The sequence below is a fragment of the Aquimarina pacifica genome, from assembly GCF_000520955.1.
Classification (GTDB): Bacteria; Bacteroidota; Bacteroidia; order Flavobacteriales; family Flavobacteriaceae; genus Aquimarina; species Aquimarina pacifica.
On the sequence record NZ_JACC01000007.1, the window covers coordinates 115,344 to 173,014 of the forward strand.

35 protein-coding genes and 1 tRNA gene (2 of these 36 cut by a window edge) are annotated in these 57,671 nt (G+C 35.3%); 14 read left to right on the top strand and 22 right to left on the bottom strand.

The annotated features are described in order from the left end of the window. From queG to ruvB, 4 genes are all read right to left on the bottom strand, one after another. On the bottom strand, positions 1–315 hold the 5' portion of the coding sequence (gene queG, locus DZ60_RS0105060; RefSeq protein ID WP_025741006.1) for a tRNA epoxyqueuosine(34) reductase QueG. It extends 612 nt beyond the left edge of the window; only the first 315 of its 927 coding nucleotides appear in the window; it begins with the start codon at positions 313–315; the stop codon falls past the left edge of the window. Positions 316–502: 187 nt separating this feature from the next. Continuing rightward, a complete protein-coding gene (locus tag DZ60_RS24035) occupies positions 503–2,788 on the bottom strand; it encodes a glycoside hydrolase family 9 protein (protein ID WP_025741007.1) in 2,286 nt (761 codons plus the stop codon). Between the two features lie 274 nt (positions 2,789–3,062). Next, positions 3,063–4,385, bottom strand: a complete 1,323-nt coding sequence (locus DZ60_RS0105075) for a cytochrome P450 (RefSeq protein ID WP_025741008.1) — start codon at positions 4,383–4,385, stop codon at positions 3,063–3,065. A gap of 172 nt (positions 4,386–4,557) precedes the next feature. Continuing rightward, positions 4,558–5,583, bottom strand: coding sequence for a Holliday junction branch migration DNA helicase RuvB (gene ruvB, locus DZ60_RS0105080; protein WP_025741009.1), 1,026 nt, complete (start codon positions 5,581–5,583; stop codon positions 4,558–4,560). A 396-nt stretch (positions 5,584–5,979) separates the two neighbouring features. Here ruvB and DZ60_RS0105085 point away from each other — a divergent pair, with 396 nt between their 5' ends. Then, positions 5,980–8,490 carry a T9SS type A sorting domain-containing protein gene (locus DZ60_RS0105085; protein WP_081740399.1) on the top strand — a complete coding sequence of 837 codons (2,511 nt, stop codon included), beginning with the start codon at positions 5,980–5,982 and terminating at the stop codon, positions 8,488–8,490. A gap of 265 nt (positions 8,491–8,755) precedes the next feature. On the opposite strand, the gene DZ60_RS0105090 is transcribed toward DZ60_RS0105085, so the two are convergent. From DZ60_RS0105090 to DZ60_RS0105125, 8 genes are all read right to left on the bottom strand, one after another. Further along, positions 8,756–10,573, bottom strand: coding sequence for a cytochrome c oxidase subunit I (locus DZ60_RS0105090; RefSeq protein WP_025741011.1), 1,818 nt, complete (start codon positions 10,571–10,573; stop codon positions 8,756–8,758). A 46-nt stretch (positions 10,574–10,619) separates the two neighbouring features. Continuing rightward, positions 10,620–11,696, bottom strand: coding sequence for a cytochrome c oxidase subunit II (locus tag DZ60_RS0105095; protein WP_025741012.1), 1,077 nt, complete (start codon positions 11,694–11,696; stop codon positions 10,620–10,622). Positions 11,697–11,727: 31 nt separating this feature from the next. Beyond that, a complete protein-coding gene (locus DZ60_RS0105100; RefSeq protein WP_025741013.1) occupies positions 11,728–13,065 on the bottom strand; it encodes a hypothetical protein in 1,338 nt (445 codons plus the stop codon). A 44-nt stretch (positions 13,066–13,109) separates the two neighbouring features. Then, positions 13,110–13,781: a c-type cytochrome gene (locus DZ60_RS0105105; RefSeq protein ID WP_025741014.1), complete on the bottom strand. Its 672-nt coding sequence runs from the start codon at positions 13,779–13,781 to the stop codon at positions 13,110–13,112. Positions 13,782–13,786: 5 nt separating this feature from the next. Then, entirely contained in the window at positions 13,787–14,326 is a 540-nt protein-coding gene (locus tag DZ60_RS0105110; RefSeq protein ID WP_025741015.1) for a DUF3341 domain-containing protein, read from the bottom strand. 1 nt (position 14,327) lies between these two features. Next, positions 14,328–16,070: an NrfD/PsrC family molybdoenzyme membrane anchor subunit gene (gene nrfD, locus DZ60_RS22530; RefSeq protein WP_025741016.1), complete on the bottom strand. Its 1,743-nt coding sequence runs from the start codon at positions 16,068–16,070 to the stop codon at positions 14,328–14,330. Positions 16,071–16,104: 34 nt separating this feature from the next. Further along, positions 16,105–19,215 carry a TAT-variant-translocated molybdopterin oxidoreductase gene (locus tag DZ60_RS0105120; RefSeq protein ID WP_025741017.1) on the bottom strand — a complete coding sequence of 1,037 codons (3,111 nt, stop codon included), beginning with the start codon at positions 19,213–19,215 and terminating at the stop codon, positions 16,105–16,107. 63 nt (positions 19,216–19,278) lie between these two features. After that, a complete protein-coding gene (locus DZ60_RS0105125) occupies positions 19,279–20,595 on the bottom strand; it encodes a c-type cytochrome (RefSeq protein ID WP_025741018.1) in 1,317 nt (438 codons plus the stop codon). Between the two features lie 224 nt (positions 20,596–20,819). Between DZ60_RS0105125 and DZ60_RS22535 the strand changes: the two genes are divergently transcribed. After that, positions 20,820–21,284: an SPOR domain-containing protein gene (locus tag DZ60_RS22535; RefSeq protein ID WP_025741019.1), complete on the top strand. Its 465-nt coding sequence runs from the start codon at positions 20,820–20,822 to the stop codon at positions 21,282–21,284. A gap of 360 nt (positions 21,285–21,644) precedes the next feature. Here the strand turns inward: DZ60_RS22535 and infB are convergent, their stop codons facing one another. Genes infB through rimP form a run of 3 tightly spaced genes read right to left on the bottom strand, consistent with a single transcriptional unit; the run spans position 21,645 to position 26,278 of the window. Then, entirely contained in the window at positions 21,645–24,485 is a 2,841-nt protein-coding gene (gene infB / locus DZ60_RS0105135; RefSeq protein ID WP_025741020.1) for a translation initiation factor IF-2, read from the bottom strand. A gap of 44 nt (positions 24,486–24,529) precedes the next feature. Next, entirely contained in the window at positions 24,530–25,762 is a 1,233-nt protein-coding gene (nusA, locus tag DZ60_RS0105140; RefSeq protein WP_025741021.1) for a transcription termination factor NusA, read from the bottom strand. A 15-nt stretch (positions 25,763–25,777) separates the two neighbouring features. Beyond that, positions 25,778–26,278 (bottom strand): ribosome assembly cofactor RimP, encoded by a 501-nt coding sequence (gene rimP / locus DZ60_RS0105145; protein WP_241448722.1) that lies wholly within the window; start codon positions 26,276–26,278, stop codon positions 25,778–25,780. 203 nt (positions 26,279–26,481) lie between these two features. Here rimP and DZ60_RS0105150 point away from each other — a divergent pair, with 203 nt between their 5' ends. Both DZ60_RS0105150 and DZ60_RS0105155 read left to right on the top strand, forming a co-directional pair. Beyond that, positions 26,482–27,315, top strand: a complete 834-nt coding sequence (locus tag DZ60_RS0105150) for a universal stress protein (RefSeq protein ID WP_316929843.1) — start codon at positions 26,482–26,484, stop codon at positions 27,313–27,315. Positions 27,316–27,415: 100 nt separating this feature from the next. Continuing rightward, positions 27,416–27,610: a hypothetical protein gene (locus tag DZ60_RS0105155; protein ID WP_025741024.1), complete on the top strand. Its 195-nt coding sequence runs from the start codon at positions 27,416–27,418 to the stop codon at positions 27,608–27,610. Between the two features lie 332 nt (positions 27,611–27,942). On the opposite strand, the gene DZ60_RS0105160 is transcribed toward DZ60_RS0105155, so the two are convergent. Next, positions 27,943–28,015: transfer RNA gene (locus DZ60_RS0105160), tRNA-Gln, on the bottom strand. Between the two features lie 200 nt (positions 28,016–28,215). On the opposite strand from DZ60_RS0105160, the gene DZ60_RS0105165 reads away from it, so the two are divergent. Together DZ60_RS0105165 and DZ60_RS0105170 are read left to right on the top strand one after the other, a co-directional pair. Continuing rightward, positions 28,216–31,515 (top strand): glycosyltransferase family 117 protein, encoded by a 3,300-nt coding sequence (locus DZ60_RS0105165; protein WP_025741025.1) that lies wholly within the window; start codon positions 28,216–28,218, stop codon positions 31,513–31,515. 70 nt (positions 31,516–31,585) lie between these two features. Further along, on the top strand, positions 31,586–32,236 hold the full coding sequence (locus DZ60_RS0105170) for a polysaccharide deacetylase family protein (RefSeq protein ID WP_025741026.1): 651 nt from the start codon (positions 31,586–31,588) through the stop codon (positions 32,234–32,236). On the opposite strand, the gene DZ60_RS0105175 is transcribed toward DZ60_RS0105170, so the two are convergent. Together DZ60_RS0105175 and DZ60_RS0105180 are read right to left on the bottom strand one after the other, a co-directional pair. Beyond that, the gene (locus DZ60_RS0105175) at positions 32,233–32,529 is read right to left on the bottom strand and encodes a thioredoxin family protein (protein ID WP_025741027.1); all 297 of its coding nucleotides are present in this window, start codon (positions 32,527–32,529) and stop codon (positions 32,233–32,235) included. The genes DZ60_RS0105170 and DZ60_RS0105175 overlap by 4 nt on opposite strands. Positions 32,530–32,611: 82 nt before the next feature. Further along, positions 32,612–33,850 (bottom strand): metallophosphoesterase, encoded by a 1,239-nt coding sequence (locus DZ60_RS0105180; RefSeq protein WP_025741028.1) that lies wholly within the window; start codon positions 33,848–33,850, stop codon positions 32,612–32,614. A 438-nt stretch (positions 33,851–34,288) separates the two neighbouring features. Here DZ60_RS0105180 and polA point away from each other — a divergent pair, with 438 nt between their 5' ends. After that, a complete protein-coding gene (gene polA, locus DZ60_RS0105185) occupies positions 34,289–37,126 on the top strand; it encodes a DNA polymerase I (RefSeq protein ID WP_025741029.1) in 2,838 nt (945 codons plus the stop codon). A gap of 714 nt (positions 37,127–37,840) precedes the next feature. Here polA and DZ60_RS0105190 read toward each other — a convergent pair. The 4 genes from DZ60_RS0105190 to DZ60_RS0105205 all read right to left on the bottom strand — a co-directional run bounded on the left by DZ60_RS0105190 (position 37,841) and on the right by DZ60_RS0105205 (position 51,183). After that, positions 37,841–38,395: an REP-associated tyrosine transposase gene (locus DZ60_RS0105190; RefSeq protein ID WP_025741030.1), complete on the bottom strand. Its 555-nt coding sequence runs from the start codon at positions 38,393–38,395 to the stop codon at positions 37,841–37,843. A 1,222-nt stretch (positions 38,396–39,617) separates the two neighbouring features. Continuing rightward, positions 39,618–45,521 (bottom strand): DUF6443 domain-containing protein, encoded by a 5,904-nt coding sequence (locus tag DZ60_RS0105195; protein WP_025741031.1) that lies wholly within the window; start codon positions 45,519–45,521, stop codon positions 39,618–39,620. A gap of 7 nt (positions 45,522–45,528) precedes the next feature. Then, positions 45,529–48,906, bottom strand: a complete 3,378-nt coding sequence (locus DZ60_RS0105200) for a hypothetical protein (RefSeq protein ID WP_152537370.1) — start codon at positions 48,904–48,906, stop codon at positions 45,529–45,531. 1,161 nt (positions 48,907–50,067) lie between these two features. After that, entirely contained in the window at positions 50,068–51,183 is a 1,116-nt protein-coding gene (locus tag DZ60_RS0105205) for a LytTR family transcriptional regulator (protein WP_025741033.1), read from the bottom strand. 880 nt (positions 51,184–52,063) lie between these two features. On the opposite strand from DZ60_RS0105205, the gene DZ60_RS0105210 reads away from it, so the two are divergent. From DZ60_RS0105210 to DZ60_RS0105240, 7 genes are all read left to right on the top strand, one after another. Further along, entirely contained in the window at positions 52,064–52,771 is a 708-nt protein-coding gene (locus DZ60_RS0105210) for a hypothetical protein (RefSeq protein WP_025741034.1), read from the top strand. A 46-nt stretch (positions 52,772–52,817) separates the two neighbouring features. Further along, positions 52,818–53,507 (top strand): hypothetical protein, encoded by a 690-nt coding sequence (locus tag DZ60_RS0105215; protein ID WP_025741035.1) that lies wholly within the window; start codon positions 52,818–52,820, stop codon positions 53,505–53,507. Between the two features lie 70 nt (positions 53,508–53,577). Then, positions 53,578–54,279: a hypothetical protein gene (locus DZ60_RS0105220; protein WP_034228763.1), complete on the top strand. Its 702-nt coding sequence runs from the start codon at positions 53,578–53,580 to the stop codon at positions 54,277–54,279. 194 nt (positions 54,280–54,473) lie between these two features. After that, positions 54,474–55,223, top strand: a complete 750-nt coding sequence (locus DZ60_RS0105225) for a hypothetical protein (protein WP_025741037.1) — start codon at positions 54,474–54,476, stop codon at positions 55,221–55,223. Positions 55,224–55,287: 64 nt separating this feature from the next. Then, on the top strand, positions 55,288–56,001 hold the full coding sequence (locus DZ60_RS0105230) for a collagen-like protein (protein ID WP_025741038.1): 714 nt from the start codon (positions 55,288–55,290) through the stop codon (positions 55,999–56,001). 66 nt (positions 56,002–56,067) lie between these two features. Further along, positions 56,068–56,769: a hypothetical protein gene (locus DZ60_RS25415; protein WP_025741039.1), complete on the top strand. Its 702-nt coding sequence runs from the start codon at positions 56,068–56,070 to the stop codon at positions 56,767–56,769. Between the two features lie 265 nt (positions 56,770–57,034). Further along, a protein-coding gene (locus DZ60_RS0105240; protein WP_025741040.1) for a hypothetical protein crosses the window boundary here: on the top strand, positions 57,035–57,671 show its 5' portion. It continues 77 nt past the right edge of the window; the window shows 637 of its 714 coding nt (coding positions 1–637); its start codon is at positions 57,035–57,037; its stop codon lies off the right edge, out of view.

Genomic DNA, 57,671 nt, shown 5'->3' on the forward strand with positions numbered 1-57,671 from the left:
ATGATGATAATCTTGCCCATAAGCATATTTTGATATCTTTGGTGATTCGGGGTCTTTCTGGGTTTGTTCAGGGAAATAATTTAATAGTAATGATATTACGCTTTTGGAATCATCAACTAATTTAGTAGGGTCAAGTCGTTTGTCAAAATGGTTTTGCATATAAGACATTTGCCCATGCATATTATTATTCAACCATTTTTCTAATCTTGGAGCTTCTTCTTCTAGAAAGCCTGCCTTACTTATACCGCATGACAAAAAACCAAGACGCTTTGCCTCTTCCTTAATATATTGGGTATGCTTCGTTTTTTGATTCAAAAAAAAGTATTTTTCTTGGTATATACATCAAAAATAGCCATTCCTTTTGAGATACTGTTCTATTTATATTATTGATACTACCTCCTACATTTTTCACCATTAAAAAAGTCGACACCTTAAACAGGAATCGACTTTTTAATCACTTTCTAATAATCAACCAAAAAGGTTTTTAGCATATATAATTAAATCATTCTCGAACTAGTACTGATTCTACAGAATTACCATCTTTTTTAATACATTGTAGGATATACACTCCCGATTTTTGACCCTCAAAATTAAGCAACATTTGATCTACATTATTCTCCTGATTAACAACTTCTTTACCAAGAACATCTAAGACGATAATTCTATGAAAATCTTTAAGATTTTGTATCGTAAGGACATCTTTAATTGGATTTGGAAACCAAATAGGTGTTGTATTCTTTGATGAAACTTCAGAAATTACAGATTTACTACTGTTACAATTTGGTTCGATATCTGAATTAGAAAAGTAAATAGTAAACTCTTCATTCATTGATACCAAAGCAAAATTATCTCCATCCATTGTCACATAATAAGAACCATCTAAATCTGTAAAACCAGAATTCATAATTGTTATAGACGGTTCAGTTTCGCTAAAATTATGACTCATTTTAGGAATAAAATCATTCCACCAAGCTGGGACTCCGTTGTTAGTTAACATTGAGAATTGATACAACCCATTGTTTTGTAAATTCCAGTTTACTACAAAATCAATAACATTGCTTAGATCTGGCCCTCCTGTACCTAAAACATAATTTTTGTTATATGATGTATACCCTGTTGAAGGTAAACTAGTACCTAAAGGAGTTCCAAAATCACATGCCCTCTCAGATGAAATTGTAATTGTGCTAGATGTAGATGCATTATTGTTATCGAATGCCTGAACTCTGATTTGATACTCTTTTTTTTCTAAAGGGGTCCATTCTAATGAATAAGGTTCTGAGGTGTCTTCTCCAAACAAAACACCATCGATCCAAAACTTAACACTACTAATATCACCATCACTATCAGCGGCTATAACAGATAAATTTACAGATGTACCTATTGTCACGATATCGCCAGAAGCTAGTTCTGAAAACTCGACAGTTGGAGGAACATTAATTTGCCCTTGAGAAGTATATATTTTACCGGCTAGCCCTAAGATAAGTGAAGAATTAAAATCAATCGAAACCTCACCTTTCTGAAAATCTAGCACATCGTCATAAAACTGATCATTTCGATCGGGCCCACCTACCATTGCACCAACAATACCATTCGTCACTCCAGAAGTAAGATCTGGTTCATTTGCTCTATGATGTGGGTGTTGGGGAGGGTTGTTACCCCAACCTGTTATATAAGAACTACCTCTTGGATTATCTCCTAAAATATAATCGATATCCGAATTTCCTACTTGCACATAATCTGTGTAGTCAAAAAATTTAGCTGCCAAAAACCCCAATCCTGCTTCTGAGGCGACATAGCGTAATGGACCAAATTGAGACAGCCAAGAAATTCCGCCCGGTGTACTATAGTTGTCATTCAAAAACCAATCAAAATTGGCGAGCACTGCATCTTGATACTTATCAATTCCTGTCAGATCATACAATTTTGCAAATGAATATAGATAAGAATTATCCCAAACAGGAGCCCATTCGTATGTATATCCGTTTAAACCAAGCTCTCCTGGTATCTCTAACCAAGCATCAACAGGATCTAAATAGCTTTCGTCCTCTGTGGCAACAGAAAGCCATATTGCTCCCCAAATCAAATCATCATAGTAGGAGAAGCTTCTATAAAGACCATCGCCGTTGCCATTATCACTATACCCAAGGTGATCTTTTCCTAATTCGTAAATTTCGATAGCAGCTTGCAAACATTGTTCTGAATACACTAAATCTATATCCCTGTAATTCAAATACATCAATGCTAATGCCGCCGCAGTTTGGCCGCATACATCTGATGCTGGAGTAGTAGTATCAGCAACAGTTATAGGCCTGGCCCCTATTTGTGTTTCAGGAGATCCCCAAGTACTATGATCTTCTCTGCCATCACCAACATTAAAATAAAAAGTATCGATACTTGTATGTGATCTCAAAAAATAATCTGAAAAATATTTTAGTGTACTAAGTAACTTTGTAGTGGTACCTGATTGATCAAAAGATTCTCTAAATTCATAAAGTGCAAAACCCAAGGTCGCAGCACTCCATGCTTGAGGCAATCCATACTTAACATGACCACCTGCATCGTGAAATCCACCGGTTAAGTCTTGGCCAACCTCACTACCGTCATCTATATGACATGCACCACGCCAAGAGAATACATTATCTTCGGCAACATTAGGACCGCATTTATTAGCATCAAAGAAATAGATACTCTTTTCAAGAGCATCCTCATAGTCAAATTGAGCACTAATCGTATATGTACTCAGGGTCAAAAACAAAAATAGGGTTTGTTTAAAAATAGAATTTTTCATCTGTGTAAATTGGTTAAAGGTTTAAAAGTTTATTATTGATTATGAAAACATTGGCAATTTCTCATTTGATTCATTAGAGTTTAAAAAAGTGCTCCAAACAAGAAAGGAAGTACGTTTTCTAATTACTAAAATTAAGATGTTTTACCAATACAACTCACCCCTGTTTTCAGGGGTATTTACAATATATGGCTTTTTATCATTTTGGACGTAAAATTAATTAAACCTAATATATGTATTGGGATTTTCGTATCTCCCGAAAGAATAAAGGCTTCATCTATCTTCTCACAAATTTTAGAACAGCCTCAACAGGCTGTAATGTAATTAATGGCTTTACTTTAATATCCACCGAAGAGGTAGTTATTCTATAAGAGTTCACCAACTCAGAAATTACCATGATCATCTCATACATAGCAAAATTACTACCAACACACATACGTGGCCCCGCACCAAAAGGAAAATAACAAGTAGTATATTCCTTTTTATGTTCTGGATCAAATCTTGAGGGGTTAAATTTTTCAGGATCTTCCCAAAAATCTTGATGTCGATGTATTTCGAAAAAAGAAATTAAAACTGATTCGCCTTTGGATAATTTTATAGCACCAAACTCATCATTTTCTAAGGCGATGCGGTCAGAGAAATATGCAGGAGGATATAATCGCATGGTTTCTTCAAGACATTGTTTTGTGTATTGGCTTTTTTCAAATTGTTTCATTATAGATACTTCTTCAGATAAAGAATCTAAGGTTTCTGCATACACCTGTTCCTGCACTTCAGGATGTTTCGCCAATAACATCAAAGAAAAAGAAAGTGCATTGGATGTCGTTTCGTGGCCAGCAATAAACAAAATCAAAATTTCATCAATTAATTGATCATTAGTCATGGTACTGCCGTCTTCATACTTTGATGTCAATAGCATATCCAAAAGATCATCATATGCTTCTTGGGATACTCTTCGTTGTTCAATAATCGTATTTAGAATATCCCTAGCCTCATTGGTAAGTAGTAATGTTTTTCTAATTTCTCCGCTTAAATAGAACCACCACAGCTTATAGGGCTGCCTGATTTCCCGAATTAATGCTTTCTGCGCCTCCTCTGTAATGTATTGGAGCCTAGACATTGTATTCCCAGTATCTGTATAACTAAACAATGATTTAGCTACAACCTTAAAAGCTAAATCATTCATTATTGGGTAAACATCTAATGTAGTATCGCTTTCTATCTTAACCAGTTCTTCCCGGATAGTTTCTTTAATAGTTCGTGATAGGATATCTAATTTTTTCTTGTAAAAAGCTGGCTGTATTAATCTTCTTTGCTTCAGCCAATGCTCTCCGTTAGAGGTTAACAGTCCATTCCCAATATATTTTGCTAAATCTTTGGTCTGTAATGGCGATTTCCCATATTTACGATGCTGATCTTGTAGCATATGTTTTGCAAAACCTGCATCTCGAGTGAAAATAACTGATTTTCCAAACCCTAAACTAACCTTAAAGACATCTCCATATTTTTCGAAATTCTTGTGATGAAATGGTAATGGGTTAGCTAAAATTTTCTTTGCATTTTTAAGTACTTCTAAAAATGAAACTTTAGGAATATTCATATAATAACACCTTTTTCATATTTATATTATAACAATTATAAATGAGAATAAGTCAAAAAAACTACATCCGTTTATTTTTATAGATTACTATAATAGCTTTAAAAACAAAACGCGAGAAAAAGGACAGATATAATAGACGAATCTAATCAGGTTATTTTAATACTTTCAGATATTACTCAAACAATCCTCCCTGAATACTTCCTTTTATTCTTCCCAAATGTTTGTAGGCTGCCTCTGTCACTTCTCTACCTCTTGGCGTACGCATAATAAAACCTTGCTGAATCAGAAAAGGTTCATACACCTCCTCTATTGTCTCCGGGCTTTCACTTACAGCGGTTGCTATTGTAGACAATCCAACGGGTCCGCCTTTAAACTTATCAATCATTGTCAATAATATCTTATTATCCATCTCATCTAATCCATGCGCATCAACATTGAGTGCTTTTAAGGCAAACTTAGAAATTTCTATATCAATCTTTCCGTTACCTTTTATTTGAGCAAAATCACGTACTCTTCGTAATAATGCATTTGCTATTCTTGGTGTTCCCCTACTTCTTCCTGCTATTTCTATTGCCGCCTCTAATGAAATAGGAACAGTAAGGATCTCAGCACTTCTTTCTACAATAGTAGCCAGAAGTTCGGTCGTATAATATTGTAGCCTAGATTGAATACCAAAGCGTGCACGCATTGGTGCTGTTAATAATCCAGATCTAGTTGTAGCACCCACTAATGTAAAGGGATTAAGATTAATCTGTACAGTTCTGGCATTGGGTCCGCTCTCGATCATAATATCAATTTTATAATCTTCCATTGCAGAATACAAATATTCTTCGACAATGGGACTTAACCTATGGATTTCATCAATAAACAAAACATCTCTATCATCAAGATTGGTTAATAATCCCGCCAAATCCCCTGGTTTATCCAATACAGGTCCCGAAGTTACTTTAATCCCAACACCGAGTTCATTTGCAAGAATATGTGCCAAAGTAGTTTTACCCAATCCAGGAGGGCCATGAAACAACGTATGATCTAAGGCTTCATCCCTAAGATTTGCAGCTTGTACAAAAATCTTTAAATTTTCTAAAACTTGATCCTGACCCGCAAAATCCCCAAAGGTTAGTGGTCTCAATGCCTTTTCGATATCAAGATCCTCATTAGAAAAATTTTCGCTAGATGGGTTTAGGTTTTCGTTCATAAATTTTGTTCAATAAAGGAATAGAATAAAAAAGTTACTATTTTTTTATATCAATCAACAAAGATAATAGAAAAAGACAATGCCCACTACAGGTAATGTTAGATATCATCAATAATCAGACTCTCCAGAATAAAAAGGAAATTCAAAATATTGGCATTATACTTTGATTATAATATTGAATCTATAAGCAGGATAAAATATTCTCTCTCTACCTCCATTCTATAATAAAAGAAACTTAAAAAAACGAATGTTTAGTCACCCTAAAAAATCAACATAACCCTCTCTATAACAATAAAATACATTAAAATTATTTTCACTATATTACCTAAAACAAAAAAAACTTAATAAACCCAAAATCTAATTTTACTTTTTTATCAACCCCAAATCCTTTTTCTTATGCTAAAAATGAAGACTTTTTTATGCTCTAGTTTCCTATATCTAATTTTAACACTTCTACCCAATATAGCTACCGGACAAGTAGCTCCACAAATAACACAAATCCCAGAACAGTTTATTCCCAGAGATTCTAATTCTCTACTAGTACTCCCAGAACTCAGTAATCAGGCATCGATTACAGAACTTGTTCATTGGACTAAAATATTTGGTCCAGATGATGTTAGTGTTGCCCCTCTCACAGGAGAGGTTCAATGGGAAATCCCATCAAATATGGCTAGCGAAAGTTTTTATGTTGGTCTAAAAGCATCAACTCCATCCGGATACAGTACTAGTAGTTTTATTGTACATGTTGGAAAATCAGATGCTTCAGAAATTACCTATGTAGGTTCTGGCGAAACATATTCTACTATAAAACTCGGGTTGGCTGCAATGTCAGCTGGCGGAACATTGGTTGTTCGCAATGGTTTGTACGCGGGTGTCGACAATTTTATAGGAAAAACACTTCCTGGAGCCTATCAACATCCTCCTAGTGGCTCAGCGGGTGAGCTTACAACTGTGATGGCAGAAACACCTGGTGGTGTAACTCTAACTGATGATGCATATATTAGATTAAATGCTGGTAATGGCGCCTCGGTTGCATACGCCTGCTTTAAAGGATTCGTAGCTATTGATGGTCAGATAGCTGTTTTTAGCCCTTCTAATAATACCCGAAGCCATCATATTAAGTTTACCCATTGTGGTGCTACTGGCTATGACGCTACTGGACAACCTACCAACCCCAATCAACAGGCTGGGCAAATGGCGCCATTTAGGGCTCACTATAGTGATGATATTTTATTTGAAAATTGTTTCGCATATGGAGCAGGCCGATATAAGTTTGCTGCGTATCAATCCAACAATATTGTTTATCGTCGTAATGTAGCACGCCATGACAGAGGGACTCATAATGGTGAGCCCAAAGGCACCTATGCTATATATTCTACATGGCAAGCAAATGTCTCTAATAACATAGATATTGATTCTGACCAACCAGATTTCATTAGTTCTGGATATCCTGCAGGAGCCTATACGACACCAACCACTATTGGTGATTCACGTGCTACTATGGATCGAAATATTCAAATTAACAGTGTCATGGGACTTGGGAGTTGGACAAGAACCAATGGTCTTAGTGATGTGGATGTTAGTGATATTATCTCGTGGGATGTAAGGCCCGCTCCATATTATAGCAATGGCGAATCTGGCGGTTATGTAGTAACTTGGGGCTCGGCTCGTTTCGATCATGCCACCATAGGAAACATAAGACCTGATGCTTTTTGTTCCTTTTTGTTCAACAGTTATCACAATCATGTACGTGGCCTTAGAAATAGTATTGTTCATGATATTACTAATGGCGACCTGTTTTATAATTTCAAAGTAGATCCCGATTATGAAATAGTTTATGTAACTCAAGATGAACCTAACAGACCTGCTCCCAGGTATGGTGTAGATTATGTCAATATTACCGATTATGATGGTGATCTGCAAGCCACTTCTTCTATCACAAGTGATATCGGAACCTTATTCAATGAATCTCCTCTCTATTCTACCGGCAACACAAATGGAGGGTTAAGATATTTAGTGAAAATAGAGCCAGGTTCTTCTCTAGCTGATAAAAGTAGTGATGACAAAAACATGGGAGCAACTGTAATGACATTTAAAGGCAAAAGTGGTACTTTTTATGGTGAAGATGGTTTTGACGAAGAGACAAACGTACCAATGTGGCCATTCCCTATGGAGGATATAATACACGAAAAATTTGCAGAATACAGCTATACCGGACCAACCTATTCTGGAGAAGCATTAAGCCGAGTAACGGGTGCCAATGGAACAATAATTGGCGCAAGAGGTTTTGCAGCATCAAGAGAGAACTTGACGCATTACATCTGGGGCTATTTAGGCTCTTTGGTCCCTCCAATGGAGGTAACTCGATCTACATCTGGAATATTACAATGGAATCAATCAATTGATGATGGGGTGAATAGTTATAAAATTTATGAAACAGATATTACCGGTACAACCTTAACTTTGATAGACGAGGTAGATGCTTCAATTATGAATTATGACTTGTCAGAAATAACTTTTTCTGCCGATTCTTATGTTGTAGTTACGGCTGTCAAAGGTTCTGAAGAAAGTGGTTATTCATATCCTGTCTCTGTTTTAGAAAAGACCAACAACAACAATGAAGAAGAAGAGGAAGAAGAAGAGGAAGAAGAAGCAGAACAAGAGGAAGAGGAAGAGGAAGAAGCATCCGAAACTCTACTTTTAATGATCCCCAACCCTACTTCAGGATTAGTACAAATCACACAAGAAGTAGAAAAAGTAGACATATATGACTGTATCGGAAAAAAAGTTTTAGAAACTTCGAGTAATACCTTTGACACTTCATCTATGGCATCAGGTTTGTATATTGTACAAATTAAAACAGAAAACAAAACTATTATAAAACGCTTAATTAAAAACCGTATTTGATCTAGAAGACATGAAACTGTTTCATTAAGTATGTAACTTAAAACATAGGGGGTTGACTATAAAAAAGTCAACCCCTTTTTCATATCCTTAGCAAAAGTTTTTCTCTTTCTAAGACACTCAAAATCTCTAATTCAATTATCTATTTATGGCTCACTTATGAAGAAAAGTAGTGTACTAACACCATTAATGGAATTAGTATATAAAAAATAAAGCCTTTTCATAAAAATGAAAAGGCTTTATTTTTTTATTAAAACATCTTTATTATCTAGTGATGCATTTCTTCTTCTCCTTCTTGTAGAGGCACTATCTGCGAAACATAATCTTGTCCAGCAATAACATATTCTCCATCTTCATTCGTTTTACTATAATCATATGGCCATCTATGTACACTAGGAATTTCTCCTGGCCAGTTACCATGAATATGCTCTACAGGTGTAGTCCACTCTAATGTATTAGATCTCCAAGGATTTTGTACGGCTTTTTTACCATAAAATATCGAACTAATAAAATTATATAAAAACACCAACTGAGCTGCTGCAGTAATAATTGCAAAAACTGTAATTAAGACATTGGTATCTTGTAAATCATCAAAATATGGGAAATTAGAATTCGTATAATAACGTCTAGGTAATCCTGCCATTCCAATAAAATGCATCGGGAAGAAAACACCATATGCGCCAACAGCAGTTACCCAAAAATGAATATAACCTAAATTCTTATTCATCATTTTACCATACATCTTAGGGAACCAATGATACACTCCTGCAAATAAACCATACAATGCAGAAATACCCATTACCAGATGAAAATGCGCCACTACAAAATAAGTGTCATGAACATTAATATCTAATGTACTATCTCCAAGAATTATACCTGTAAGACCTCCTGTTATAAAGGTTGATACCAAACCTATAGAAAATAACATCGCAGGATTTAACTGTAAGTTTCCTTTCCATAAAGTAGTAATATAATTAAATGCTTTTACCGCAGATGGTATTGCAATTAAAAGTGTTGTAAATGTAAATACAGACCCCAAAAATGGATTCATTCCTGAAATAAACATGTGGTGTCCCCAAACTATCGTAGATAAAAATGCAATTGCAAGTATCGAGGCAACCATTGCTCTGTACCCAAAAATAGGCTTTCTCGAATTGGTAGCTATAATTTCTGAAGTAATTCCTAATGCTGGTAATAATACGATATATACTTCTGGGTGTCCTAGGAACCAAAATAAGTGTTCAAAAAGAACAGGAGACCCCCCTTGATTATGCAATACTTCACCTTGAATGTAAATATCACTAAGGAAAAATGATGTTCCAAAACTTCTATCCATTATCAAAAGTAAAGCGGCCGATAGTAATACAGGAAAAGAAACTACACCAATAATAGCCGTTACAAAAAATGCCCATATAGTAAGAGGCAATCTTGTCATCGACATCCCTTTTGTTCTAAGGTTAATAACTGTTACTACATAGTTCAAAGAACCTAATAACGATGAAGCAATAAAAATAGCCATTGATACAAGCCAAAGGGTCATACCAGTACCAGAACCTCCTATTGCTTGCGGTAACGCACTTAGAGGAGGATAAATAGTCCATCCTGCAGAAGCTGGTCCCGCCTCAGCAAACAATGAAAGCACCATTATTACACTACTTAAAAAGAAAAGCCAATACGAAATCATGTTAAGGAAACCAGATGCCATATCACGTGCCCCAATTTGTAACGGAATAAGTAAATTACTAAAAGTACCACTTAATCCAGCTGTTAATACAAAAAATACCATTATAGTACCATGTATTGTCACTAAAGCAAGATATATGCCTGGATCCATTACTCCATCCACACCAAACTTACCTAATAATACTTCAAAAGCCGTAAACTTATGATCTGGCCATGCCAATTGCATTCTAAACAATATCGACATTGCAATACCAATAATACCCATAATCAAACCAGTAATCAAATACTGCTTAGAGATCATTTTATGATCCTGACTAAAAATATATTTAGTAATAAATGTTTCTTTATGATGTCCGTGATCGTGATCTTCTGAGTGATCATCTACGTGTGCTATTGCTGACATACGGTTATTCTTTTAATAAAGTATATTAATTTTTCTTTTCTATCTCTTAGTTACTTGCCTGTGCAGATAATTGCTCTTTAAAAGTTGGCTGTGTTTTCAACCAAGCGTTGTAATCTTCTTCAGACTCAACAACCATTTTCATTTGCATATTATAATGAGAAGCTCCACAAATTTTATTACATAACAAGTAATATTCAAACTCATATTCTTCTAAAGCTTCATCTCCTGCTGCCACTAACTTTTTACTTTTTTCTTTTCTTATCTTGTTAATTGTGGCTACTTTCTCAATCATAAATTCGCTATTCTTCATCTCTTCAGATGTCATCGTTGGCGTATATGAGAATTCAGTTATCATACCTGGAACAACATTCATTTGAGCTCTAAAAAATGGCATATAAGCAGAATGCAATACATCTTGTGAACGCATTTTGAAAATAACCTTTCTATTCACAGGCAAATGTAATTCATTTGTAATTCTATCATCATTTCCGTAACTATCAGAAGCATCCAATCCTAATGTATTAACCCCTTCAATAAAACGAACATTTGCTTTTCCTAGTTCATTATCCGCACCAGCGTATCTTGCTCTCCAATCAAATTGATATGCATATAATTCAATAATTAAAGGATCCCCCTCTTCTTCATCGATATTCATGATATCTGTCCAAGTAAACAATCCATATATGATCAATCCAGCTAATACTATTACCGGAATAATTGTCCAGATAAATTCTAACTTATCGTTATCTGCAAAAAACAATGCTTTGTTACCTTTCTTACCTCTATACTTATATGCAAAAAAATGTAGTAGTCCTTGTGTCAAAAACTGTACTATAAAGATTAACACCATTGATATAAGCATCAACTTGTCATAATCAACCCCATGCTCTGAAGCAGATTCTGGAAGAAAAAAGGTATGATATTGTACGAAGCAATATATGGTTAATAAATACATAAAGATCACAAATGCAAGCATAAGCTTACCGTGTATATTGTTATCCTTGTCGTTTGCTACTTCAGAATTATCTACACCTTTTAATTGAGACAACCTCAATATTTTTGACATTTGCCACAATGTGATTCCAAAAAGGGCTATAATTACTATGGTTAAGAATACAGTCATTTTAATCTATCTTCTTTTTTACAATTCAAATTTAATAATGAAAGTGTTTACTTTCTTCAATATAAGGGTTTCCTTTAGCCAATAAAGGAGCTTTAGTAAGTGCTCTAAATACTACGAATATGAACAAACCTAAGAATAATAATACTGCGCTTATTTCGCTAATACCTATGAACCAAGATTCTCCAACTGTCGCGGGCATTACCATATTAAATACATCTATATAATGTCCGCATAGTATTATAATACCAGCCATTACTACAAACCAATTTACACGTTTGAAATCACTATTCATCAATACAAGTAATGGAAAAATAAAGTTCATTAATAACATTCCGAAGAACGGAAGTTTATAATCTTCTATTCTTGTAATGAAGTATGTAACTTCTTCTGGAATATTAGAGTACCATATAAGCATAAACTGTGAGAACCATAGGTACGTCCAGAAAATACTGATTCCAAACATAAACTTAGCCAAATCATGAATATGACTATTATTCACGAACTCTAAATATCCTTTAGACTTGAGATAAATAGTTATTAAAGCAATTGTTGTAATTCCTGAAACAAATAAACTTGCAAACACATACCACCCAAATAATGTACTAAACCAGTGTGGATCAAAACTCATAATCCAATCCCAAGACATCATTGACTCGGTATAAATAAAGAATACCAAAAACGCAGCAGAAATCTTGAAACTCTTTTTGTACCATTTATTTCCAGTTGCATCTTCATCTTGCAGTCGCGAATATTTTACAGCAAAATGTCTGTATAACAACCAACCTCCTAAAAATATAGCAGCTCTAATGATAAATCCTGTTCCGTTTAACCAACCTACTTTACCTTGGATTAGTTTATCATGAGCAACCACTTCTGGATCTGCCCAAACGAACAAATGATTTACATGAAAACCGGACAAGGCCAAAATCACAAACATTATGATACCACCAGGTACCAAATAAGCTGTAATAGCTTCCATTACCCTAAATAAAACGGGCGACCACCCTGCCTGTGCAGCAAATTGTATTGCATAGAATGCTAATACTCCTAATGCAATCATAAAAAAGAAAAATGCTGCAATATAAAGTGCTGACCAAGGTTTATTCTGTAATTGATGTAAAACATGCTCATAATGTGCGTCGCCTCCATGAGCATCATCACCATGTTCGCTTGCATGAGATTCTACATGATCCCCAGCATGTGCTTTTGATTCACCATGACCACCACCGTGAGCATCGTGGGCTGCCATCATTTCTTTTACCTCTTCTATGGATCCGGGTCTTTGAGAAAATCCTATAACAAGACCTACAAGCCCCACAACCATAAGGATGATAGAAAATAATCTTAGTCTATTTGATAGCGTATACATATCTTTATAATATCGTTATTCTTACGTTTTTATTAATGCACTTATTAGTGTGCGTTACTATGATCATCGGTAGACTCATGATGATCTTCTTCTTTTTCTATTTTGGGAGCTACATCAGTAGGCTCTACAACAGCAATATCAGAATCTATCCTAGGAGTTTTTCCTTCTAAATCCGCTTTTAACTTTTGAACATATTGTACAATCAGCCAACGTTCGTGTTCCGAAGTTTGTGATGCATATGACCCCATCGAATTAATTCCGTAATACATTACATGATAAATACTACCCTCTGTAATAGCTCTACCTGCATCATCATAACTAGGTACTCCAAGAATTTTTTCTCGTTTCACCAAAGTTCCTTTCCCATCGCCTTTTTCTCCATGACATATTGCACAATAAATGTTGTACAACTCTTTTCCCGACTCTTCATTTTCTTTAGTATATCGAATCTTATTTCTAAGAGAATCTTTTGCAAACTGATATCCTAAATTCGAATTTTCTATATCATAAGGCATCCAACCTCTTGGTATTGTTCCCTCTACAGGAGTCATAGCCTCTTGCCCACCCGGGAAAACACCATACTCACCATACGTCTCATAACTTAAAGGTTCGTACATATTAGGCATATACTGATAGTTCGGCTTTGAATCATTTTGACAAGAAACAATGCACATTATCATTACGATTGCTACGAATATTTTTATAGTGTTCTTCATTATTACTAATGGTTATCTTCTTCCTTATCAATTACTTTTATTTCTACTGCTCCTGTATCACCTAAGAAACTAGCCAATGCATCTACATCATGATTTCCTGCTGATACTTCCATCAAAAAATGATCATCTGTAGTTCTTACATCTGGATTTTCAGCTTCTTTAAATGGCCATAATTTACTTCTCATATAAAAAGTTATTACCATTAAATGCGCTGCAAAAAAAACAGTTAGCTCAAACATAATAGGTACAAAAGCAGGCATGTTTTCGATATAACTAAAACTTGGCTTTCCTCCTATATTCTGAGGCCAATCTTCAATCATAATAAAATTCATCATTAAAACAGCCACTGTAAGACCCACACATCCATACATAAAAGAAGCTATTGCCAACCTAGTATGAGGGAGTCCCATTGCTTTATCTAGCCCATGGACCGGAAAAGGAGTATAAACCTCTTCTATATGATAATGTTCTGCTCGAACTTTCTTGACAGCATCCATCAGGATATCATCGTCAATATATAATGCATGTATAACTTTTGATGCCATACTATTTGTTATTTTTAAGTTGTTCTGCCTGACCAGCCCAATCATCTCGTTGTGCTCTACCAGGAAAAGATCCAGTGATACTATCTAATAAGTCGTACTCTGTTTTGGTCATTTTGCTTACCTGATCGAATGTAAATATTCCGATCTCATTAAGTTTATTTTCCATTACAGGTCCAATTCCATTAACTTTCTTAAGATCATCTGCCACTTGTGATGTAGGATCAAATGTTCCTAAATTACCCAACAAGTTGCTGATATCTTCTTGACTTGTTTCAGTCTTTGCTGCATCTACTGTCTCTTCAACTGAAGTATCTTTTACAATAGTTGCCTGTGTTTTTGGCAACTCATCTCTATGATCGATACCTGCTTCACGCAATTTTTTATATTTCTCTCCAGAAGACTTTAGGATTGTTTTTACTTCCGCTTGTGCAATTACTGGAAAAGTACGAGCATACAACAAAAATAGTACAAAGAAGAAACCAATTGTTCCTATAAATATTCCGATATCCACAAATGTGGGAGAGAACATTGTCCATGATGATGGTAAATAATCTCTATGCAACGAAGTAACAATAATTACAAATCGTTCGAACCACATCCCTATATTTACTACTATAGAAATGAAGAATGAAAACATAATACTTCTTCTCAATTTTGGGAACCACATAAACTGAGGGGAGAATACATTACATGTCATCATCGCCCAATATGCCCACCAATATGGCCCAGTGGCTCTATTTAAAAATGCATACTGTTCGTATTCAACACCAGAGTACCATGCAACAAATAACTCAGTAATATAGGCAACCCCTACTATAGAACCAGTAATCATGATTACTATATTCATTAACTCTATATGCTGAACTGTTATATAATTTTCTAAATTCGACACCTTCCTCATAATTATCAGAAGTGTATTTACCATGGCAAATCCTGAGAAAATAGCCCCTGCCACAAAATATGGAGGAAATATTGTTGTATGCCATCCAGGGATCACAGATGTAGCGAAATCAAAAGATACAATGGTATGTACAGAAAGTACAAGAGGAGTTGCTAAACCAGCAAGTACTAAAGAAACTTCTTCAAAACGTTGCCAATCTTTTGCTCTACCACTCCAACCAAAAGAAAGTAAGCTATATATTTTTTTATTAAAAGGTGTTATTGCTCTATCTCTTATCATTGCAAAATCAGGAAGTAAACCTGTCCACCAGAAAACCAATGAAACCGATAAGTACGTTGAAATTGCAAATACATCCCAAAGTAAAGGTGAATTAAAGTTTACCCACAACGATCCGAATTGATTTGGAATAGGCAATACCCAATATGCCAACCATGGTCGTCCCATGTGTATAATCGGGAACAAACCTGCCTGAATAACAGAGAAAATAGTCATCGCTTCTGCAGACCTGTTAATCGCCATTCTCCATTTTTGACGGAATAGTAGTAATACGGCAGAAATAAGTGTCCCTGCATGACCTATACCTACCCACCAAACAAAGTTGGTGATATCCCAGGCCCATCCTACTGTTTTATTTAATCCCCAGGTTCCTATACCTGTAGAAACTGTATATATAATACAACCTATTCCCCAAGAGAAAGCAATAAGTGCTATGGTAAATACAATCCACCAAGATTTATTTGCTTTACCTTCAACTGGTGCAGCAACATCGATGGTTACATCATGATATGTTTTATCACCAGTTACTAAAGGTTTTCTTATAGGTGCTTCGTAATGAGACATAATCCTTTATAATTGAATTGATTCTTTATTTAGTTAATTAAGCTTCTGTAGTATTTCTTACTTTTGTATGATAAATCACATTAGGTTTTGTCCCAACATGTTCGAGTAAGTGATACATACGATTATCTTCTTTAAGCTTTGCTATTTCGCTGTCCTTGTCATTAATATCTCCAAATGCCATAGCCCCTGAAGAACATGCCGCTGAACATGCCGTTTTAAACTCTCCATCTTTAATTACCCTACCGTCACGTTTTGCATCAAGGATTGTTTTTTGTGTCATTTGTATACACATAGAACATTTTTCCATAACCCCTCTAGAACGTACTGTAACATCAGGATTTAGTACCATTCTTCCTAGGTCATTATTCATATGATAATCAAACTCATCATTATCATTATACAAGAACCAGTTAAATCTACGTACTTTATAAGGACAGTTATTTGCACAATATCTTGTTCCTACACAACGATTGTATGCCATATGATTTTGCCCTTGTCTACCATGAGATGTTGCCGCAACAGGACACACTGTCTCACAAGGAGCATGATTACAATGCTGACACATAACAGGCTGAAATACTACCTGTGGATTATCAGACGCATTCTCCATCTCTCCAAACTCAGACAAAGAACTTCCTAGACCGGCTATATTATTTTTCTTGGTATCATCTCCTTCAAAAGTATCCTCAGAAGAATAGTATCTATCAATACGCAACCAATGCATATCTCTTGATCTTCGTATTTCTGATTTACCTACTACAGGAACATTATTCTCTGCATGACAAGCGATAACACATGCACCACAACCTGTACATGCATTCAAATCTATGGAAAGATTGAAGTGATGTCCGATCGAACGATCAAACTCATCCCAGAGATCTACCTCTGGTGAAGTAACTTCATATTCAATATGATTCTTACTCACTTCAGGAATTGAATTCCATACGTGCTTATCCTTTGTATTAAATATCTCTAATGTTGTCTCTTTTACTATATCGCCGCGCCCCATCAACGTATTATGCAATTGCACACATGCAAACTCATGCGTTCCTTCTACAAGAGATACAGAAACTTCTTGAGTTGAATTAAAATTCTGATATAATGGGTATGCATTTACACCAACATTCATATCTTCTTTTAACCCTTTTGACTTACCATATCCTAGAGCCAACCCAACAGAACCTTCGGCTTGACCTGGCTGAATTAACACAGGAGCGACAACCTCTACTCCATTAAGTACAACTTTAGCATAACTCCCATTGAGAGCACCATTGGCAACATTTTCGTTCATCATCCCCAGTTTATCTGCATCGGATTTTGAAACTGTCAAATAATTATCCCAAGAGGTTCTTGTGATAGGATCTGGCATTTCTTGCAACCAAGGATTGTTGGCCTGCTGACCATCACCTAAAGCTGTTTTTGTATATAATGTAAGCTCTAAGCCATTTGATTTTGCAACAGAAAGTCTTCTTGCCGCAGCACCTACATTGGGTCCTGTTGCTATAGGAGAATTTTCTACTTCTCCTTCTTGCACTTGAAGTGCATCAACTAATTCTTGCTTTGGAAGTACTGGCTTAACTAATACACCATCTTGCAACGTCTGATTCCAAGAACTACCTCCAAGAATACCTGTCCAGGTACTTTTTATATATTGATGGTAGGTCGAATCATTATCAACCCACTTTAGTAATGTATCCTGAAATTGTCTTGTTTTAAACAATGGACGAATCGTTGGTTGCATCAAGCTATAACTTCCTTTCTTCAACTCTACATCTCCCCATGACTCAAGATAATGAGGTGTTGTAGCAACGTATCCACATAACTCAGCGGTTGCATCATTATGCATACTAAAGGCAACAGAAACATCTACTTTCTCTAGACCACTTTTGAATTCATTTGCATTTGGCAATGTATATACAGGATTTACACCTGCAATTAAAAGACCACCAATACGTCCTGCATTCATATCTTTAACCAATTGAGCAACGGCTTTTGCATTACCTTTACGAATAGTACGAGGTGTACTTTCATTAAACGCCTTACTCTGAATTGCCTTATTAATCTCTAAAACAACTAATTGAGCATCTACATCAGGAATACCAGATACCACAACGGCATTACGCCCTGCCTTCTTAATATGTGCAGCAGCCTTAACAACCTCTGCATCCAAACCAGAATCCAACGCTCCTTTAGAACCCGATCCTGTTATGTATTTATACAAAGCAGCCAATACCTGTTTCTGTTGTGACGGAGTTGCTTTGATTCTCTTATCAGCATTAGCACCTGTTAGTGACATATTTGCTTCAATATGGATATGTTTAGACATTTTTCCATTCTTCGGAATACGTCCCTTTGCATAACCACTATCATAACCTCCACCTTGCCAGTCTCCTAGAAAATCTGCATCAATACTGATAATTGTACTTGCTTTTGAAAAATCGTAATCAGCAAGTGCTCTTTCTCCATACATCAATTTATAAGCATCTAAAGCTTCACTGTTTGAAACAGCATCATAAACAACATGCTTTACATTTTGATATTTTGCTTTAAACTCCTCAATTAACCTAGACGTAGAAGGACTAGCATATGTTTGAGTCAACACTACTATCTGTTTACCTCCTAAATTAGCTAATTTTGACTTTACTTCTTTATCTAATACCTCCCAATCAATATCTTCAGTTCCTTTCTTTGGTCCCTGAAGACGAGAATTATCATATAAAGATAGTACGGAAGCATGAACTCTTGCATTGGCATCACCATTTGATGTTGCCAAATTATTATTTTCTACCTTAATCGGCCTACCTTCTCTTGTTTTAATTAAAACACTAGCAAAATCATATCCATCTGCTATAGTTGTAGCGTAATAATTAGCAACACCAGGAACAATTCTCTCTGGCTGCACTACATAAGGGATTGATTTCTTAACAGGTCCCTCACACGCGGCCAATGATGCGGCAGCTGTGCTAAAACCTACATACTTAAGAAAGTCACGACGCGAAGTCGAAGAATTTTCTAAAGATGATTTATCACCTAAAAACTCATCCGTTGGTATTTCTTGAACGAATTCGTTTTGTTGTAGCGTCTCAACAATAGAGCTATTTTCATTTAGCTCTTCAACACTTTTCCAGTATTTCTTGTTTGATGACATATATAATTGATATTAGCTTCTTACTATTTTTCCTAATTCTAGGACAATGATTTATTTATTACCTTAATAATGACACTTACCACATTCTAGACCACCCATTTGAGCAGCTGTTAATTGATCTACGCCATATTTCTTAGAAAGTTCTTCATGAATTTTCTCATAGTACTCATTATCCGCAACTTTTACGTTTGTCTCTCTATGACAGTTAATACACCAACCCATTGTCAATGGTGCATGCTGATACATAATTTCCATTTCTTCAACAGGGCCATGACAAGTTTGACACTCAACTCCCGCCACACTTACGTGTTGTGAATGATTAAAATAAGCAAAGTCTGGAAGATTATGAATACGAACCCACTTTACCGGTTCAGTTTCTCCTGTGTAAGATTGAGAATCAGCATCCCAACCTACTGCTTTATATAATTTTTGTATTTCGCCGTCATAAAACTCTTTAGAGTAGTCTGCCGTTGCCGTAGCGTCTGCAACCTCACTAATTGACTTATGACAATTCATACACACATTTAATGAAGGTATCCCCGAATGCTTAGATACTCTAGCCGAAGAGTGACAATATTTACACTCTATCTGATTATCTCCCGCATGTATTTTATGAGAATAATGTATGGGTTGAATTGGCGCATATCCCTGATCTACACCAACCTGCATAAAATAACCATATACAAAGTACGCACTAGCCAACAACAACAAAATCGCGGTCACAAGTACCAAAAATTGATTCTGAATAAATGCCTTCCAGATAGGAAGTCTATCTGAATCAGGCAATGTTACATTATTAGCTTCTGCAAAACTTCTTAGTGTTTTGTTCACTAAAAACAATACAACTAACAACATTAAGAACACTAAAACAAGTATCCCTAGAACAATATCCAAAGACACTCCTGAATCACTATCTGTTCCTACAGGCACTACACCAACCGGAGTAACAGGCGCCGCTTTGGGCTCCATTACATAAGCCAATATATTATCTATATCAGAATTAGTTAATTGAGGAAATGCATTCATGGCAGTCTTATTATACTCCTCATAAATTGCAATTGCTTTTGAATCGCCTGAAGCAATCATTGCCGCACTATTCTTAACCCAAGAATAGATCCATTCTCTGTCGTACTTATCAGCTACTCCAAATAAAGCAGGACCTGTCATCTTTTTATATCGCTTGTGACATGCAGCACAAAGAGACTTAAATAAAGCTTCCCCTTTTACCGCATCCCCTCCAGATGAAGCTTCAGCAACCACGGCAGTATTATCCACAGCGGTTTCTTCCTGTGCAAAAACAGGGCTAAAAAAAGTAAATAAAAAAACAGTTCCTAGAATTAGGAGTTTTGAGGCTGAATTTCGGTGTTTCACCTGTTTCATATTATCAAGTAGAATTATCGTCTTAATTTTGGTATGGTTTTTTCATTCATCTTTAAATAAAAGACGCAAAAACCCGCACTTTTAATTCGTCGACAAAAGTACTATAATAAGTCGATTTTAGAAATGTTAGAGAACCGTTAAGTATTAATTTATAATAATTCTAAATAATTATTTTGAAGAAAATTGAATCAATAAACTTTACCTTTGTGTCAAATTAATTTGAAATGAGATTATTAAACACCAAAAACTCTGTTTTTATATTTGGGCTACACCTTCTTACTACTAGCGCATTAATTGCTCAAGAAAGTCAAAACACAGATATTCTGACTCCAAATCAAAATAATTTCACATCTGCAAGCATAATATCGCAGCCAGAAGCCTCTGTAACTATTAATCAAGACCCAAGGATTAAGACACTACTAGACATAAAATCCACCATGGAGAAAAATGGTGATTTTAGTGATCGCTATAAAATTCAGCTTTATTATGGGAATTTAAGAAAAGCTACCGAAATTATTACAAAAGCCAAAGAAATGTTCCCTAAGTGGGTTTCTTCAACACAATTCGAAACACCTAACTACAAGGTTTGGATGGGAAACTATAGATCAAGACTTGAAGCTGACAGAGCCTTAAAAGAAGTCCATGCTGAGTTCCCAAATGCGTTTATTTTCAAACCAGAGAAAAAATAACACCAAACCTAACAATCCTTCATGCCCTTTCTTGCACGAAATAATCATGAAACATTGTTTTTTTTACCGGAATCATACTTTAAAAAAATCTACAGAAAGAGTTATCTATCTGTAGATTTTTTTATTTCATCAAAGAATTAAATCCGAAAAACACCATAGAGAAACCTTTATTTTTAACTCTAAAAGTGTACACAAAAAATCACGAATAACACAAAGAGATACTATAATCACTTCATTTTTGCAACAAGTAACAATTTATACCACCAAACGCTTATCAGATTAAAGATTATTCAACCTCTTAAATGAATAAAGCCTGATGAAAACATCAGGCTTTATTATTCTATAGATTAAAAATTGTTTCTACAACTTCTTCTTTACTGCAACCTCTTGATAACATTCTACAACGTCACCTTCTTTAATATCATTATAATTCTTGATCTGCAATCCACAATCATATCCTTTAGCAACCTCCTTAACGTCATCCTTAAATCGTTTTAAAGAGGAAAGCTCTCCTGTATACACGACAACACTTTCTCTGATCAATCGTACTCCTGCATTTCTGAGGATTTTACCACTCAACACCATACACCCTGCAATTGTACCAATTTTTGAAATTTTGAACGTTTCTCTAATCTCAGCTGTACCCGTAATTTCTTCCTTCATAACTGGAGAAAGCATTCCTTCCATAGCATCCTTAAGATCATTAATTGCATCGTATATAATCGAATATGTTCGGATATCAATTTCTTCCTTATCTGCAACCTGTCTTGCATTTCCAGCTGGCCTCACATTAAACCCTATAATAATAGCATCAGATGCCGAAGCAAGCAATACATCACTTTCTGTAATTGCACCAACTGCTTTATGGATTATATTAACATGAATCTCTTCTGTAGATAGTTTCTGGAACGAATCTGTTAATGCTTCTACAGATCCATCAACATCTCCTTTCAAGATTATATTTAATTCTTTAAAGTCTCCAAGTGCGATTCTTCGACCAATCTCATCAAGTGTAATATGTCTCTGAGTACGTACCGATTGTTCTCTATGTAATTGCGCACGTTTTGAAGCAATATCTTTCGCCTCACGCTCATCTTCTAAGACATTAAATTTATCTCCTGCCTGAGGAGCCCCATCTAAGCCCAAAATAGATACCGGTGCTGATGGTCCTGCTTCTTTTACATTATTACCTCTCTCATCCTGCATGGCCTTCACTTTACCACTATTCTTTCCTGCAAGGACATAATCCCCTACACGTAGTGTTCCCGTTTGTACCAGTATTGTAGACACATAACCACGACCTTTATCCAAAAATGCTTCAACCACAGTACCTGAAGCCAAACGATCTGGATTCGCTTTTAACTCAAGTAACTCTGCTTCAAGCAGTACTTTCTCTAATAATTCTTTAACCCCAAGACCTGTTTTGGCAGAAATATCATGGGACTGAATTTTTCCTCCCCAATCTTCTACTAACAAATTCATAGAAGCCAGCTTTTCTTTTATCTTCTCTGGATTTGCCTCTTGTCTATCTACTTTATTTATCGCAAAAACAATTGGAACACCAGCCGCCTGAGCATGACTTATAGCCTCTTTTGTTTGAGGCATTACATCATCATCTGCCGCAATCACAATAATTGCTAAATCGGTAACCTGAGCACCACGGGCACGCATAGCTGTAAAAGCCTCGTGACCAGGAGTATCAAGGAATGCTATTTTTTGCCCACCTTCTAACTGTACTCCATATGCACCAATATGCTGTGTGATACCTCCACTTTCTCCAGCAATTACGTTTTCTTTTCTTATATAATCCAATAATGAAGTTTTACCATGATCAACATGTCCCATCACGGTTACTATTGGTGCTCTTGTTTCTAGATCTTCTGGAGCATCAACAATTTCTTCTATTGAATCTTCTATATCGGCTGTTACAAAATTAACTTCATAACCAAATTCATCTGCTACAATAGACAAAGTCTCTGCATCTAGTCGCTGATTCATTGTAACCATAATACCGAGTGACATACAAGCCGAAATAATCTCGGTTGTAGACACATTCATCATAGTAGCAACTTCTGAAGCTGTAACAAATTCTGTAACTTTAAGAACTTTACTTTCTTGTTCTTGCTGCGCAACATCATCCTCTGCTTTTTGACGGTGTTGATCTCTTTTATCTCTACGATATTTAGCAGCCTTAGATTTATTAGATTTCCCTTGTAGCTTTTCAAGAGTTTCTCTTACCTGCTTTTGTACTTCTTCTTCACTAGGCTCTTCTTTTACAACAACAGGTCTTTTACCTTTTGCTGGTCCTCTTGATTTATTACCTTGACCACGGTTTCCTCCTTGTCCTCCTGGTCTTCCTCCACCAGGACCTTTTGAACCACTTTCTTTGCTAATTCTTCTTCGGCGTTTTTTTGCCGCATCTCCAGCTCCTCCAGGTTTTTTATCCGATTTCTCGTCTTTTTTCTTTACTGGCTTTTTAAACTGAGTTAAGTCAATTTTTTGACCTGTAAAATTAGGCCCGTCTAGCTTTTTATATTGTGTCTTAACCTTTTCTGGCTCTACCGAAGTTGGCTCAGTTGACTCATTCGAAGAGGGAGTCTCAGAAGGTTTTTCTTCTTCTTTTTTAGGTGAAGCTTTTACATCTTCTGCCTTTGGTTTTACAGAAACCTCTTTTTTTACTTCTTTCGGAGCAGGTTTTGTAATCTTAATACCTATTTTTTGCGGTCGATTAGAAACTACCTCAGGCTCGGTATTTTTCTTTTCTTTTACAACTTCTTTTTTCTCAGGAACTTTATCTTCTGCTTTTGCTTCGGGCTTAGCAACTTCTTTTTCCTCTTCTGCAGCATCTCCTTTCAACTCTATCTTACCGACCTGTTTAGGACCACTAAGCTGAGCTTTTGCTTTTATGACTTCACGAGCTTCAGCAAGCTTACGCCTTTCTTCTTGTTCGTTCTCAATCTGAACGCGTAATGCCTCCTTTTCTTTCTTCTTTTCTTCTCCAACTTCTTTTGAAGCCACTTTTTTACTCTTATCAGTCTGAAATTCATCAAACAAGAGCTGATAAATCTCTGAAGAAATTTTTGTAGTAGGACGTGCATCTATCTCGTGACCTTTTGAATCCAAAAAGTCAACAGCCCGATCTAGCGAGATATTGAATTCACGTAACACCTTATTTAATCTCATTGTTCCTGCTTCAGCCATAAATGCCTTATTATTTAATGCTCAAATATAATTAATTGTGATTATTAATCTTCAAATTCAGATTTTAATATTCTAATCACTTCGCTTACTGTCTCCTCTTCAAGATCAGTTCGCTTTACTAAATCACTAATATCTTGTTCTAAAATACTTTTTGCGGTATCTAAACCTATTTTAGCAAACTCTTCAATAATCCAAGAATCGATTTCATCAGAAAACTCTGTCAACTCAACATCTTCCTCAACTCCTTCTCTAAACACATCGATCTCATAACCTGTTAACTGCCCTGCCAATCTGATATTATGACCTCCACGTCCAATCGCTTTAGAAACTTCTTCAGGTCGCAACATAACTTCAGCACGACTGGTCTCTTCATTAATCTTCAAAGAAGTAACTTTAGCCGGACTCAAAGCTCTTGTTATAAATAAAGGTAAATTATTGGTGTAATTAATAACATCAATATTCTCATTTCCTAATTCTCTTACAATACCATGAATTCGCGACCCCTTCATCCCCACACATGCTCCTACAGGATCAATTCTATCATCATAAGAATCTACTGCCACTTTTGCTTTTTCTCCAGGAATTCTAACTACTTTTTTAACAGAAATTAATCCATCAAAAACCTCAGGTATTTCTGATTCGAATAGCTTCTCTAAAAACAAAGGAGAAGTTCTCGACATTACAATCGCAGGCTTATTACCTTTAAGCTCTACAGATTCGATTACCCCTCGCACATTCTCTCCTTTTCTAAAAAAGTCTGAAGGAATCTGTCTATCTTTAGGTAATATAATCTCATTTCCTTCATCATCTAACATAATAATAGCTCTATGTCTTATGTGATGAACCTCTGCCGTATATATCTCTCCTTCTAATTCCTTAAACTGCTTATATATATTGGTATTATCATGCTCATGAATTTTGGATATCAAATTCTGACGCAACGCTAATATCGAACGTCTTCCTAAATCTATCAATTTCACTTCTTCAGAAACATCTTCTCCAACTTCAAAATCTGGCTCTATTTTTCTCGCTTCTGTGATCGATATTTCTTGGTTACCATCTTCTACTTCTCCATCGGCAACCACAATACGGTTTCTCCAAATCTCTAAATCCCCTTTATCAGGGTTTATAATGATATCGAAATTGTCATCACTACCAAACTTCTTCTTAAGAGCATTTCTAAACACATCTTCTAAGATCGACATCAGCGTTACCCGATCTATAAACTTGTCATCCTTAAATTCTGAAAATGATTCTATTAATGCGATATTTTCCATATCAATATATTATAATTAAAATGTTACCATAACTTTTGCTTCTACAATATCTTTATATGCAATGTTTACTTCTTTGGTTACTGTTATTTTTCCTTTCCCTACCGGTTTTGGCTCTCTAGCTTTCCAAGTAATAACAATAGCATCATCTGTAGCCGAAATCAACTCACCTTCTATCGTATCTGTATCAGTTTTTACCTTAAGTTTTCTACCTACGTTCTTTTTATATTGACGTATGTGATGCAACCCTTCCGAAACACCTGCAGACATTACCTGAAGCGAAAAATCTTCTTCTTCTCTATCAAGATTATGCTCTATCGCTCTACTTATACTTATGCAATCTTCTACCGTAACACCATTATCTCCGTCAATAATAACTTCAATAATATTACTAGGTTGAATTTTACTCTCAATAAGAAATAAAGACGGGTTTTCTTTGAGCGCTTCCTCTAATAATTCTTGTACCTGATCCCTTAATGACATAGTAAGATAAAAAGAGGGGACTTTTCGTCCCCTCATCCTGGTTTTTTAATTTCAACGGTGCAAAGATAGGAATAATATCTTAGATACAAAATATCGCTGAGAATGAATTTATTCGTAAATTTAGGATAGCTATGTATTAGTTATAATTTAACACTCCCCAAATCACAATCTTATAACTAATATTTAGGTTCAAAATCTATAAATCATAACACAACCTAATTCTCACAAAAATCAGTATCATGATAAAAAATATACTAGTCCCAACAGATTTTTCTACTCAAGCAGAAAGCGCCTTGAAGGTGGCTGCTCAAATTGCTAAGAAAAACAATGCCACAATCTATTTGTTGCATATTTTAGAACTCCCCGTTCACCTCTCTGACCTTATGACCTCAGGATCCCCAGGCCCTGCTCCAGAAGCAATTCTTTTTATGAAACATACACACAAAAAGTTTGAAGAAGTCATGGATCAAGAATATCTAAAAGGCATTGAAGTGGTTGAAACCGTAAGCTTTGAAGATGTATTACACGGGATTATGGATTCTTGCGAGAAAAATAACATTGACATAATTATTATGGGATCTCACGGATCCTCTGGTTTCGAAGAATTATTTATAGGGTCTAATGCCGAAAAAGTAGTTAGAACCAGCAAACAACCTGTATTAGTCATCAAAGAAGATTGTGACATTTATTCGGTTGAAGACTTTGTTTATGCCACTAATTTTGATGATGAAGACAAACCTTCTTTACTAGCTGCCTATGACTTCTCAAAAGCGCTCAATGCAAAACTTCATTTAGTATGGGTAAATACCGCCAATGGATTTAAAACCACATACGAAACAGAAGAAAAAATGAACGGCATGCTTGCAGATCTAGATATTCATGACTATTCTCTCAATATCTACAATGATATTTCTGTAGAAAAAGGCATTCTTAATTTTGCCAGTTCTGTTAATGCAGGAATGATCGGAATAAGCACCCATGGACGAAAGGGAATATCACATTTTATCAACGGTAGCCTTGGCGAAGATGTCGTTAATCATGCAAAAAGACCTGTTTTAACATTTAAAATATAACCAAAAACAGTGTCTAAACCACATCAAAAAATACTGAAAACAGTGTTTTCTTAACAACAAACAACAGGTAATTTTGAGCATGACAAAAAAAATAATTATCATGCGAAACTCAATTTTAAACATCGAAAGAATAACAGTTCTTTCTAAAGAAAGTCAAAAACAAATTAACGGAGCAATCTTAGATAGCTCAGAACCATGCGGATGCTCTTGTAGCGGCTCAGTAACAGGACCTGCAAGATGCAGAGTAGAAATTGCTTGCCCTCAAGTGTATACTTGTGATGAAGCTACTATGTAAAACACGCTATACTTAAGATATAGCCTTACAATGAAAAGGAGTTATAACTAGAATTATAACTCCTTTTTTTATTTACACTTCTACAACACTCGATTTCTTTTATTACAAATCACTAAACAGCAGTTTAATTTTAAAAACATCATTAAACAAACGGTTTTCTTGTTCTAAAAAAACATATGAGTACTGTTTCTTAATTAAGACCAAGAAATTTTAAGAAAGGGATAACAACAAAAAAAGCCCCCAACACAGCATAATGTACAATAAAGTCTCTATCAGGAGAAAGAAAAACCTCTATAATACAAAAGGAGTAACATAAATGTTACTCCTTTTTGTTGGTCTACTAGGGCTCGAACCTAGACTCTTCTGGACCAAAACCAGACGTGTTGCCAGTTACACCATAGACCAATAGATGTTTGCGGGTGCAAATTTAAGATATTCTTTTTTGTATACAAACATTTTTTAAAAATTTATTCCAAAAAATTTTATTCTACTCCTTCACTCTGCTCGCAAAACATAAACTTCTGTTAAGCGTTTATTAAAAAAAACAATCTGAAAGTATTTTTATTACTAAATTCGCCATAAGTTACACAATCGAATACTTTTTTATGAGCACATTCAACTTTACTAAGTGGAATAAAATACTAGGATGGGTCGTTTTTACAATTGCATTATGTGTTTATGCAATGACAGTAGAACCAACTGCCAGTTTTTGGGATGCAGGAGAATACATCGCTACTTCATCAAAATTACAAGTAGGTCACCCTCCGGGAGCCCCACTTTTTCAGATGATTGGAGCCTTTGCATCTGCATTTGCTTCCGACCCTAGTCAAATTGCACTAATGGTAAATATGACCTCTGCATTCGCTAGTGCATTTGCCGTTTTGTTTATGTTTTGGTCGATTACCATTCTTGTGAAAAGAGTAATTACTAATGACGAACAACTTACAAAAAGTAAAGGCATTGCTATTTTAGGTAGCGGATTTGTAGGCGCTCTTTCTTTTACATTTACAGATAGTTTTTGGTTTAATGCCGTAGAGGCCGAAGTATATGCCATGGCAACTTGTATTTTGGCAATTCTTTTTTACCTAGGATTACTCTGGGAAAGAGATATGCATGCCCCTAGAGGCAATAAATGGCTCATCTTAATTTCATTTATCGTTGGACTATCTTTTGGGGTACATTTTATGGGCTTATTGTCTATTCCTGCTATTGGTTTGCTTTATTATTTTAAAAATTACAAAGAAATTACCATAAAAAACTTCATTATTGCTAATGTTGTTGTAGTCGCCATCTTACTATTTATCTTCAAATTACTGCTGCCTTCTACACTTAAGTTTTTTGGAGCCTCAGAAGTCTTTTTTGTGAACTCTGTAGGAATGCCATTTAATTCAGGAACTATTATTGCCGGCCTTATGATTCTTGCCGCATTTTATTTTGCTTTTAAATACACTAAAAAGAAAGATTACGTACAACTTAACACCTTATTGCTTTGTGTTGCGTTTATTCTTGTTGGTTTTTCTAGCTGGATAATGCTACCTATACGGGCTAATGCCGGAACTGTCATTAATGAAAACAATCCCAATAACGCCAGGGAGCTTTTGGCATATTACAATCTAGAACAATATCCCGAGACACATCTTTTTTACGGACCTCAATTCTCTGAAATCTACGCAGGACTAGACCAAGAAAATCCATATGAAGATGGTAAGCCCAAGTATGAAAAGGACATCAAGACCGGAAAATACATTATTGTTAATGATTGGAAGAACGAAAAACAAAATCTCGATGATGCTCACAAAGCATTCTTACCAAGGATGTGGAGTACAGAACATATCGCAAATTATATGGAGTATTCGGGTCCAATGAAATTTACTATAAAACCAGAATATCAGAGCGAAGAAGAATTACTTGATGCCGTTACACAATTCAGGAGAGAATATGCAAGTGGTAAGTTAGACAATGATGATTACCATAAGTTTTTACAGTCTTTTGGCAATTACATAGATGTAGAAAAACCCTCTTTTATAGATAATATCAGGTATCTTTTTGATTACCAAATGGGATATATGTACTGGCGTTATTTTATGTGGAATTTTGTCGGGAGACAAGATGATAACCAAGGTAAACTTACCAATCTAGAAGGAAACTGGTTAAGTGGCATCAAATTTATTGATGAAATCCGTTTGGGATCACAAGACAACTTACCTAGTGATACACTTAAAAACAAAGCACGTAACACCTATTTCTTTTTACCATTATTGTTGGGTCTTGTTGGTTTCGTATTTATGTTTCAGCGAGATAAGAAAAAATTCTGGGTCCTTCTTGTGTTTTTCTTATTTACAGGATTAGCGCTCAAAATATACCTCAATGAACGACCTTTTGAACCTAGAGAACGAGATTATGCTCTTGTCGGATCTTTCTATGTATTTGCTATATGGATAGGATTTGGTGTATACGCATTATTTGATCTATTAAAAGACCATATTAAACCCAAAATAACGGCCCCTTTAATTACGGCTGTTTGCTTCTTTGCGGTGCCTGTATTATTAGCTTCCCAAAACTGGGATGATCACGATCGATCAAATCGATATACAGCACAATCTATGGCAAAAATGTATTTGCAATCTTGCCAAAAAGATGCTATCCTTTTTACCATAGGAGATAACGACACCTTTGCACTCTGGTATGCTCAGGAAATAGAAGAGTATCGCACCGATGTTCGAACTGTAAACACTAGTCTATTTGCTACAGATTGGTATATTGATCAAATGAAGAGAGCTGCTTATGATGGTAAACCTATTCCGTCTCAACTCACTCATGAATTTTACCGATTTGGAAGCAATGATGCTATCTATTTCAAGCCAGTCACCAATGATACGATGCTAATAAAAAACTGGATGCGATGGATCGAGACCGACGACCCAAGAACCAAGGGAGATCTACAAAGTGGCAAAAAAGTAAACACCTTCCCTACAAAACATATCAGAATTCCTGTGGATAAAGAAGCTGTCCTCAGAAACGGTATTGTAAGCCAAGAGGATGCTGATTTGATTGTACCTTATATCGACATTCATTTAAAAGGAGATTTGCTATTTAAAAATCGTCTTCTGATGCTTGATATTATCGCCAATAACAATTGGGAAAGACCTATTTACTTTACTGGTGGAAGTTATGGAGATGATGATTTCTTATGGATGAAAGATTATTTACAACTTGATGGTGTAACTTTTAAACTTGTTCCTATCCTCTCAAAAATCAACCCAAACAATCCATTTGAAATGGGTCGAATCGATACCGATTTAATGTATAAAAATGTAACAAGTTGGGATTGGGGAAATAGCAATGATCCTAACATATATCACGACCCAGAAACTAGAAAAAATGCGATTACCTATAGAAGTAATTTAGCGCGATTAGTAGAAGCCCTAATAGAAGAAGGTGAAGAAGACAAAGCCAAAGAAATTCTTGATTTGGCTATGGACAAAATGCCTATCGAATATTATGAATTCTATACACTTGTAGAACCCTACGTTAGTGGATACTATCAAATAGGTGAAAAACAAAAAGCTAGAGAACTGTGGAACAAATTAGCCACAAAGTATCAAGAACAACTCACCTATTTCGGAAGCCTAGATCTTAAAGATCAGTACCTCTATGCCGAAGAAATAGTAACAAATGTAGAGCGCTACAGAAGTGTGGTTGATCTGTTATTGATTAATCAGGATCGAGAAATGATCGAAGAAAAAGCAGGCGAGTTTAATAAATACCTTGAACTCTTTACAAGACTCTATTCTGCTGATGAAGGATATGACGAAGAAACCATTCGCAAACAAGAAGAAGATCTTATCAAAGAATTCCAAAATCAAGAAGTTGAAGCAGATTCTTTAGACAGTATACCAAATTAGTAAACATAAAATAAGGGTTACAAAGTATTTGACTACACTCTGTAACCCTTATCTTTTTTATTATAACGATGTGATTATTCCTACTAAAACACCTGCTATTTTAAAATGGCTTTTCTCTGGATTTCTATGGGATATTAAAAACGGTAGCTCGCATAATAAAATCTTTCTCACCTTTGATGACGGTCCTATCCCGGGAGTTACAGAATTTGTATTAGACCTATTAGAAGAGTATAACGCAAAAGCTACTTTTTTCTGTATCGGCGACAACATACGTAAGCATCCTACTATTTTTGATAGAATTCTTGATGAAGGACATGCCATAGGCAATCACACTATGAACCACCTAAAAGCCTGGAAAACCAATAACAAAGATTATATCCAGAATGTTATAGAATGCCAAAATGCGATTGATAAACGTATAAAAGATAAAAATGCACCTTTATTATTTCGCCCTCCTTACGGACAAATTAGCTTTGGTAAAACGAGAATACTAAAAAGAATGGGATATACAATTGTACTCTGGGATGTATTATCTAAGGATTGGAAACAAGAAATTAAGCCACAAAAATGTTTACAGAACGTACTTAGTAAAGCACAATCTGGGAGTGTTATTGTATTTCATGACAGCATAAAATCTTCTGAGAAGCTTCAATTTGCGCTCCCAGAAGTACTTAAATATTATACCGAAAAAGGATTTTCTTTTGAGAAGATAGCGTCTTAGACGTACTCTTTCATAATACCGATTAATGTATTAGCATCTTGCTCGCCACTTTGTCGCCATAACATTTCACCATCTTTATAGATCATTAATGTAGGGAGTCCTTTGATACGTAGTGCAGTAGCAAGTTCTTCATTTTTATCTACATCAATTTTTATAACCTTACCCTTATCACCTAGAGCGGCAGCCACATCCTTTAACACAGGATGCATCGCTAGAGAAGGTTCGTTCCATTCAGTATAAAAATCCAGTAACACCGGAACTTCTATACCAATAATATCTCCAAACTTTGACATGTCCAAAATTTTTATGTTGCTGGTCTATTTTTAAAATATTATTTGACCTCTAACTAATTGTAAATATAACACTTTATATTCATTATGCTGATTTTGACCCTTTACGCAATTCTATGACCGTAATCTCAGGCCAAATTCCTACCCTACCGGGAAAAGCATGAAACCCAAAACCTCTGTTTACATTAAGATAGCGTCCCATTTCTTGATACATTCCTGCCCACTGTTTATACACATATTGCACAGGACTCCATTGAATAAATCCCGGAATCTCGATTCCGAATTGAAAACCATGGGTATGCCCGCTTAAGGTAAGATGATAATGATCATCATGGCCCTTTACCTCATGCTCCCAATGCGAGGGATCATGACTTAGCAAGATTTTAAAATCTTCTTTTGCGACCTTTTCTGAGGCTTTTGTCAAATCTCCTGCTTTCTTAAAATTATGCCCCCAATTTTCTACACCAATCACCGCCAGGCGGGAACCTTCTTTCTCAATAAAAGCACTATCATTAAGTAACAGATTAAAATCAATTTTAGTATGGATATTCTTTATTGCTTCAAAATTAGCATCCTTTTCTTCTTCACTGTTCCATGTTACATACTCTCCATAATCATGATTTCCCAAAACTGAATACTTGCCATATTGAGGGTTTTTAATGTTCTTAAAAACACCTATCCAATCATCCATCTCCTTTGCCATAGTATTAACAATATCTCCTGTAAACAAAATAAGATCTGTCTCTTGTTCATTAATTAAGTCAATTGCGTATTCTATTTTTGAGGGATCATCAAAACTTCCTGAATGAATATCTGAAATTTGGGTAATTTTGAACCCATCAAAAGTTTTTGGGAGATCATCAAAATACACAACATGCTTTACTACTTTAAAATTATATTTCCCTCTAAAAATACCATGTAGTAATCCTGCAAAAGGAATCGCAGCTACTCCCAAGGCTATCTGACTTATAAATTTTCGGCGTTCGGGAATATATTGGGTTGCATTGCCGTCAAAAAAGGTATTCGTAAGATAATTATAGCCTGCAATACATAGTCTTACAATATCTTCGCCAAACATAAAAATAACCAACACCAATTTTGTAGCTAGCGTAACCATCAAAAAAGCACTGGCTCTAAGCGTATATTTTGTTGGTCCTACACTTCGGTCATAATTAAAAAATGTATATATAATATATGCAAAAATCCCTATCGAAATAATGAGATAAATGATCTGAATGATCTGATTTCTAGCTATAGTTTTTACAGCTTGATATGCATACACTTCTAGAAGTATATATATGAATATGGGGATTAGCCAGCGCATAGGGTCTTATTTAGGTTTAAATTACCAAACAAAACTATCTCTCATTTTTAGTTCTTTACAATATTTTAAGGAAAAATTAACGATAAATGAAATTATACAAGAAAAAACGTTAAATTGATAATTATTTAAAGCATAAATCTTAGGAATTTATTGCTGAAGTAAGATTTTTATTTGTAAATTCGTTTCATAGTTTTTTTACAAACTTATATTTTTAAGACAAAATCAAACCTTATATACATATATAATAATACAATATTTATAGCAGTTGATACATTGTTATCAATTTTATTTTGGGGCGAAATGCCGTCAGTTTTGACGGCATTTCTTTTTGTTTTTAATTAAGCGAGTGTAGTTTACACTTTTTAAATTATAATAAAGTTCTACGCTAAATTTCATCAATCTTCTTTTTATATTGCATTCCTAAAAAAATCACCGCATATCATGTCACAAAAACGTCTTTTCTTGCTAGATGCATTCGCACTAATTTTTCGCGGATATTATGCCTTAATCAAAAATCCGCGAATCAATTCTAAAGGTCAGGATACTTCTGCCGTTTTGGGGTTTGTGAATTCTTTATTTGATGTTATAAAAAGAGAAAAGCCAGATCATTTGGCAGTTGCCTTTGATAAACAAGGAAGTAAAGACCGTCTAGAGATTTTTCCGGAATATAAGGCAAATCGTGATGAAACTCCAGAAGCTATTAAGATTGCTGTCCCTATTATTCAGGAATTATTAAAAGCTATGCACATTCCGATTATAGAGCGTGCGGGTGTAGAAGCCGATGATTTGATAGGGACCATTGCAAAACAAGCCGAAAAAGAAGGATATCAAACCTATATGGTAACTCCAGACAAGGACTATGCACAGTTAGTGTCTGAAAATATTTTTATGTATCGCCCTGCCAGAATGGGAAATGGTATAGAAATTTGGGGAATCCCAGAAGTACAAAAGAAGTTTGAGGTAGAACGCCCAGAACAGGTAATTGATTACCTAGGTATGATGGGAGATGCTGTTGACAATATACCTGGATTACCGGGAGTCGGAGATAAAACTGCCAAGAAATTTATTGCAGCCTATGGCTCTATGGAAGGATTGCTTGCCAATACAGACCAACTAAAGGGTAAGATGAAAGAAAAAGTCGAAGCAAATGCAGAATTAGGTTTGCTGTCTAAGAAATTAGCTACCATTATTCTGGATTGTGACGTTACTTTTGATGCCAAAGATTATGAATTTACTACGGCACCAGATGCAAAAAAAGTGCATGAGATTTTTGAAGAATTAGAATTTAGAAGACTTACTGATCAATTTACCAAAATATTCTCTGGTGAGGATGTAGCAACTAATACAACAAATACCACTGGGACCAACAAAAAGAAAACAACCCAAGCAGGTGCCGGTCAGTTTTCGTTATTCGGAGGTGATGATCCCAATACCGCTGATGAAGCTACCTCGTTTTCGAGTAGAAAAACCATAGCAACCACAGAGCATTTTTACCAAAGTATTGCTCAAGGCATGGCTATGAAGCTATTTCTACAAAACTTACAAAAACAAGAATTCGTATGTTTTGATACAGAAACCACCGGATTAGATCCGCTAGTAGCAGAACTTGTAGGGATTGCCTTTTCTTGGGAGTCGGGCAAAGGTTTTTATATCCCGTTCCCAGAGGATCGCAATGAAGCGCAAGACCTTATCGAGCAATTACGCCCATTCTTTGAGGCAGAAAGCATTACAAAAATCGGTCAAAACCTAAAATATGACATCAAGGTACTTGCAAAATATGATATCGAAGTAAAAGGAACCTTATTTGACACCATGCTTGCACATTACCTGATCAATCCGGATATGCGCCATAATATGGATGTCCTTTCTGAAACCTATCTTAATTATACCCCAGTATCAATCACAGAACTTATTGGAAAAAAGGGTAAAAACCAACTCTCTTTCAGACAAGTTCCGTTGGATAAGCAAACAGAATATGGTGTAGAAGATGCCGATATCACATATCAGCTCAAAGAACATTTTGCTCCAGAACTTATCGAAGCAAAACTTACTTCTTTATTCGAAGATATAGAAATCCCATTACTACGCGTACTCGCAGATATGGAAATCGAAGGAATTAAGCTGGATCAACCATTCTTAAATGGTTTATCTACAGAACTTGATAATGATATCAAAGCCTTAGAAACAAAAATATATACCGAAGCAGGAGAAGAATTTAATATTGCATCTCCCAAACAATTGGGAGTAATTCTGTTCGAAAAAATGAAATTGGTCGATAAGCCCAAAAAGACCAAAACCGGTCAATATTCTACTGCAGAAGATGTGCTCTCTTATCTTGCCAAAGATCATGAAATCATACAAAACATACTTGATTACAGAGGCTTAGCAAAGCTAAAAAGCACCTATGTTGATGCCTTACCTGCTCAGGTAAATCCGACCTCGGGACATGTACATACCGATTATATGCAAACCGTCGCTGCTACCGGCAGATTGAGTTCTAATAATCCTAACTTACAGAATATCCCTATCCGTACCGAGCGCGGACGACAGGTACGAAAAGCTTTTATCCCACGTAATGAAGACTATACATTGCTTGCTGCGGATTACTCGCAGATAGAACTACGGATCATTGCGGCTTTAAGTGAAGAGGAAACCATGATCGAAGCGTTTAAAAACGGAGAAGATATTCATGCTTCTACGGCTGCTAAAGTATTTGATGTTCCGTTAGAAGAGGTAACACGAGAACAACGAAGCAATGCCAAAACAGTCAACTTTGGTATTATTTATGGTGTTTCGGCCTTTGGATTAAGCAACCAAACCAGTCTCTCACGTAGTGAATCCAAAGAATTAATCGACACCTATTATAAAACATATCCCAAATTACGCAACTATATGAGCGAGCAGGTTGATTTTGCTCGCGAACATGGGTATGTGCAAACCGTTTTGGGGCGACGTAGATATCTCAAGGACATCAACTCAGCGAATGCCATCGTTCGCGGTGCCGCAGAACGTAATGCGGTAAATGCACCAATACAGGGAAGTGCCGCAGATATTATTAAAATTGCTATGATTAATATTCATAAAAAACTAAAAGAAGGTACCTATAAAACCAAAATGTTGTTGCAAGTGCATGATGAACTGGTATTTGATGTCTATAAACCAGAATTAGAAGAGATCAAAACCCTGATCAAAACAGAAATGGAAAATGCGTACACTCTCAAGGTCCCCTTAGATGTTGATATGGGACTTGGGGATAATTGGCTAGAGGCGCATTAAGTCTATATAAATACACTTTGTATTAGATTCATTGTCTAACAGATCATTTCACAAAACTTGATAGCTCGGATTTGCAATCCGAGCTTATAGATACCTATTAAAACCTGCACATGTTAATTATAATATCCTCTTTTGTCTAGCACGGAAAATAGTTCCGCGCCATCATATCTGAGCGAAACTTGATAGAGCGGATTTGCAATCCGTGCACTCTACTTATAAAACACTTGATCGCTCGGTTTTGCAATCCGAGCTTATAGATACCTATTAAAACCTGCACATGTTAATTATAATATCCTCTTTTGTCTAGCACGGAAAATAGTTCCGCGCCATCATATCTGAGCGAAACTTGATAGAGCGGATTTGCAATCCGTGCACTCTACTTATAAAACACTTGATCGCTCGGTTTTGCAATCCGAGCTTATAGATACCTATTAAAATCTGCACATGTTAATTATAATATCCTCTTTTGTCTAGCACGGAAAATAGTTCCGCGCCATCATATCTGAGCGAAACTTGATAGAGCGGATTTGCAATCCGTGCACTCTACTTATAAAACACTTGATCGCTCGGTTTTGCAATCCGAGCTTATAGATACCTATTAAAATCTGCACATGTTAATTATAATATCCTCTTTTGTCTAGCACGGAAAATAGTTCCGCGCCATCATATCTGAGCGAAACTTGATAGAGCGGATTTGCAATCCGTGCACTCTACTTATAAAACACTTAACACCTCTATATCGAGTTCATTCTCTAGAGTGGCATAATTTCTTGCAGAACTAAAAATATAATCCTCGGGATAGGCTACAATTTTATCTTTTACAGGATTGTTATGAATATATTTAATTTTTTGCTGTATAAACCAATTAGAATTCGCGATTTCTGCATGGTATCCATCTTGCCACACTTTGTATTGTTGATTTCGTTTTAGATGTTCACACGATGTCCCAAAATAATCTAATAGCCACTCTCTTCTACTCTCTGGATATTCTTTGACTGTCTGAATAATCTTTTTAGAGGTGAATTTCTTAAAATCTCTAATGATATCTGATAGAATTATTCCTTCCCTTGCTTTACATAACATATGGATATGACTGGGCATAATACAATACGCGTAGATTTCTAAACCTTTGTATTCTTGACAATATCGAAGGCTGTCTGTAATTACATATTTTTGCTTTACTCTGGTAAATACGTCTATCCAGCCTACAACCGTAATGGTAATAAAATAGGCCGTATCTGGCATCGTTGCTTTATACTTTGTCGACATGCTATTTTCTATAAATGAATGTAGATTGCAAGTATAGAAAAGAGTAGTTTCGTTTTTTGAAATTATAAAATTTCTTTATTAAAAACAGCATACACTTTTATGATAGTACGTTATAGATTTGAAATCTGTATTGCTGACTATACTAAAGTATGAGATGATTTTTAAACCTCCAAAAAGCATAATATAATACATATTTTCAAATTGATAGGGCCGATTTGCAATCCGTTCACAGACGTGTTTTCGAGCGAGCTGACACGAAAAATAGTTTGGATAGCGCGGATTTGCACCTAATATCCGTGCGTTACCCAACCCATACACTATATCTCACTCTTGTCCGGCACGGAAAATGGTTCCGCTCTATCATATCCGAGCGAAGTAGATAAAATGTTGACTTCTAAAAAGTTTAAAAGATTTCTTTGATCAAAATATGTCCTCGCTTAAAAACATAAAAAAACCACAACACATTTTAGAATGCTGTGATTTTTTACTATTTATTTCTCACTCATACGCTGCACATTCCTGTGTTCCGAAAATAAGCCTAAGTAAAAGTCATGCCTCCTTAACGACGACTGCCACATAACCAATAAACAGCTAACCGTTATGCTTATCTCTGAGACCACGGAACGTCTCGATTTTGACAGTATGTACGATTTCTCGACGCTTCATCGGAAGGTTCGCTTTCGCTCATCTCTTTTACTCTCACTTGACTCCTAAAAAAAGCCTTTTCCTTTCTCGCTTCATACTAACAGATCACTCCATTAACATTAGAAAGGTAGTTTGATACCCGCTGCTGTAAGCCGATATCGGTAGACCTACTACCATCTTATTTTCAGTTACGAGATTCTTTCGAACCTCTCACAGCACACTCCGCGCCATCAGGAAGGCACGAGCCTAGAGGCATCGCGCTAGCCGTTACTTAATCCTGCTCGCGCCAGCTGAGGATACTTAATTCGTACTTAATTGTAGACTCACAAAAATAAAATAAGATATCAATGATATCATAATAATTGTAAGCAATAGATTAATAATAAACCATAACTTACTCTTTTTTGATATCAAAAAAGAGCTTTTTGAAATTAGTATAAATGATGATATACTCCCTAATAAAAATGATATTGAAAATAATAGCTGATTAACTATATTCAATTCCCACGTTTGAGTAAAAATTATTATAGTTATGCTTATAATAATATATACAAAATAAATAAGTTTTATCATATTCTTAGTTTCCATCTATTATTTTTTTCACATCTTCAGATACCTTTTCTCGAACATCGTTATCGATTTTCTGATGAGAAGTATCTTCTATTTTCTTATTACTTATTTTTGTTGTTTTATTTCCATTTGTCGGTTCAATGTCTTCTCCTCCTATGGAAAAAAAATTATCTTGGAAGTAATTTATAGCTTCTTTTACGTTTTCTGGAATATTATCATTGTCATAAAAATCAGCTATATCTATGGTAATTAATAAATCAACACTAATTTCTTCATTATCATTAACAACGTTAACTAAATTATCAGCTCCCAAACTATGTCCAATAAGAATAAGTTTTCCATCGGGCTTAGATTTTCTAAAATCCTTTATAGATTTTGATATATCATTTTTTGTTCTTGAAACATGTGCTGCGGAAAAAACCGCTACTTGAGCATCATTCCTAGAACCAAATTTATTTACAAGAGTGCTCGAAAAACTATTTTCGTCCAATTTTGCGCCTGGATCATTCTGAACTTGTGTTTTACCTTTAGGAGGATTACCACCTTTCCAACCCTGAACAGCAATAATTAAATTATTAGTTTCTTTGTTTATTTCAACAGGCTCTAAACCTTCTAATTCTCTAGCATCTATAACTCTATTCCCACTAAAAACATAACCTCCCCAATCCATATAATCCTCTGTTAAAGGGTCAATGGTCATAAATCTACCGATTGCAGGATCGTGATTTCTCCATTTAAATTGTATCCAATTTAAGCCTAGTTCATTTTGCTCTTCCTGTTCTTGGAAACCATATTCGTAATCTCTACCAACAATAGTATTATTATACCCTTTATGTTGTAGTCCAAACGGATAGTAGTTCTTTTCTTCTACAATCTCAGAAGCAGTAATAGAACCATTACCATCAGCATCTTTATACGATATCCTAATATTCCCTAAATGATCCTTGTATTGATACACATAATTAAATGATGAGATTGCTTCGTTACTACTTACAATCACGGGTTCGATATATCCCTCTGGTTGATTAAAGAACTCTAACACTCCATTTTTATACACATAATTACCTGCATACTCGGTTTCTATTAAAGAACTTCCTTCTGAGACAATTTTCTTTTGTTTTACCCCAGTGGCATCGTAAATATAAGAAATAGTTCCTGTATTAGCACCATTAGAAATATTTACTGATACAGGTAAATTAAGATGGTTATAGCCGATATCGGTAATCCCCTTATTTTGATCTACAGTCATATTGCCATTATCATCATAGACATAATCATCATTTGTATTAGTCCCATCAACAAATCCATAGCCTGTATTACCCGAATCACTAACACGCATCAATTTATTACCCATATCATAGCTATAAGACAAGAGATCCATATCCCCAAATAACGTGGCATCATCATTAAGATGTCCTTTTCTATCAAGCGTTAAAATATTGCCTCTATCGTCATAAGAAATCCAATCAACAGTGTAGTTATCTTCACTACTATTCGCCTTAAAAATTCGATTCAGAGAATCATAATAATAGGTATACCATCGTTGTTGTTGATCATTTGCTGTTGCCCATTCGGTTTCACTAATATTACCATTATATAAACCATATCCACCACGTGTCGGACTATTATACTTGATTTTAAACCCAAATAAATTGTTCCCTAAATTCGCAGGATCGTTAATCCCAGTGAGCCAACCTCTGATATTATAAGAATAATGGACTTGCTGTAATGGTGATATTTCATCACTAATGTTATCTGCGACATTACCTCCTACTTTTTTTGAGGTAAGTTGCCCCAAGACATCATACACATTACTGGTAATGAGTTCTGCTTCTTGATCATTGATCGTTTGTGCTTGCGTTAACATTCTACCCATATGATCATACTCAAAACTATCAACAGTCACAATATCACTATTACCCTCTTTTTTATGGGTAGTTTTAGTTTCTAAAACTTTTCCTACAAAATCCAAATGAGTTTCGAGTATATCTACAGTACCCAAATATTGATTTTGGCTTACAGCATAAATCGGTCTAGACTTTTGATCATAATACGTCACAGAAGTTATCCAATCCTCGGTCTCTAATACTTTTACTTTGCTTCCCGTAGCTAAAGATTTGGTATTGATTGATATGGATGCTCCATATATCGTACTTGGAGTTTCAAAAACACTAGCCTCACTGGCTAAAAATTCATAGGAATCATAGTAATTTACGGTCAACACTTCTGCGTTTTGTGCATTGGGGTACCCTTGATTATCATAATACATTATAATACCTCCAATATTTGCAACACTACTTTGTTCTACCCAAAGTTGATCTGTAAATGAGTTCAGTTCTTCTTGCAATTCTGGTCGATCTCTACTATCCGTTAGTTTACCTGTATAAGCAACCCTACCAAAAGCATCATATTTTGTAAACAACCATTGGTTGTCTTGTTTTAGCAATGCATCTTGTGTTAATACGGGTTGATCGAGTTTGTTATACACGATAGACTCCCATTCCTTCCCAGGGATTTTCTTTTCGATCAATCGGTTTCTATAATCATATCGGTATTGATAACTCAATGCTTCAAACTCTGATTGGTCTGCAGTATACCATCCTTTCTTTGGTGGTAATACAAAAGTCAGGTTTCCAAAATCATCATACACATAATACGTATTCACACTATATGGTTCTTCATACCCTGCAGGTTCAACATAATTCCTTTTTAATACAACTCGACCTAGTTTATCTTTATATTCAAAAGAATTGCGTTTATTACCACCATCATTAGAAGTCCAGTTTTCATCTTTTACTTGGGTACGAAATAACTCATTAACATCATAATAACCATTATTAACTAATACTGGTTTTTGGGTATCACCGTTTTCAAAAAGAACCGAATAGTGAACAACCTCTGACCCATAGGTATTGGTTCCCCATAGGTGTTTTATAGTGTGATCATCATCGCTAGAAGCGTTTGCTTTCCAGGCAGTACCAGGAGCACCTTGCTCTAACACTCTATTTAGCGGTGATGATTCGAATATACTTTCTGAATAGGCATTTACATCGGCCGTGGCTACCCCTGTAAAATCGTTAGGATAAACAGCTTTATAATAACTATTGATATCGGTATTTATATTTACAGATCGATAACTCGCATAGTTCCCGGATGCCTCATACGGCAAGTATTCTTTATTTTGTCTTCCATAGGCATCATACTCAATATGGGTAATTATATCTTTATCATATGCCGATGCTCTTATGGCATTCTGTTGCATTGGCCTACCCAATCCATCATAATAAGTAATACTCTCAATTACATCTTTATTGAGCTCTATGTCGGTAGAAGAAGTCATCTCTTTTTGATAACTACGAGTAAACACATAATTCTGATCAGAAAAAGTTAAGGGATCATATAAGGCATTAAGACAACCTTCTTTTTTACCATATTCATTAGGGCATCGATCCCCATTATCGGCAATATAACCATCAGGTTGATCACAGACTTGCAACCAATCTGCAGGGTCACCAAATCCATCAGTATCATGGTCAGCATACCATATAGGTATAGGGATAATATCGTAATTAACTGTTACGGTATCACTCCAACAACCACTACTATTATTTACCGATCGCAAATAATACACACTGCCCTCGGTTAATGTAATAGATGTCGAGGAATTTGTGGTACTTTCTCCTGAGCGACTAGACTGCCAATACCAGGTTTCTCCATCGGGTGTAGCACCTTGCATAGTCAACATACTCTCCCCACAACTATTAATCACGGTAGGAGCTTCTGGCTCTTCTGGACTTATATTAATATCAAAATCAACAAACAGTGCAGGTCCCCAACATCCGGTTTCATCATTTCTAGCTCTTAGATATAAGAAACTTCCTGTATCGAGGGAGTAAAAAGGGCTATTAACCGTAGCAGTTACCTCCTCAAAAGTAAAATAAGCCGCAGTACCTGTTGCACTCTCTTGCCAATACCAGGTTATCCCATCAGGTGGTGTTTGCCTGGTGATAATCGTTTCATCACACTCGTTAATAACAGTTGGCATCAAAGGTGCATCAGGAATCGTAATATCATCAAATTCAATAATTACAGCATCACCCCACCAATCAAAACTAATATTTTTGGCTCGTAAGTAATATACGTTACCACTAGTCAAAGTAATGGTCTCTGAGGAGTTCGATGTACTTGTTCCCGTTGGACTTTCTTGCCAATACCAAATCTCTTCATCATCTGGACTAGCTTCCCTGGTTATAATTGCTTGCCCACAGCTTTCTTCAACAATAAATCCGTACGACGGTACATCAGGTTCTTTAGTATTAAAATAGCGCGCTTCACTCCAACAGCCAGAAACATTATTCCGTGCTCTTAGAAACATATCATCATCATTAAAATTATCTTCTTCTTTTTCAGTATACTCCAACGAGGTACCATCTGCACTTTCTTGCCAATACCAGGTTTCTCCTTCTGGAGCATCACCCATCATAAATGTGGGCCTCCCAAAATTACTAAAACTAATAATGGTGGGCAACGGCGGCATCTCAGGAGTTGTAGCTGTGTTAATTGTATATGACATAGATCGCGCAGTACCCCAACACAACGAAGTATTGTTTCTCGATCTCAAATAATATTGTGTACCACTGGTACGAGTAACCGAACTCGAAGAATTGGCAGTACTGGTTCCTGTAGCTGTATCCTGCCAATACCAGGTCTCCTCACTAGGGGACGTATCGGTAGTCAAAACTACTTTGCCACATTCGTCACTTACTGTAGGTGCATCAGGAATATCAGGTACGGTATTCACGTTATATGTTATACTTCGTAAACTACTCCAACAATCCGCTGTATTATTTTTGGCTCTTAGATAATAGGTCGTACCACTAGTACGCGTAATGGATTCTGAAGAGTTTGCAGTACTTCTGTCAGAGCTGCTATTTTGCCAATACCAGGTTACACCTTCTGGTGGCGTACCCCGAGTTAATACCGTCTCGCCACAGTTATTAGTAACTGTTGGAGCATCTGGTCGATCAGGGTCTATATCCACTGTAACATCGATTCTTCTTGCTATACTCCAGCATCCTGTTATTCTATTTCTAGCTCTTAAATACATCACCTCTGCATCACTCGTATACTTATCATTACTTTGGTCATTTCTTGATATCCCAGTAGCTGTTTCTTGCCAATAGTAAGTAATATCGTTATCCAGATCGTCGGGAATATTCATTATTACTTCTGTTTTACCACACTTTCTTTCAATAGTCGGGGCCAGTGGGATCTCTGGTTCTTCAATAATTTCGAAATAAGTGCTTACTGCAACTCCCCAATCTCCTGACGAATTATTACGCCCTCTTAAATAATAGACAGTACCACTGGTTAATGTGACTGAGGTAGATGAATTTGCAGTGCTGGTACCAGAACCACTACTTTGCCAGTACCAGGTTTCTCCATTGGGTGGGGCATTTCTTGTTAAAACAACTTGTCCACAACCACCACTTACTGTTGGAGCATCAGGTATATTAATAGTTGTATCAATAACTCGTGCCTCACTCCAGCACCCAGTGTCATCATCCTTAGATCTCAAATAAATAACATCACCAATATCAAGGGTGTATTCTTCCCTACTATTATAGAAACTAGCAAAAGTTCCCGTAGCATTCCATTGCCAATACCATGTTTCCCCAGCAGGAGCTTCTCCCATTCTAAGTGTAATTTCATCATCATCAATCTCAACATCAGGCATCGCCGGCATCGCAGGAGGATCACAAAGAGTAGCGATACTAATAACGCTATAATCGTGATTAATTGCTGTAGTATTCACAAAATTTCCTGGGGTTACATTGCTTTTTGACTGCACTCCAAAACTAAAGAGCAACAAGCTTACATAAATTCCTATGGTTTTTATTGTATTGTTCATAATACTCTTAGTTTTTATAATTGTACCTATTCTCTGATATCAAATTCCCTTCTTGATCCCTCACAAATTCTAATCGATTAAAATCATCATATTCATAATAGATGGTATAACCATTTGGATTAGTGATACTGCTTATCCCAACCAACGGATCATATGTATAGGTTGTAATCATGGTTTCGCTCATATTAGAATTATTTCGTAAATCATTAATCGAAGAAAGGTTTGAATCACTATAACTCTTAAGGCTTGCCATAGAAATACCTAAAGCTAACGCTATTTGATCATAAGAAGCATTTTCTATTTTGGCTATAGGAAATTGTTGATTGTACCCCCAAATGTATGACGTATGAGGACCACTCTCTTCAGATATTTCTAATGGTTTGCCATTTTCGTTATATGAATGATAGGTAACTCTGTTTTCTAGAGATTGTGTGTTCTTTGCTGTTTGTATTTGGCTCGGCAATACGAAATTCTCAAATTCAGAAAATTGATTACGCTTAACCTCTATAATTTCATCATCAATTTTGGTAACAGTTTGAACAAGTGTCGAGATACGGTGTAAACCATCTTGTTGTAGTTTTCTGATTTGCGCATATTCATTAGAAGTAAAATTACCTCCTTCATCAAGTGAGCTAGCCCCTGTAATATCATCGGGATAGTACATTTTTGTAGTCATTTTCTTTGCATTACTATCTGTTGTTTCAGTTCTTGTTACCTGTAAATGATCAGAATTATCATAGTAATAATCAGTATTTTGGGTTATAGGGTTTTCACCATTTATATCATATCGAGTAGTACTTTCGCCACTCAGGTAGCACCAATTCGAATAATTATCGTAAGGGTTAAATGTCATTCCTACTGGCAAAAATGTTGAGGATGAAGAGGTAACAGCTATTGGTGATCTATGAATAAACATTCCCTGAGTATTTTTCATTATACTAGCATTAACCAAATAATAATATGCCTTTTTCTCTACAGTGATGTTGTTTGCATTTTTTACAGTGATCAATCTTAATTTTCCATTTCTGGTATCAGATTGTACAGGAAAATTGGGAATGGCATTAGAATAATTTGTTACGGGTTTAAAGTTGTAAAACTCATGAATGGTTTCACCCTGATATTGATTTTCTTCATAACCAATAGACACACGACTATAACCAATATAATTATTACCAGTTATACTCAGAGGAATAATTGTACTGGAAGAACCAATTAAATATGATTGATTACTTACACAATTAAGAACAGTCCCACCTGCTGCTGCTGCAATTTTTATGTTAGAAATACTCTGATTATAATGATATATTGGATCTGCCATTAATACCCCAGAACTTACCTCTTCATTTTCTGTATGATATTCAATTTTTTTAATCATTGACGTATTACCATCTTCCATGGTAATGTTACTAATTCTTAATCCAGCAGCATCTATAGGTAAATTTGCTGTAATGGGTTCTTCTTGATAGCTCCACCAGGTTTGTACTCTAAGATATTCATGTGGGTAATGAATAAACATTTTATATCTACCAGGAGTTAAATATAATATTCTTGAGCCCTCCTGGTAGTAATCATCAGCTGTTAATGTCGGACCTTGCCCATATTGTTCCCACACTCCATTTTCCCATTTATAGTATCCTATATAACTGCCTCTCATAGCAGCTTGCGGATCCGTTTCAATTTTTTGGACGAAATAGTTAAGTGTGACTTTTACATTATCATCAACAATCTCAAACTCATTACTTTCGCAATGAATAATTTCTGGGGTGTCTGGACTCCCTGGAGCATATCCCTCACAACCAGGTCCCAGTAGTCCAGCTCTATTGCCATCATCTATAACTTTATTGCCTTGATATTGATTTGACTCCCATTCAAAAATCTGTCTTCCCCCTGTTGGAAGAGTAACTTCCTCAAGGACAAAGTATTTAGTGAATTCTTCATAAGGATCGCGATCAGCTCCCTCTAGATAGGCGCTTTGAACTTCATAATTACTATCTACATATTCCCAATAGATACCGGGAATCAAACTTCCTGGTTTTAGACTTGAATTAGAAACATCTCCCCATCGCTTTAAATTGCTATTGTTAGCATTATTAAAATAACCCCAATGATCTACCGAAAGTGTAGTTTTTGATGGAATATTAATTCCCGGATCATTATAGCTAAAATCATAATTTTGACCATTCATAGAAAAACTATCCAGTTTAAGTCTATAATATTTGGAGATTTCAGTATCTGCTACCTGTTTTTGAAAGTAATCATATGTAAAATCAGCAAACACTATTGGCTCTGTATTTGCATTACTATACACACTAATATCATCGAGTTTTTGAGGATTAGCAACAGAGTTTGAACTTGATTCCATATCAATCCTATCACTAGTATTGAATATTACATAACCATTATCAAAATTAATCCTCGAGAGATGCACATCCTTAGTCACATCTACAGTGCCAGTGTTTATTCTAGGTACTTCGGTATTTACTACCGAATTGCCTGTACTGCATATTACATTAAAATCATAAAACTTTGAAGCCGATTGACTTACTCTAATCTGACTCTGTGTTGCATGCTCATCCTCTTCATATTCAAAAGTAATTGTCTGTGCACCATTAGAAGATTCGATTGTATCTAAATACCAAGTAGTAATCATATCTGCTGTACCACCATTAGTTCTTAAGTCGGTATCAGGATTAAGAACATCTGATAAGGTTTCTGTATCACTACTATAAGAATACGTCCTTGTAGTCTCAGGAACAGAAAAGTAATATGAAATTCCTTTTGGATCTGTAATAATCCAAAGAGCTTCTTCTATTAAGTATCGTATACGAATCGCTTCTGCCTCTAGAGGCAGACCGATTATCTCATTCTCATCAGATTTTTCTATCACAAACTTTCCTGAAAAATTACCAAAATTATAATAAAAGATATCAGGTTCAGGATCATGACCATCATAAACGAGTTTAGTATAATATTCCAACCATGTACTTGAGGATGCTGAAGATTCAGGAATATCGCTAGAATTCAAAAAAGTTCTTTTACCAGAAAGTTCCGGATGATATATGAGATCATCATTACCTTTTATTACTCGAGATATGGATCCTCCAACACTAAGCGACCACCCCAAACCTACCCAACTTGCTTCTTGGCCTACTTTTATACCACCACCGTGATACTGTAATCCTATAGGAACACTTAATACTCCCGAATTAATCGTATAAATTGGAACACCTATATTTGGCAGTCCGGTATAATAACTCACTGGAACATCGGCAAATTGCGCCAAAGATGAGGCGGTTGGTGAAGGAGGCACTACTCTATTTACTAACTCTTGAGCATGCTGCAATGTCACTATAAACATTATGAGTATAACAAATACTTTTTTCATTTTATTCCATTTGAATAGTATAAAAGGAACCTCTTTGATTATAACAATCACCTTTGAGGCATCCATCTACTATGTTAATTGATCATTTTCATTTTTCCCAACGGCAAACCCTGTGCATTCTAAATTGTGTTTTTCGAGGAAATCCTCATCACCAAATGTAATTACTCATTACCTAAGTAAAAAAAACACAGAGATTCCCTTATTTCTATTGTATTTTCATTTTTCGGCTGCAAAAACACGGTTTATTTTCACTCAAACTACTGTTAAACAGTTGTTTTAAACAAAAAACTTCAAGAAAAAATCAAGAACTCATTATTAATTAAGTATTTGATATACTCATATTTTTTACCCACCTGTACTTTACAATTCATTTTATAGTCTGCTTGTTATAGTTTATGTCACCACTCTTAAAAATGTTACGATGATTTTATTATTTTTTTCACTTTTAGACACAAAACTCTATATAAACCTATTTTCAAAACTTATCTCTTTTGTTTCTGATGCAATATTACATCGAACCAGTTCTATTTTTTGAAACTCATATATTTTTTTGATTTTTTTCTAAAAAAAATACTCTTTACATCGAGTATCAGAGATCTAAGAACACCTCAATCTCTATAATCTTTGATTAGATAAAATTGTCTGGATATTTAAATTGGTGGATCTATTCTCAGATTATAGTCTCTTTGAAACATAAAACTATAGTTCATTGACATACTAAGTAACGCGTATAAAAACCAGAAAATATCACAGTTTCTGGTATCTCAAAACTGCACCACCAAGACGCAGTGCTTGCGGCGAATTTATGATTTAATCTTTGGTCTAACTGACACTGAATAATTCTGCTAGTATGATCACTAGAGAAGTTCCTATCCTCACTTCACTTCTGTATACACTGGCTGACTTTAATATTCACCCTTTATATTTGGGGTATTACTCATGATTTTTTAGTGCACTACATGTTACAGAAAGAATTACAATATACCCTATCACAAACGCCTCAATAAATTGAATACGTTTTTGTAATAAATCATTGGTAAAAAAGAGGAATTTATAATATAATACTAGGTCTCAAGTGCATATCAAGGACACCATACCAAGTTAACTATTAAACAGAAAATGGATGTATACATATTATCTATACACGATATCTTCTAAAAACTAAGAATTAAGCCAACATCTAAACTCGGCCACTTTATTTTTACTGATAATGATAGGTTTGGGAGATTTAGGAACCACTTCAATTTTTAATTGATTGTTTCCATATTTTAATATTTTATCGATTGACTTAACAGATAAGATAAACTGTCTATTGGCCCGAAAAAACAAAGTACTATCTAAACCACTATATAACTCCTCTAGACTACTATTGCTATTCGAGGTCTTACCATCTAAACTTTTTACATAAATGATCGTATTCTCCATATATATATGAGCAATATCTTCGACATCTAATGAAACCAATTCATTTTTAGCGTACGTCAAAATTCTTTTTTTGATCGATTTATTTTCTACTACTTCCTCACTCACATTCATACTGGCATCTACTTTTGCTTTGTATACAGATAGATCCTGATTTAGTTGAGATAAATTAAGAACTTCTTCAGAGAGTTTTTCATTTTTTAATTCTAGTCTTCTTTCATAACTACTCCCAACAAGTCGAACCATAAGAAATGACAATAATACAATGACAGTTCCCGTACCTATATAAACGACAATAAAATTTGTTTTAAGACGATCATGTTCCTCATTAATCTTGTCCATATTTGCGTGTCCAGCAACAATCCAATCAACATGATCAACGGGAGCAATGTATATTATTTCTGAAGTAGGATGTGTTCCTATAAAATTTCGAATCCCTCCTCCTTCTTTTTTATGTTGTAAATAAGAGTAAAAATCTTTTGCATTAATCTCATCCCCAATGGCCGAAACATAAGATTTCTCTGGCAAGGTTTTTTTACCTATTTTTCTGGGGTCTGGATGACAAATCTGTTTTCCGGTACGATCAAAAACACATATAAACCCAATTTCGGTATTGGTATTCTCGATACTTTTTTGAACCGTTCGTATAATCGTTTCTTTATCAACATTATCCTTAATTTGAGAAGACATAAAATTGGCTATTTGCCTAGATTCTCGCTTGCTTGATTCAATCTGAATTTTTAGAAACTGTTCAGTACCTAGCCCCAAAAGATAGGATACACTAAAATATCCTACAATATAAACTATTGTAAATAGTGATAAAAAGGTCAAGAAATAAAGTTTATCTTTTCTCATTAGGGTTGTTTCTTATTCTTTAAACAAAACAATAAACATAGTACTTATTAGCCAAAAGCCTGATGCTTTTTACTATAAATATATATTCAGCTTAAGCGCTATAAAATGAGCGTTGTGTGTGATGTCTTTGTCAAAGTTATGATCTCAGACTAGATACTAGACAAGAAAATAAATCTCAATTACTACACAATTCTCAAATAAGGTATAGTAATATCAAGAATGTTCTATGCAAATATATAAAAAGGGGGATGATATTTAAAAACACAAGATTCACTTAGGTGCTTTTTTTCCTTTTTAACACCATTTTTTTCCGTTTCGTGTTTTTTTTTTGTGTTAACCCTCTTTATCTGTGTTACTTTGTGTCTCTAAAGGAATCACTAGGGATAGATCGAATACCAAAGACGTCCCCATAATAAATGTGATGTATCCAGATTCCTTATAATTGCCCCTAACCTATGAAATCCTGTCGGCACTACTGACAGGATTTTACTATATAAGTAGTTCAACAGAAAAAAAACAGTTGCAATACACTAAACTAAATCTCTTTTCTATCGAAGTAGTTTTATACAGTACCACCCATATCGTTGTCACTAAGTTGCGACTTTCTACTATTGATTAAGAGCACTACTCTTTTATCAAAAAAATGCTGTAACATTTCAAAAAAAAAAAAAAATAGCCCCCATAAAATAAAGGCCTATCAAAAAACAAAATCAAAAACACCCAAACTCAGAAACTTAATTAACACTATTTCAATTAATTCTATATTAACATAATTGTGATATTGAAATACCATGAAATAGCAGTTCTCAATAAAAATTAGTATTTTTAACCCAAAATATTGCATTTAATCGAAAATGCTAATCTTTTAATCCTAAAAAAAATGAAAAAAAACTTACTTAAAATTATCTTACTAAGTTTTCTTACCCTCTTTCTTACCAATTGTGAAGATGGCGAAAACGGTATGGACGGAACCGATGCAACTGTTGATGGCACCGACGGATCCAACGGGGTTGATGGGGTTGATGGGGCCGATGGACTCGACTTTGACGATCTTCTACAATACGGCGCTATAACCGTAACCATAGAAGGTACTGATCCTGAAGGAAATGAATTTGCAGAAACCATAGAATTTAACTACACTCCTGTAAATGGAGATTACCTATTATATGGTAATATTGTAGAATACGATACCGAAGACAATAGTATACATTATGGTATTGGTAGATATCTATCGGTTCCAGATGAATCTATTAATAGTACATCCACTTATTTAGATTTAACAGTTTCTAATGCTGGTGAATCAAATGAAACCTATGATTTTTCTATTGATATTGATGGGTACGCAATCCTATACGAAGGGTTTGATGCTTTCTTGTTTCAAGACGATTTTGACACCACAGATAACATTGCTAATCTTAACATTTCTGAGTACAGTTTTGATCAAGAAACAAACACACTCTTATTTTCTTCTACTTTTAATGTGGCTCCCGATGATAATACAACCGGAAATGATCTTGCCGTAACCATAGAGGTAAATGCTGTTGTTTTTGAAGCCGTTGAAGCACCTGTGACAACCACGCCGCTTTAATCAGAAAAATTACGCAAACACCTTTAACGTATAAAAAAACTAAAAAATGAAAAAAACATACTTAAAAACTATTCTTATTTGTTGCTTAGGAATATTCTTAACTCAATGTGAGCTAGAGGATGGAGAACCCGGCAGCGCAGGAACCTTTGGCCAAAATGGGGTTGATGGCATTGATGGTATCGACGGGGAGGATGGAGACCCTGCAACGACAATAGACGAATCGACACAGTACGGAAAATTTACTCTTAATCTTACAGGAACACGATCTGATAATGTTTCGTTTAATGAAACTGCAGAATTTCTTTATACAGGCATCGATATATCTTCGGCACCAAACCAAGTATATATTAGTGAAACGTCTATGATGTTCGATATAGTGAAGTTCTTAGAAATTCCTAGTTTTCCATACCAATCTACCTATCTCTATATAATGTTTCAAGTTAATAACCCTGGAGAAGAAACAGAGTCTTATGATTTCCTTGCCTACATTAATGATTACCCAATTATTTTTGATGACCTCAGCTACATAATCCTTACTCAAGATTATGACTCAGAGGATTCTATTGTATCTAATTTTGAAATATCTAATTACAGTTTTGATGACGAAACGAATCAACTTATACTTTCATACTCATTCGACACAGATGTAAGTGGAAATGATCTTCTTGATAATCTATCTATATCGGGAGAAATTGATGCTTTTGTCCCAGAATCCTATGGTTTTTTCAGCCCTTGATTATGCGAACACCTATAAAACATAATTGATGTCGATAAAACGGATATTTTTAAATTTAAAAAATGAAAAAATGAAATATATATATTCTAAAATTTTTATAATCTTTTGTTTAGGCCTAATCCTTGCCTGTCAGGGTGAAGAGGGTGCAGACGGTATTGATGGTATAGACGGAATAGATGGAGCAAATGGCGAGGATGGTGTTGACGGTGTCGATGCCGAAAACCTAGATAGTTATGATGCGTTTACACAATACGGCAGCATTCTATTAACCCTAGAAGGGACAAGAGCAGATGATGTTGCTTTTACTGAGAATGCCGAATTTAAATTTACTGCTACCAGCCCTGACAATTCTTGGAGCGGGGACCCAATAAATGTTGTGAGTGTTGGCGAAACAGAAACCGAATTCGATGTGATTCGCTTTTTAAGCACACCTAATGGTGATGTAAACCAATCCTCAGTGAGTATCGATTTTGTCACTATTAACCCCGGAGAAGAAACAGAGACCTATGAATTTGCCTTAGCAATTAGTAACTATGCTGTCATTGGTGAGGATCTCAAAATATTTGTCATCAATGACACTTATGAAGATACTGATGGAGACATCTCTAATTTTGAGATTACGAATTACAGTTTTGATGATGCTACGAATAATTTTGTATTCTCATTCTCTTTTGATGTGGCAGCCGATAGCAACGTAACAGGAAATGATCTTTCTATATCAGGAGAAGTAAATATTACTGTTCTAGAAGCCTATGAAGCTCCAGCACCATAAAAACATGAATCATGCTAGACACCTATACAAAAGAAAAATCTTTTACATAAGTGTCTATAAAACTTTATTAATTTACTCATTGTACATATACAACTACAAATTTCGAAAAAACCTCATAAAGTCCTAGTTCGAAATTCGGTAACACTAATTTATTTAACAAAAATTCTATTTATTAATCATTTAAAAGTAAGAAAATGAAAAAAATGTATTTAAGAATTATTTTACTATCCTGTCTAGGCATATTCCTTGCCAATTGCGAGGATGGAGAAAATGGCCTGCCAGGAGCAGATGCCACGACAGATGGTACCGATGGTACGGATGGTACTGACGGTGTCGATGGTATTGATGGTGATGGTTTTGATGAACTCGCACAGTATGGTAGCATTATGGTTTCTCTTGAAGGATCTATAGGTGAGGATAAAACTCCTTTTACTTATGAAGAGGAATTCAAATTTACTGATACTAATGGATATAACGTTGGCGATGAAAATTCATTTTACACTTATGAAGAGGAAGAAGATTCTGAAGAAGAAGTACCAGAAGGCGAAGAAACCTACACTACTTTTATAGAGTTTGAGTCAGAACGCTATTTAACAAATCCTGGATCTTACAGTAGCCATATCGAATTATTCCTGGGAGTATACACTACTTCTGACGGCACATTTGGATATGACTACATATCTCTCGATTTTGAAAATTTGAATATTCTCACAGATGCACTAGAATACTTTGAAATGGATGATTCATTTGACGACGACGATGAAATGGCGAATCTTCAAATACAAGACTATAGTTTTGACGAAGAAACACAAACCCTAACATTTTCGTTTTCTTTTAATATAGCACCTGATAATAATGACACAGGAAACGATCTTGCAGTATCTATTGAAGCAAGTCTCGTTCTTTTTAAAGAAGTTGAAGAAATAGACGAACTTCTTGACTAAATTCTAAATATTAAAATAAAATATATCGTATTACTAGAATAATATGACAAAAATTATATATAGCATGAAAAATAAATATGTAAGAATACTTTTAATCTGCTGTTTAGGAATATTCCTTGCTAATTGCGAAGCAGAAGATGGAGAACCAGGAGAAGCAGGTCAATTTGGATTAAGTGGCACCAATGGTGCTGATGGAGAAAATGGCGTTAACGGTCTTGATGGCCTAGGTTTTGACGAATTATTAAAATACGGTGGTATCACTATGACTTTTGATGGCACTCGATCAGACGGACTTGAATTTACCGAAGTACGAGAGTTTAAGTACCTTCCTTCAGAAAGTGCTGGTGATTATAATTATGTAGAAATAGATGAGGACGAAGAAACTGATTACAAAGAATTCTATATCGAACGTTTCTTAGGTAATCCAGATGACACAGATTACTACGGTACATTAGCAGACCTATATTTCGAAATTGAAGATGCAGGAGAAGAAACTGAGTCAATGTACTTCGAACTTGAGCTAGAAGGGTTTTCCTTAGTTTTTGATGACTTAACGTTTATAGAGTTTACTGAATACGACTACTACGAAACGGGTGATTCTGATATCTCAGAACTAGAAATAACAAATTATAGTTTTGATGACGAAACAAATCAATTTACCTTATCTATATCTGCCATTATGGATACTGATAGTTCTGACGATTTTGATAGCTTAACGGTAACCATAGACATCGACATAGTTGTATTTGAGTACGTAGATGGAGGCTTTCGCCGCTAAAAATAAATTCAGAAGTATAAACGCACAACAATGCATATACAGATGCACCTTAAAAAAATAATAAAAATGAAAAACACATATATAAAAACAATATTAGCCTGTTGCCTGGTGATTTTCCTTGCCTGTGAAGGAGGAGAAGACGGTGCCAATGGGATCGATGGACTGAATGGAATTGACGGAACAGATGGATCTGACGGAACAGATGGTACAGACGGAATAACAGACGCATTATATGAAGAACTTGCTCAGTACGGTACTATTTCACTCACAATAGAAGGCACAAGAGCCGATGATATTGCATTTACAGAAGAAGCCGTGTTCTCATATGCTCCCACGGTATTAATGTCTTCTTGGGGTAGTTCTTATGAAACAAATATTGTAAATATTGAAGAAGACGAAATATATTTTTCTGTTTCCAGATTTTCAGGGACACCAAATGATGATGATTATTCATTTGCTGCTCTTTACTTTATGGTTTCTGACCCAGGAGAAGAAACTGAAAGCTATGAATTTGATTTAGAATTAAACTCCTATGCTGTTATCACTGATGATTTACAATACTTTATACTTGATCAATATTTCGAAGATGATAGTGTAGAGAATTTTGAAATTACAAACTATAGTTTTGATCAAGAAACAAACAACCTACTACTTTCTTTTACTTTTGAGGTATTAGGAGAAGATAATGAAACTGGTAATGACATGACAGTATCTGGAGAAATTGATATAATTGCATTAGAAGAGTATGAAGCCCCTATATCAGGCTAATACAAAAAAACAACAAAAACTAAAAACCGTCGTTTGCGCTATGCAAATGGCGGTTTTTGGTTTTTACAGGAATATATAACCCTGATGCAAGTCTACGCACCACACATCAGTATAAAAAATTCTCTAAAAAGAGATGTTCGATATAATAATCACTTAAAATATGTAGAATGATATACGTTGAAATAGGTAATACATATAAAAATCATTACTTTTATCGTTTAAAATTGTATTTAATCGAATTTTTAATGTTTTTAATGCTAAAAAAATGAAAAAAAAACTACTTAAAATTATGCTCCTTAGTTCTCTTGCTCTTTTTCTGAGCAACTGCGATGGAGAAGATGGTATTGATGGTATCGATGCAACTATAGATGGTACCGACGGAGTCAATGGTACTAATGGTGAAGATGGTGAAGATGGCCTTGGTTTTGATGACCTATTACAGTACGGGAATATTGATATAACATTACAAGGGACGGCCATCGACGATACGCCATTTACAGACCAATCATCCTTTAAGTTTACCTCAATAGGATCAATACAAGAAACCAGTTCTGTATATCACTATGAAGGTGATGAAGAGCTTGATGAAGACCCTTATACCAGTTTTAATGTAATACGGTATGTATCGTCTCCAGCTTTTATTGTATCTAACGCTCTTTATTTTGACCTTACTGTCACCAACCCCGAAGGAGGATCTCCTGACTATGATATAGATATGTATCTTGAGGGACACGTAGTGTATACTACTGCTACAAAATACTTTAGCTTTAATGAAGGATATGAATCAGATGAGAATATGGCAAATCTTGATATTTCAGCATATAATTTTGATGAAGAAACGGGTATGCTTACCATGTCCTTCTCATTTAACGTCGCTCCAGATGATAATAACACGAATAATG

Coding starts and splice junctions, on each gene's coding strand:
- DZ60_RS24035 (WP_025741007.1), bottom strand. CDS start 2,788: ATGAAAAATTCTATTTTTAAACAAACCCTATTTTTGTTTTTGACCCTG.
- DZ60_RS0105075 (WP_025741008.1), bottom strand. CDS start 4,385: ATGAATATTCCTAAAGTTTCATTTTTAGAAGTACTTAAAAATGCAAAG.
- ruvB (WP_025741009.1), bottom strand. CDS start 5,583: ATGAACGAAAACCTAAACCCATCTAGCGAAAATTTTTCTAATGAGGAT.
- DZ60_RS0105085 (WP_081740399.1), top strand. CDS start 5,980: ATGCTAAAAATGAAGACTTTTTTATGCTCTAGTTTCCTATATCTAATT.
- DZ60_RS0105090 (WP_025741011.1), bottom strand. CDS start 10,573: ATGTCAGCAATAGCACACGTAGATGATCACTCAGAAGATCACGATCAC.
- DZ60_RS0105095 (WP_025741012.1), bottom strand. CDS start 11,696: ATGACTGTATTCTTAACCATAGTAATTATAGCCCTTTTTGGAATCACA.
- DZ60_RS0105100 (WP_025741013.1), bottom strand. CDS start 13,065: ATGTATACGCTATCAAATAGACTAAGATTATTTTCTATCATCCTTATG.
- DZ60_RS0105105 (WP_025741014.1), bottom strand. CDS start 13,781: ATGAAGAACACTATAAAAATATTCGTAGCAATCGTAATGATAATGTGC.
- DZ60_RS0105110 (WP_025741015.1), bottom strand. CDS start 14,326: ATGGCATCAAAAGTTATACATGCATTATATATTGACGATGATATCCTG.
- DZ60_RS0105120 (WP_025741017.1), bottom strand. CDS start 19,215: ATGTCATCAAACAAGAAATACTGGAAAAGTGTTGAAGAGCTAAATGAA.
- DZ60_RS0105125 (WP_025741018.1), bottom strand. CDS start 20,595: ATGAAACAGGTGAAACACCGAAATTCAGCCTCAAAACTCCTAATTCTA.
- DZ60_RS22535 (WP_025741019.1), top strand. CDS start 20,820: ATGAGATTATTAAACACCAAAAACTCTGTTTTTATATTTGGGCTACAC.
- infB (WP_025741020.1), bottom strand. CDS start 24,485: ATGGCTGAAGCAGGAACAATGAGATTAAATAAGGTGTTACGTGAATTC.
- nusA (WP_025741021.1), bottom strand. CDS start 25,762: ATGGAAAATATCGCATTAATAGAATCATTTTCAGAATTTAAGGATGAC.
- rimP (WP_241448722.1), bottom strand. CDS start 26,278: ATGAGGGGACGAAAAGTCCCCTCTTTTTATCTTACTATGTCATTAAGG.
- DZ60_RS0105150 (WP_316929843.1), top strand. CDS start 26,482: ATGATAAAAAATATACTAGTCCCAACAGATTTTTCTACTCAAGCAGAA.
- DZ60_RS0105155 (WP_025741024.1), top strand. CDS start 27,416: ATGCGAAACTCAATTTTAAACATCGAAAGAATAACAGTTCTTTCTAAA.
- DZ60_RS0105165 (WP_025741025.1), top strand. CDS start 28,216: ATGAGCACATTCAACTTTACTAAGTGGAATAAAATACTAGGATGGGTC.
- DZ60_RS0105175 (WP_025741027.1), bottom strand. CDS start 32,529: ATGTCAAAGTTTGGAGATATTATTGGTATAGAAGTTCCGGTGTTACTG.
- DZ60_RS0105180 (WP_025741028.1), bottom strand. CDS start 33,850: ATGCGCTGGCTAATCCCCATATTCATATATATACTTCTAGAAGTGTAT.
- DZ60_RS0105190 (WP_025741030.1), bottom strand. CDS start 38,395: ATGTCGACAAAGTATAAAGCAACGATGCCAGATACGGCCTATTTTATT.
- DZ60_RS0105195 (WP_025741031.1), bottom strand. CDS start 45,521: ATGAACAATACAATAAAAACCATAGGAATTTATGTAAGCTTGTTGCTC.
- DZ60_RS0105200 (WP_152537370.1), bottom strand. CDS start 48,906: ATGAAAAAAGTATTTGTTATACTCATAATGTTTATAGTGACATTGCAG.
- DZ60_RS0105205 (WP_025741033.1), bottom strand. CDS start 51,183: ATGAGAAAAGATAAACTTTATTTCTTGACCTTTTTATCACTATTTACA.
- DZ60_RS0105210 (WP_025741034.1), top strand. CDS start 52,064: ATGAAAAAAAACTTACTTAAAATTATCTTACTAAGTTTTCTTACCCTC.
- DZ60_RS0105215 (WP_025741035.1), top strand. CDS start 52,818: ATGAAAAAAACATACTTAAAAACTATTCTTATTTGTTGCTTAGGAATA.
- DZ60_RS0105220 (WP_034228763.1), top strand. CDS start 53,578: ATGAAATATATATATTCTAAAATTTTTATAATCTTTTGTTTAGGCCTA.
- DZ60_RS0105225 (WP_025741037.1), top strand. CDS start 54,474: ATGAAAAAAATGTATTTAAGAATTATTTTACTATCCTGTCTAGGCATA.
- DZ60_RS0105230 (WP_025741038.1), top strand. CDS start 55,288: ATGAAAAATAAATATGTAAGAATACTTTTAATCTGCTGTTTAGGAATA.
- DZ60_RS25415 (WP_025741039.1), top strand. CDS start 56,068: ATGAAAAACACATATATAAAAACAATATTAGCCTGTTGCCTGGTGATT.